Source organism: Caballeronia udeis, assembly GCF_001544555.2.
GTDB lineage: Bacteria > Pseudomonadota > Gammaproteobacteria > Burkholderiales > Burkholderiaceae > Caballeronia > Caballeronia udeis.
Genome location: NZ_FCOK02000018.1, coordinates 57672 through 115342 on the forward strand (window position 1 = coordinate 57672; position 57671 = coordinate 115342).

Sequence of the window (57671 nt, forward strand, 5' to 3'; positions counted from 1 at the left end):
CTTCGCCATAGTCGTTCCAGTTAGAGATCCAGGTGGATCACCAACCGGCGCACGTCGCCGGTCTGAGTAGTTTAAGTTTTCTTTAATGCGTGCCCATCGGGCCCGTGTTCGTATCAACGCAATCAAGCAGTTACCGTTGCAGTGGACACTGAGCCGATAGGATTTTCACACAAGGAAACGGAGAAGTCCCTTTTGTCGGCGTTGTGCACAGGGAGCTCGAAACCCCTTCAGCAATTCCGCCAGCGCTCACGAGTACCGGCGCGGTCGGTCCGTTGGTCGGGGCAGGTGAGGGCATGGTTATGTCTGTCTGTACGCGATGCTGTGCTTTATGTGAATTGCTTCAGCCGCAGGACGGCACGAAGAGCCTTTCTCACGGCGTTTTGCGACGGTTTTTGTTTGCGCCGGGTTCGATTGCCTGCGTGCGAGCTTTGGCTTCGCGGATACCTTCGTCGAACGTCACAGTCGTCGCCACGTGCCGATGATTGACGCTGACGAGCCACCCGCTGTCCGTCTTGCGCCAACGAATGAAGCCCTGATCATAGAGGTCCGAAAACCACCGCCACAGTGCAGCATCCTCGGCGTTCGCATTCGCCGCTGCTTCCTTGCGCGTGCGCGTAGTGTTGCTATCCAAGGTCTTCGATCAATTCCGGGATTATGTCGAATAGGTCGCCCACGAGCCCGTAATCAGCTACGCTGAAAATGGGTGCGTCCGGGTCCTTATTGATGGCGACAATTACCTTGGAATCCTTCATCCCCGCCAGATGCTGGATCGCGCCCGAGATGCCTACGGCTACATACAGTTGCGGGGCGACGATCTTCCCAGTCTGGCCGACCTGATAATCATTCGGTACGAAGCCCGCATCCACCGCCGCCCGTGATGCGCCCAGTGCTGCACCGAGCCGGTCCGCTAGCGGCTCAAGCACCAACATGTAATTCTCGCCGCTTCCCAGTCCCCGTCCGCCCGACACGATGATCTTTGCAGCGGTCAGCTCCGGACGGTCCAGCTTCGTCATCTTCCGGCTCACGAACTGGCAGGTACCTCGATCTGCTGGCGCTTCGATCGTTTCGACAGCTGCGCTGCCGCCTTCGGCCGCGGCCGGGTCGAAGCCGGTCGAGCGCACCGTGATAACCTTGATCGAATCCAACGACTGCACCGTCGCGATGGCGTTGCCGGCGTAGATAGGGCGTTCGAACGTATCGGAACTATTCACCGCCGTAATATCGCTGAGCTGCGCGACGTCCAGTTTTGCCGCGACTCGAGGGGCGATGTTTTTGCCATAGGCCGTGGCCGGTGCCAAAATGTGTGAGTAGTTCTTCGCGATAGTAAGCACGGTAGCTTCAACGTTTTCCGCCAGACCGGCCGCGAGCTGCAAAGCGTCCGCCAGCAGCACCTTCGCAACGCCAGGTATCTTCGCCGCCGCATCTGCCGCCGAGCGCGCGTCGTGACCGGCGACCAATACATGGACCTCGCTACCAATTTGCCGCGCTGCCGACACCGCGTTAAGTGTCGCAGCCTTTAGCGACGTATTGTCGTGCTCCGCAATTACCAGAATCGTCATTTTCTTTCCTCTCTCAGAGCACCTTGGCTTCAGTCTTCAGCTTCTCGATCAGCGTCTTCACGTCCGGCACCTTCACGCCAGCGCCGCGCTTAACTGGTTCCGCTACCTTCAGCGTTTTCAGGCGCGGCGTCACATCTACGCCGAGGTCTTCGGGTTTGAGTGTTTCAAATGGCTTCTTCTTCGCCTTCATGATGTTGGGCAGCGTTACGTATCGTGGTTCATTCAGGCGCAGGTCTGTCGTGACCACCGCCGGCAGGCTCAGTGACAGCGTCTCCGACCCGCCATCCACCTCCCGTGAAACAATGGCCCTACTGTCCGCAATGGTGGCCTTTGATGCGAACGTCGCTTGCGGAAGGTTCGCCAGGGCCGCCAACATCTGCCCGGTCTGGTTGAAATCGTCGTCGATGGCTTGCTTGCCGAGAATGATGAGCTGAGGTTGCTCTCTGTCAACCAACGCCTTCAAGAGCTTGGCGACTGCTAGTGGCTGCAATTCCTCGCTTGATTCAATCAGGATCGCGCGGTCGGCGCCGATCGCCAGAGCAGTGCGCAGCGTCTCCTGTGCCTGCGCCACTCCTGCCGACACCACGATCACCTCGCTGGCTACGCCCGCTTCTTTCAGGCGTACCGCCTCTTCCACTGCTATCTCGTCGAACGGATTCATCGACATCTTCACATTCGTAATATCGACGCCCGTGCCATCCGACCTCACCGATACCTTCACGTTGTAATCGACCACTCTCTTGACCGGTACAAGAATTCTCATGCTTGCTCTCTAAAGGATAGGAATATCTGTTTCTGTGGGACGTCGCGCGGGGCCCGAATCGTAGCGATTGCGCGCAGTTCCATTGCGTTCGGAGTGACGCCATCCGCGTTTGTTCTGTGGTTTCCGTCGACTGCTTCGTCGTGCGTAGAGCTCGGAAAAAATGTCCAGCCATCGATATTGCTCGTCGTGCCGGTTCCAGACGCGCTGTGTCGCGATTCGCGAGGCGTCGCAGCAGACACTGCATCTTTGATCCGCTCCAGGTCAAAATATAAATGATCTTAAGTCAGTTATCAACAGACTTCCTTCGTGCTTTTTCACTTGTTGGGGTAACCCCTAGGCGCTTTTTAAAAGCGGGTCGATCCGATGACTAAACCATTCGACGGTAGGCAGCACAAGCGTTTTCGAGGGAAATGAGAATTTTTTTGCGGTATCAGAGGCCGAAGACATATGTGCAAGCGCCTATTGACACTCGAAGTAAGCCCAAAATAAACTGACGGTGTGTCATAAATTAAGGGCGTCGATACCTCAAATCGCTCAAAACCGTTGGACGTAAAGTCTCAATTTTTTTCCTCGTCCATGGCGCAAAAACACTCTGAGGCAAGGAGGCAAAGTTCGATAGTCGATGGTCCCTGGCCGCGCAGACGTTAGTCCCACGGCAGCGGGTAACGTGCACTGCAAACGGCAGGACCTCGTTTGGTCGGACCTCGACAACCTACCTGGTCTTGGATTATGTAGAGCGCAAGGACCTTTCGGTCGAACAGATGACTCCCTTGGAGGCGGCGACGTGTCATGCCGTCAATCGAGCCACATCGGATGGCTCTCTATGAAAACAGCGGGAACTGGAGGAGACGGATGACCTCAATGCAGGGACGCAGACGTGTCAGAAACGAGGGCTCCAAAAGAAAATCGTCTGTTTGTGATTGGCGTCCCCTTGGGGCGAGCGGGTGTGAGGCCGACAGGGTTTGCAAGTATTCGCCGCATGTTGGCTTTTGGTTTGCGTTTTGAAGTAAGTGCCCGATAACTTAAATCAAGAAGGTAGGAGACTCGAATGAAAAGCAACCAGGCAAGCGCTTGCATTTCGTCTCGACGAGCGCGTTCGACTGCGGTCGCCTGTCTGGCGATCGTCGGAGGAATCGGTACCGCACGGGCTTTCGAATTGCCGGTCAGTCCGGACTGGGCTGTCAACTGGGACAACACGATTACGTACAACCTTGGCGTTCGTGCGCAAGGCATCAATCCGGGCATTGGGAATAATCCGGCGTTTGCAGAGTCAGACTATAAGTTCGCGCACGCGGGTGACGTCGTAACGGATCGGGTCAGCGACTTATCGGAGTTCGATGCAGTATTCCGGGACAAATATGGGTTTCGGATCAGTGCGTCGATCTTTAAGGACTTCGCCTATGGGAACGGCGTCAACACAAATCCAGGAAACTTTGCGCCCGGGGTGCCTTATTCGTCGCTGTTCTCATATCAGAACAGTCAGTATTCGAACTACACGACCAGGTACTACCAACAAGGCGTCCAACTATTGGACGCGTTTGTGTATGGCCGCTTCGACATAGGAGGGCATAGCACGACAATCAAATTGGGGCAACTGACCCAGTATTGGGGCAACGCGCTGTTTTTCGGTTCTCAGGGTATCGATTATTCCCAGAATGCCTCGGACGGCATCAAGGGTTCCAGCCAACCCGGGTCCACGGCGAAGGAGCTTGCGCTGCCGCGTCTGCAGGCCTTGGTCAGTACGCAGGTTACGCCGACCATCAACTTGGAAGCACAGTACTTTCTTCGTCGCGCCAACAATCTGGAGCCGGAGGGGGGTACGTATCTCGGTACGGCAGGGTTTCTTTTTAACGGGCCTCAATTTCTGAACGGATCGATTCCGCGCGGTCCGACCGTGTCCCCTAGCAATACCAACCCGAACTACGGCTTCAAGGCCTCATGGACACCGGACTGGCTGCGAGGCACGTTGGATGCGTACTATCGTCGTTTCGACGAAGTGCAGCCTTGGGCGCCGCTCTTCGGTGTCGATCCCGCGACGGGCGCCACGAACTATCATCTTGCCTATGCGACCGATGTGCACCTTTACGGATTGAGCCTCGAAAAACAGATCGCAAACTATAGTACGGGTTTCGAAGTATCGTATCGCCAGCACACCGCGTTAAACAGCGCTACCGGACCGCTACCAAGCAATCTGGCTGGTACGGCCGGGGCTCGCGGCGATACCATCAACCTGATTGCGAACGTCATCGCGGGCCTTACTCGAACTCCACTGTGGCAGACAGGCTCATTGACCGCGGAAATCGCCGCGACTCATCTGACGTCGATAACCAGTAACGGTGCGCTTTACAACGGCACTGGGAATCCGTCGGGATGTGCAACAGGCAATAAGTGGGACGGTTGCTCTACAAGAAATGCGGTCGCGATTGCCGCGCAGTTCGACCCAACGTGGCTGCAGGTGTTCCCGGGCGTCGACATTGATATGCCGATATTCGTGGAATATGGCCTCTATGGAAACGCCGCGAGCCTCGACACTTCGCCTGGACAGGGTGGATTGATTTATACAGCTGGAGTCCACGCGTTGATCTACAACAAATACAACGCCACGCTTCAGTACAACGGCTATCACGCGCACACCAACGGAGGAAACACTCTTGTCAACGGGGGCGCTGCCTCGTATTACACAAGCGGCAACGGGATCTACTTCTATAACGACAGAGGATGGGTATCGCTGACTCTGCAGATGTCCTTTTGAAGGGTTGCGCGTCGCAAAGTGGTTGAATTGTTTGCGAGGCAGTTGCCGCGGCTTCATTTGTTAATGAGGCATCCGAAAAGTCTAATCAGGTTCTGCATAACATCATGAAGTTAGATCATTGTGAGATCGGCGCAGATGCATCATCCGAATCATTCGACCGTCCGTCAATGCAGGATGCTGAAAACGCGGTGCGAGTTCTGATTCGCTGGGCTGGTGATGACCCGTCGCGCGAAGGCTTAATAGACACTCCGGCCCGTGTCGCACGTTCATACAAGGAATTCTTCGCGGGCTACCAGGTCGACCCGCGCGAGATCCTTGCGCGCACGTTCTCAGAGGTTGATGGTTACGACGAGATGGTCGTGTTGAAAGACATCCGGTTCGAAAGCTATTGCGAACATCACATGGTGCCCATTATTGGGCGCGCCCATGTTGCTTATCTGCCTGAACATCGGGTCGTGGGTATCTCGAAGCTCGCGCGGCTGGTTGATGCATTTGCGAAGCGGCTGCAAATACAGGAAAAAATGACTGTTCAGATCGCGGACGCGCTAAACGAGGTGCTGGAACCGAAGGGCGTGGGTGTGATTCTTGAAGCAGCCCATCAATGTATGTCTACGCGCGGTGTCCACAAGTCTGATGCCGCAATGGTGACATCGCGCATGCTGGGATCGTTTCGGACCGACCCGTCGACGCGACGGGAGTTCCTTTCGATAGTTCGTCACGGATAGCACTATTCGGTGAAAAATTTGAAGACGTCCGACGAACTACACGTCGGAGGATGTTCGGTAATTGGCGTTGTTTCCTCGTGGGGAGCAACAGCTGATTTCTATCAATATTTGGACTGCTTGACGAGGTTTTCATGAGTCTGCTCCTAGTGGAGAAGCACGGCCACGTCGCGCTTCTCACCCTCAATCGGCCTGAGGTCATGAATGCGTTGGGGGCGACTGGCGATGGGGATGCGATCCGTAGTGTTTGCGAGAGTATCAATCGCGATCAGGACATCCGATGTGCAATCTTGACCGGTGCAGGACGTGCTTTTTCTGCTGGCGGTGATGTGAAGTCCATGCTCGAGAAAAGCGGCGCGTTTGCGGGAGCCGGTATCGACATCCGGGAAAGCTATCGACGAGAATTCCACGCGCTGAGCAGCGCCATCTACAACCTTGAAGTTCCGCTCATTGCCGCTGTCAACGGAGCCGCGGTCGGCTTGGGTTGCGATCTCGCCTGCCTCGCCGACATTCGCATAGCTGCAGAAGATGCACGCTTTGGAGTCACTTTCTTGAAGGTCGGGTTGATCCCTGGCGATGGGGGCGCCTGGTTACTACAGCGTGTCCTCGGCTATAGCCGTGCTGCCGAGCTGCTCTATACCGGGAAATTGATCGGGGCCGCGCTTGCCGCAGAGTGGGGCCTTGTCTCAAGAGTAGTGCCGACGGCTGAGCTGCTTCGGGTGGCATTCGATCTGGCCGGGCAGATCGCCGGCCAGCCGCCGCACGCACTGCGCCTCGCAAAGAGTTTGATGCGTCACGGACGCAGTACATCGTACGACGCGGTCATGGAGATGTCGGCGATGGCCCAGGCGCTCTGTCATTTGACAGATGACCATATCGAAGGACTAAGCGCACTAGCCGAAAAGCGCGGTGCAACTTTTCGCGGCCAGTAGGCTTCCCCTTGTGCGGGGTGCGAACGAGCGAGAGACTTTTCATGTGTTTTTGGGAAACCGAGGAGCAGCCGGGCTGCTTCAAGGGTGCCTGACCATCCAAAATGAAAACAGCGAAGGTGATCGTTTTTTCGAAAAAAATGACGTATAGTCAGTTATTATAATCGTCGTGGACGTAGCACCAAGCGGCGCATATGCCATTCAGGGCGGCACCAATGACAGTGAAACACAACACGAAGACGAAAAGGGAACGATGGCTCAGCCGTCAACACCCGTTCAAATCTATGGAGACAAGTGATGAAACGGAAGGTATGGCTTCTGGCGGCGCTTTTCACCGCTTTGCAGGGAAGCGGCAATGCGTTCGCAGCGTCGGACGCAGACTCCGCAAAGAGCCTCGGTACAACCTTGACGGAGTTCGGCGCAGAAAAAGCGGGCAGCGCCGATGGATCCATTCCTGCGTACACCGGCGGACTAACTGAGGCGGCTCCGGGCTATAAGGCCGGCAGTACTGTCTATCCAGATCCATTCGCGAACGAAAAGCCGATTTTGACAATCGATTCGAAGAATGTGGCTGAGCACGAAGCGAATCTGAGCGCAGGGCAGATCGCCATGTTCAAGAAATATCCGGATTACCGGATGGAGATTTATCCGACTCATCGCACCGCACCTTATCCGGCATGGGTGCTCAAGAATACTCTGGCCAATGCTACCAAGGCACACTTGGTCGGCACAATCGAAGGAGATGGTGTCACCGGCGCTTACGGCGGTGTTCCTTTCCCCGCTCCGAAAAGCGGCTACGAAGTGATGTGGAATTTTTACCTGCACTGGATGTCTGCCGGGCGGGTCGTGCGCAACGAGTCTTATCTGGTCGAGCCAGACGGCGGCCGGACACTACTGGGTACGTTTACGGGGACCTATGGCAATAGGTACTACGATCCGGACGCGACCAGCGTACCTGACCTCTACTATCTCAAGCAACTGGAGATCGGGAATGCTCCATCGTCCCAGGTGGGCTACAACCTCATCCTCTCGTATTCGCTGAACTACAGTCAGGCAGACATATTGAACTGGCTGTACACACCCGGCCAACGCCGGGTCAGGACGGCCCCCGAGTTCACCTACGACACGCCCGCCGCGAATTTCGACGGTGCTTTAACCTACGATGAGGTCGGCATGTTCTCAGGCCGCATGGATCGGTTCGACTTCAAACTAATCGGCAAGAAGGAGATCTATGTGCCCTACAACGTCTACAAACCGTTCATGCCGACGACGCCGGAAGAAAGTTTCCTGACAGGGAAGTATCCGAACTCGAGTATGGTGCGTTTTGAGAAGCACCGTGTTTGGGTCGTGGAGGCGACGCTCAAGTCGGGACAACGCCATATCATGTCCCGTCGGACTTTCTATGTCGATGAAGACTCCTGGATCGTGAACGAGGTTGACGAATACGACCACGCCGGGCAGTTGTACCGGATTGGCGTCGATTATCCCTCGGTCATTTATGATCCGATTGCGCCTTATCTGACGGATGCGCGATACAGTTTTGTGGACCTCACGAAGGGCTCCTATTTCTTTGGAGGGGAATTCGGCACGGGATATGAAAAAAGCGGTCCGAAGCTGCCCGATATGTCCAGATTGACGCCCGCTGGCCTTTTGAGCGCAGGCATGCGCTAACCCGTGGAACACGCGAGTCGCTTGGTAATTCGCGCAGACGACGCATGCGTCGTCTGCGCCGCGGGTACAGGCGGTTTGCGGCAGGCTGGAGTCTTCAATGAAAAGCAAGTGGTCGTCTTTCGCCGTCCTTACCTTGGCGGCGATACTTCTTTCCGAACCGGATCATGCACGAGCAGAAGGCAACCCGTTTCAGGATCCACTAGACACGCCGGCGATCCAGGAGTTTGGTGCCCGGGGGATTACTCAACAGTCGTTCATGGCTATTACGCAGGCTGGTAAGCGACTCATCGCCGTCGGGCTGCGCGGGCTCGTTGTCTTTTCTGATGACAGCGGGCGGTCATGGCAGCAGGCGCGAGTTCCAGTGCAAACGGATCTGGTCGCGGTCCAGTTCGTGACCTCCAGGCAAGGTTGGGCGTCGGGTCATGATGCCGTCATTCTGCACACGGAAGACAGCGGGGCAACGTGGACGAAGCAGTTTGACAATCGCCTGGCCGCGGTCGTATTGCCGGCGTATTACCAGAGGAAGATTGCTGCGGGCGACACGTCCATGGAGCCCTTTCTCAAGCAAGTAGAACTGAACACTCAGGGCGACACATCGCTGCCGTTTCTCGGCATCCATTTCACTGACCTCGAGCATGGTATCGCGGTCGGCTCCTTTGGCATGATCGTCGCCACGAGCGACGGCGGCAGGCACTGGCTGCCGTGGCTGGATCGGATCAACGATAAGGAGTTCCTGAATCTGAACGTGATCCGAAAGATCGGTAACGATCTCGTCATTGCGGGCGAACAAGGCGGGGTGTACCGGTATGACGACAAGACCGGTTCATTTGTTGCAGTGCCAGCGCCCTACAAGGGCAGCTTTTTCGATATCGTTGGCACGGACAGTTTCATGCTCGCGGTTGGGTTGCGCGGCACTATCTATCGTAGCGAAGATAGCGGCAAGACGTGGCAACATATCGATACGCCCGTCAAAGACACCGTGACCGCCGCTACGCTCCTTGGCGGTAGTGATGGGGTTGTTCTGGTAACTGCCGGTGGCGCTCTCGCGATAAGCAACGATCGGGGCGTCACGTTCCGAGCGGACGAAGCCTCGCATCCAATGCTTTTTACGGCCGTGAGTGTGCTCGGGGCCGACCGACTTGTCCTGACCGGCCTGCGAGGTATAGGCGTGGAGCAACTCACTATGCGCCATGCATCGGTGTCTCACGAGGTTTCGCAATGAATCAATCCAATCGGTCTGATGTGTCAGACGGTCAACCGGTCGTTAAGCGGCTCGAAGACTTCAACCCGCGTTCGGGCAATCTGCTTGAACGTCTGATTTTCAACCATCGCGTGATGATTGGCGTGATCTGCCTGTTGTTGACGGCGTTGCTGGGTTCGCAGGCGATACGGCTAAAGGTCAACGCAAGCTTTGACAAGACACTGGCTCAGTCACAGCCGTTTATCCGTAACTATCTGGACAACAGGGCTACAGCGCGTGGCCTCGGCAACACGGTGCGCATCGTAGTCGAGAACAAGAAGGGCGACATCTACGACCCGGAATACCTGAAGACACTGCGAGAGATTAACGATGCCGTGTTCTTGATGCCTGGTGTGGATCGTCTCTTTATGAAATCGCTCTGGACACCTTCCGTGCGGTGGACGCAGATCACTGAGGACGGATATCGCGGCGGTGCGGTTATGCCGCAGGACTATAACTCCACCCCCGCGTCGTTGAATCAGCTCAAGCGCAATGTCATGATCGCAGGCATCGTTGGTAGCGTGGTCTCCAACGATCAGCATTCAAGCATGATAGTCGTGCCGCTGATTGAAACGAACGCGGTGACTGGCAAGCCGCTGGACTACGAGGCGTTTTCCGACGGACTGAAGAGACAGGTCTTCGCACGTGAGTCGGACCGGATCGGCGTCCACGTAATCGGATTTGCGCAGTTGGCCGGTGACCTGATCGATGGCATCGGCAAGATGAGTAGATACTTCTTGATTGCGGCAGCGGTAGCCGCGGGAGCAATCTTCTTTTATACGCGCTGTGTTCGCAGCACGGTTCTCGTGCTGAGCTGTTCATTAATCGCAGTGATCTGGCAGCTCGGGATCGTGCATCTGCTTGGATTCGTGCTGGATCCCTATTCGGTGCTGGTTCCCTTCCTGGTCTTTGCGATCGGCGTTTCGCACGGGGCGCAAAAAATGAACGGCATCATGCAGGATGTCGGTCGCGGCATGCATCGGTATGTTGCTGCACGGCAGACGTTCCGTCGGCTGTTTCTCGCTGGACTGACGGCACTATTAGCGGATGCAGTCGGCTTTGGCATCCTGACCATCATAGATATTCCGGTGATCAGGGATTTGGCGATGACGGCCAGCATTGGCGTGGGTCTGCTGATATTCACCAACCTTGTTCTTCTTCCGGTCGTCTTGTCGTACACGGGAGTAAGTCGTGCCGCGGCGCAGCGCAGTCTACGTTCGGAGGAGGGCGACTCTGAAAAGCGCACCGTGGCGAGTCGCTTATGGAGCCTGCTCGACCGCTTCACAGAGCGCCGTTGGGCTACGGGCGCTCTGCTCGTGACGGCGGGACTGACCGCTGGTGGCTTTGTGATCGGCTTGCACCTTCAGACTGGCGACCTCGATCCAGGCGCGCCGGAGTTACGTACGGATTCCCGATACAACCGGGACAATGCTTTCATCGCCACGAAATTTGGACTGTCAAGCGATGTGTTCGCGGTCATCGTGAAGACCAAGCCCGACAGCATGAGCAGTTTTCCCACGCTCACGGAAGAGGACAGGCTCGAGCAGCAACTGCGCGCCCTACCGGTGGTGCAGGGCACTGTCTCGGCTGCTGACATGGCGCGTTACGGCACCTCTGGTATCAATGAAGGTAGCCCGAAATGGTTCACGTTAAGTCGGCAAGCTTCGCTATCATCCCAGGCGACCTTCGACCTGAAGACGAACGATCCCGAATTGATGAACACGGACGGGACTGCGGGAACCGTGATCGCCTATTTGACGGATCACAAGGCAAGCACTTTGGACCAGGTGGTAAAGATCACCGAGTCATTCGCCAGGACGCACACTAACGGCGATCGCCAATTCTTGCTTGCAGCCGGTAATGCCGGTATCGAGGCGGCAACCAATATCGCGGTGCTGCAGGCCAATGAGCGCATGTTGATGTTTGTCTATGCGGCCGTTGTGTTGCTGTGCCTGATCACGTTTCGTAGTTGGCGCGCGACCATTGTCGCGGTGATACCACTCGTCGTAACCTCCGTGCTGTGTCAGGCGCTGATGGTAATTCTGGGAATTGGCGTAAAGGTGGCAACCCTGCCGGTGGTAGCGCTCGGAGTAGGCATCGGAGTAGATTACGCGCTGTATTTGTTGAGCGTTCAGCTCACCCAGCAACGAGCGGGGCTGGATCTGGCAGAGGCATACCGCAAGGCTGTCGGCTTCACCGGCAAGGTGGTAGCACTCGTCGGCGTAACGCTGGCTGCGGGCGTGGTTACATGGGTCTGGTCGCCCATTAAATTTCAGGCAGATATGGGAATCCTGCTGACATTCATGTTTATCTGGAACATGATCGGTGCCCTGGTACTGATTCCTTCCCTGTCGCATTTCCTGCTGCGCAATGTCAGTACCAAGCGCCAGTGTAAGACCGCAGGCAGGCGAGATGCCCGAGCGTTGTCAAGAGAGCATTCGACCGGTGCGTAGGAGCTGCCTGCCTACGGCGTAACGTGTTCGCGTAGCCGGGATGATCCGGCTACGCGGTTCCACTCCGGCCGACTCAGGGGCGCTCAAAGAGTGCTGCGAGTCCCTGTCCACCGCCAATGCACATTGTTTCCAGGCCGTAGCGGCCCTTGCGGCGCTCCAGTTCATGCAGCAAGGTGGTCAGCATCCGCACGCCAGTCGCGCCGATCGGATGGCCGAGGGCGATGGCTCCGCCGTTCGGGTTCAGGCGTTCCGGGTCATTCCACTGCCAAGCTTTCAACACGGATAGTACCTGGGCGGCAAACGCTTCGTTAAGTTCGACGAGATCGATCTGGTCAAACGAGAGACCGGTCAGAGCGAACAATTTTTTAACCGCCGGCACCGGACCGATGCCCATTGTCGCGGGGTGGCATCCGGCCGCCGCCCAGCCGGAGAGGAACGCCATTGGTTCCAGGTTCAACGAAGCCAGTCGATCCTCCGCGACGATAAGACAAGCGGCTGAGGCGTCGTTCTGCTGGCTGGCATTGCCGGCAGTAACGCTGCCGCCCTTTAGAACGGGCCGAAGGCGCCCGAGTGCCTCTCTGCTTGTATCGAATCTGATACCTTCGTCTTTGACAAAGATAAGGGGCTCGCCCTTCTTCTGTGGAACGGGCACGGACACGACCTCCTCGTCGAAACGCCCTTCGGCCCAGGCTGCGGCTGCGCGTTGATGGCTTGAAACTGCGAATGCGTCAGCTTCTTCTCGGGTGATTCCGTATTCAGTGGCGAGGTTCTCCGCCGTTTCGGGCATCCCGGATATTGTCCCGAAACGTTCATGCGGCTGGGAACGCTCCCGTCCCCGTTGCAATCGGTCATGGAACGTGACCGAACCGGAGCGAGAACCCCAGCGCATGTCCGTTGAGTAGTATGCAATGTTGCTCATACTTTCAACGCCTACGACCAGCACGACGTCAGCTGCGTGCGTCTGTACCATCATTGAAGCATCTATGACCGCTTGTAGCCCCGACCCGCAGCGGCGGTCGACCGTGTACCCAGGGACTTCAATCGGCAATCCTGCAGCAAGCGCTGCATACCGTCCGAGGCACGGAGCCTCGCTGGACGCGTAAGACTGGGCGACGATAACTTCGTCGATCGACGCGCTCTCAATGCCGCTGCGCTCGAGCACAGCCTTGATAATGTGCGTGGCGAGCTGGTCCGCGCTTAGAGGGCGCAAGCTACCGCCGAAACTGCCTACGCCGGTTCGAAGGGGTGCGACCACTGCCGCTCGTCTAAGTGTTGACTTCATGTTTTCAGTCTCCGATGGGTCTTTTGGCGAGTTAGGTATAAAATGACACACCGTCAATTATATGGCGCTACTGGCAGGAAGTGGCGGTTCAATCGATGAGGATGGCAAACACGTGAAGGTTTTAGACGTTGGTGAACTGGACTTCGGCGCGCTCATACGTCCGGACGAGACTGTGATGTGGGGCCAGGCGGCGGCCGAGCCTGTTGCATTGACGCAGGCGTTGATGGCACAGCGTCATCGAATTGGTCGCCTCAATGTATTCATTGGAGCGACGTGGTCGCATTGCGCTGACCCGTCGTTTGCCGACTGCGTGAACTTTCGCTCATATTGCGGAGCGGGTGCCAACCGTACGCTTGCCAAGGCCGGATTGCTTGATGTCCTGCCGTGCCACTATTCGCACCTTGGCAAGTTGATTTCGTCCGGGCAACTGCGGATTGATGTGTTGTTGCTCCAGGTAGCGCCTCCAGGCCCCGACGGGCGATACAGTCTTTCGCTGGCTCATGATTATCTCGTGCCGGCTATCGATTCCGCGAGGGTTGTGATCGCCGAAATCAATGATCGGGCACCTTGGACTTACGGCGAGCGTAGCCTGTCGGCTGACGATATCGACTTCGCGATCATGACATCGCGGCCTCCGCTCGAGTCAGCGCGCGTAGAGCCAACGGATGCCGAGCGCGTGGTGGGGCGTCGGGTGGCTGAGCTGATCGAAGACGGATCGACACTTCAATTTGGGATCGGCGCAATACCGGAGGCTGTCGCCGGCGAACTTGCCGGTCATCGGGAACTGGGTATCCATACAGGGGCGCTCGTCGATGGGGGCGCCCGGCTTATCGAAGCGGGTGTCATCACCAATGCTCGCAAAACGATTGACGCCGGGACAACCGTCGCGGGCGTCGCCATGGGCGGCAGTACGCTACATCAATGGATTCATCGCAATGTAGCGGTGAAGTTCAGGTCCGTGAGCTACACGCACGCGGCCAATGTGCTGGCCAGCATCGATCGCTTTACGGCGATCAATTCGGCTCTGGAAGTCGACTTGACCGGTCAGATCAATTCCGAGGTGGCCCGCGGCGTATATGTTGGTGCTGTGGGTGGCGCGTTGGACTTTCTTCGCGGCGCACACCGGTCGCGAGGCGGACTGCCCATCGTGGCAATGCTGGCGACAGCCGGTGCAGGGCCTCACAAAACGAGCCGGGTCGTGGCTTCGCTCTCTGGGCCGGCGACCGTTGCGCGAGCGGACGCTGGTCTTATCGTTACGGAATATGGCGTGGCGGATTTGCGCGGCCTGTCGCTGAAGGAGCGTGGCAAGCGCCTGATCGCAATCGCCGCGCCGGAATTTCGCGATGAACTGGAGCGGCATGTGTATGGATCAACATTGCGATAGGCATCCGTGGAGTGGTTTCCGATGAACAATCGAGCAGCCCCATCGAATCAAAATCTGTTGGACCCGGATCTGCACCAGTTGCTAACACTGCTTCCGTTGGGGGACGCACGTTTCGCCAGTACTGCTGCGCAAACAAACCGGAATCAATTTATCTTTGGCGGTCAACTCTTGGCGCAAGCGCTCTACGCGGCGGCTCAGACTGTGGCGGACAAGCGACCGCATGCCCTGCACGCGTCGTTTGAATTCCCGGCTTCCGGCGTGGACTCCCTTGTCTACCGCGTGTGCAAAGGCCGGGACGGCAGCAGTCTGTCGTCTCGCCGGGTCACCGCGCGCCAAAGCGGTCGGACGGTGCTGTGGGCGAACGTCTCGTTCAATGCGACGGAAGCGGGATTCGAACATCAGTTGTCCTGGCGCTCGCAGCCGCCTGATCCGGACTCGGCGCCGGTGCTCGCGACGGTGGCTGCGCGCTATGGCGCCCACGTCTCGGAACATGGAAAGGGCCGTTTGACGACCTACCCGCAACTCGAAATACGGCCGATTGATGTGGAACACCATCTGTTGCTGCGCCCGGGCGCGCCTATGTCGCGGTTCTGGATACGGGCGCGCGGACGTATGCCGGGCAGCACGTCAGGGTGGGCAGCGGTCCTTGCATACCTGTCCGACTATCTGCTTATCAACGCCGCGCTGATTCCGCATGTCGATCAAATCCCCAATGAGCACCTGTTCGTTGCGAGCCTGAACCATGCCATGTGGTTTCACGATACGGTCGACCCTTCGCAATGGCTGCTCTACGAGACGGAAAGCGCATGGGCGGCTCAAGGGCGTGTGTTGATATACGGGCACTTCTTTTCGGCGGCGGGAAAGATGGTTGCGTCGGTCACACAGGAAGCGATGGTTCGGATACGGAAGGAGATCGGGTAGGCCCGATGGAAGGGCGCTGGAGGCAACACGCCTTGCGCCCGACCCGTATCGTCAGGCACTTTTCAACTTGCCGGGACTACGATTTCACGCGCCGCCAATGTTTCGGCCGTGACTCGATCGTGCAAGGTTCGCCTTCCAGCGTGGCATCGACCAGCAGCACTTTCCCGCTTGCCGGGTCGAGATAGTGGCGCAGGACGACCTGTCCTTCACGTCGTTCCTCGAGCGTCGGGCAACCGTCGCTCCACGTATCTGGCGCTCGCGCCAACGGCGTTCCGCTGGCCACCCCATAGGCCACGCCATCGTGATGTTCGACACCAGGGTAAAGCAAGCGCCCGCGCCCGCGCCTGGCTGACGGGAGTAGATCCCGCGTCACCGGCGGTTTTGTTGCCGGTTGGGCTCTCGTGAGGCGGTCGCGCAGCATCCGAGCGCGGCACTCAAGCGTTGCGTCGAGGTTCGGCGCAACCTGCGTCGCATCCAGCACGACGCCGTAGACGGATGCGGCTTCATCGGCGCTGATGCGTGATTGTTGGAGATCACGGACGACCGCAACCGGGTCGCGCTCGATCGGATCGCCAAAACCGCCGCCAGAGCCGAGGCGAAACTCGAACAACTCGTCATCGCCCACCACAAGCGCGCCGGCGTGTCCCGACACGGCTTCCACTCGACCATCGGCGCGGCGTAACGAGAACTGGGTAGTTGCCCCGGGCATGCCGCCCGCGAAGCCGGGCAGGGGCAGGCGCTCGCGCATGCCGAGCATCACGCCGGTCCATGACGCCGTCTTGTGCGGCTTGTAGGCCATCTGGCAGCCAGCCCCCGCGCGGTATCGGCCGGCTCCTTCAGCGCCGACGCGTGGCCGCTTTGCAGTTACGAGAGCCGGGTAGCGCGATTCGAACGATTCGATATCCACCGATTCAATGATAGCTTTGCGCGCCACCATGAAGCTGAACAGGTCATAGCCGTCACGGTCGTGCCCCGCTGATCCACCCGCCATCGCGCCATCGATCATCAGCCAGCCATCCTGCGCGCCGCCCGCATCACGATACGCCCAGGTATGCAGGCCCATGCACGACGGCGCAACGGGTCCGGAGAGCAGGTGCCGTCCTGGTGCTGCGTCACCCGAGATGGCAATCGCCATCATCAGGCATTGGTGGGCGGCCATGCTGGCGTTCAGCGCGACATCGAAATGCGCCGATGCTGTGGGCGCCGGCGCAGCGGCATTGACCACCGTGCCGGGCGGGCAACGCACCTCGATCGCGTCGAACATTGCCGCCGACAAGGGCAGGTCGTGAGTGAGCACGTCGGTGACGTCGCTGATCACGATCGATTCGATCACATGTGGCTTCGAATTGAAGAAATGCGTGCATTGCGCCGCGGCGCCTTCGAAGTCGAACACCATGCTTTCACCCGCGATGGTGAGCTTGCAAGGCACCTTGTAGCGCTCGTCCTCCCATTCGGTCCAGGTCGTCAATCGATAGACCCCATCTTCCAGCAGTGAGATCCGGCGCCGCAGTTCGCGTGCGACGATGGCGCGCAACGCCTGCACGCCGGCCGTGAAGCGCGCTGCTCCCGATGTTTCGGCCATCGCGGAGATTTTGTCGTGCACGACCTGGCACCCGGCCACCAGGCTTCGGATGTCCATCTCGACGAGCAAGGGCACGCGGATGTTGTTGCGCAGGATTGCCCAGACGTCGCGCTCTTCCACGCCCTGGCGGAACAGCCGCACCGGTGGCAGGCGCAGCGCCTCCTGATAACACTCGGTGGCAGCGGGCGACCACGAGCCGAAGGTCATGCCGCCTACATCGATCATGTGACCGGAATTCGCTACCCAGGCGATCAACTGCCCGTCGTGAAAGATCGGCCGCTGTACGACCACGTCCATGTAGTGCAGGCCGCCTCCGTTATGCGGATCGTTGGCAATGAACACGTCGCCGGGGCCGATGCTGTCGCCATGTTGGGCGAGTGTGAAACGCACCGCGTGGCTGCATGCGCCGAAATGATGCGCGACCGCGCCGCCGCCGACGATCAGCCGCCCTTTGGCGTCGAGCAGCGAGCACGAGCAGTCGCGCGATTCCGCGATCGTCGGCGAACATGCGGTGCGCTCGATGGTCGTCGCGCCTTCTTCGGCCACGGCCTGCAGCCGGGTGCGAAATACTTCAAGTGCGATTGCATCGAACTCGGAGTCTGTTGCTGCCTTCATCTCGGCACCTCGAGGGTAATCGTGCGGTGCGCGTCGACGACGGCGCGCACATCGCGGGGAATCCAGATCGTGGTGTCGACGCTGTCGATCAGCGTCGGCCCTTCGAGCGTCTGGCCAGGCAGCAGGTCGGCGCCGGCAATCACGTCTACCTGCAGTGCGGCCGTTTGCGCACCGAGATACACGCTGCGCGTGCCGACAACCGGCGCCGGCCCCACACTTGGGTCGCTGGCATGGTGGGTGAGCCCCGCCCGTACCGTTCGACCGCGTCCGATAGCGCGCAGCGTCACGAGTTCGACGGGTGTACCTGTGACCAGCGCACCCTGTCCGTAGCGGCGGCCGTATTCGGCTTTGAACGCCTCGACGATGCGTTGTTGCTGCGCGAGGTCGAAGCCTGCTGAACAGTCGATCGTCAATTCTGATTGTTGTCGCATGAAGCGCAGGTCGGCCTCGAAGCTGACCGAGCGGTCGGATTCGGCAATACCGTCGGCGGCAAGGTCGGCCTGAACGGCTCCGGCCAGTTCAGACAGCCTCGCTTCGACCCGCGCAGCGTCGCAAGGCAAGGGCAGGTCCACGCTGCGGCTGCGCTCGCGCCTGATATCGGCGTTGGCGGCGCCAAAGGCTGACAGAACCGAGGTCAGCTCGGGCACTAGTACGCGCTGTATGCCAAGCTCCCGGGCGATCAAGGCATTGAACAGGCCGCCGCATCCGCCCATGCTTACGATTGCATGGCCGGAAGGGTCCAGTCCGCGCTGTGCAAACTGCGCGCGCAGCGCCCGCACCATCTCGACCTTGGCGATCTCGTGAATGCCCCAGGCAACCTGGCGTGGGTCCGAGCCAAGTCGGTGCGCGAGACGTTCACAAGCTGCGGTGGCTGCCTCCAAATCGAGCGTCATGTCGCCGCCCAGAAACCGCGATGGTTCGATATATCCGAGCACGACCAGCGCGTCGGTTACGGTGGGTTCGGTGCCGCCTCGTCCATAGCACGCAGGGCCCGGATAGGCGCCCGCCGAACGCGGCCCGACGCGCAACAGTCCGAGCGAATCGATCCACGCAATGGAGCCCCCGCCGGCGGTGACGGACTCAATGTCCACCATCGGCATCGCGGTCCATATGCCCATGAGTTCCCCGCGGGTTCTTCGCATCGGCTCGCCGTGCCGCACGATCGCCATGTCGAATGACGTACCGCCCATGTCGCAGGCCACCGCATCTTCCACGCCCGCAGCGCGGCAGACTGCGAGCGCTCCGACTACGCCGGCAGCCGGCCCCGACTCGGCGAGCACCGCCGGCGTGCTGCGGCCTTCGGCAACAGTAATGGAGCCGCCGCCCGAATGGACGAGAAGCGGCGCGCGCGGCAAGCCGAGTCGCTCCAGTTCGTCGACCAGTTCGTCGATCCCGTCGAGCGACCCCGAGGTGTAGGCATTGAGCAGCGCGAATGTGGTCCGTTCGTATTCGCGCGCCACGGGATACAGCGCGGCTCCCGAAAGAACCGGCAGGTGCGGCAATGCCTCGCGAATCGCCAGAACCGCCGCAGCCTCGTGCGCGGGGTTGGCGCAAGACCACAGGAACGACACCACCAGCGCTTCGATGCCGAAACGCTCGTGCAGGTGCCGCGCCGCGGCCACGGTCTGCTGTACGTCGAGAGGTTGAAGCACGTCGCCATCGCGGTCGATGCGTTCGTCGACGCCAACGATCCAGTCACGCTCGATCAACGAATCGGGAGGTACAAGCCAGCCGTCGCGCGGCACCCGGCGCACCCGGGCGATCGGCACCAGGTCTTCGAATCCGCGGGTTGTCACGAGCCCGACCTTGTGCCCGGTGCGCGATGCAATGCTATTCGTGACGGCGGTCGTTCCGAGACCGAAGCGTTCGACCCGGGACAGCATGACCTCCATGTCCAGCCCGGCGCGTCGCGCGACCAGCCGGCAGGCGGCGATCACGCCACGGCCGAGCGCCCCGGTGGTGGAGGCCGCCTTCGCACGCCAGACCCGGTTGCCGTCGGACAGAACGACGTCGGTGAACGTGCCGCCGACGTCGACTCCTATGCATAGCTTGCCGGCGGTTATCCCACCGTCGGGCAAGGCCTGCGGATCAGCGCGTAAGACCATGGCTTCCCAGCTCCGGCAGTGCGTGGTCGACCAGGTGGTCGAGGGTGGGCATCGGGGCGCCGAGGTCGCGCGCGAGTTCGCGGGCAAGGTGCAGGTCTTTGCTCGACATCGCGACCATGCCAGCCGAGCCGGTGGTGTAGTTGTCCTCCTGTTCGCGGATGCGCGCCCAGTTGTTGCTGACCCAGCTGGAGCCGACGCCACCGGCATTGATCACCGACAGCCAGCGTTCTTCATCAATGCCGGCCGCGCGGGCAAGCCGCAGCGCCTCCCGTACCAACAGCACATTGGAGATGGCCATAAAGTTGCTGAGGATTTTCGTGGTGGAACCTGCGCCCACGCCGCCGACATGGAACAGGTGCTGCGACATTGCCGCCAGCGCCGGGCGTGCTGTTTCAAGGACGGAGGCGTCACCGCCCACGAAGAACGTCAGCTTGCCGGCGCGGGCAGCGGTATCGCCACCGCCTGTCATTGGCACGTCGAGAAGTTCGATGCCGCGTTCAGAGGCCTGTACCGCCAGTTGCTGAGTCAATCGCGGGGGTACGGTGCTATGTATCGCGACTATGCTGCCGCGTTTCAGGCCGGCGAACACGCCCTGATCATCGTCGTCGGGCAAGCACGCGGCGTGCACCTGCGCCTCATCGAACAGGGCGATACAGACCAGCTTTGAGCGCGTTGCCAACTGGTAATTGCTGTCGGCGACCGACGCCCCCAACGCGACGAGCCGCTCGACGGGCTCCGGCCGGATATCCCTGACCACGAGCGGAAAGCCGGCTTTCGCCAGGTTCGACGCCATGCCTTCGCCCATGTTGCCGAGTCCTATGAAGCCCACGTCCAATGTCATCTCTTGTCTCCATTCGTGTCGCGATGCCCGAAGCTGCCGCCAGGCGAAAAAGAATTCTCTTATAAATGATACTATATCAGCTATTTGAAAAACTATTTCGTTGGCTTTCGCTAGCTAGAAACTACATCTTACTGGGAAATATCGGCTAATCAAATTATAGGAAATCAGACTACACAACTGACGATAAATCATTTATTGTTAACCTGCCGCAGACAATTTAGAGCCGTCTTATGGCAAGTGAAACGTTCCGGAATCGGCAGGACCCACTTCTTTGAGGCACTTATGGAGCAACTCGTCATTCAACACGCCGCGCTTGTCGTGGTTGATTTTCAGGAGGGCATTCTGCGGGTGCCGTTTGCGCCGTATACGGCGAGCGCGGTGCTTGAGAATGGTGTGCGCCTTTCCCGGCGTTTTCGCGAGGTGAGCGCCCCGGTGGTGCTCACGCGTGTCGCGTGGGCGGACAACTTCGCCGATGCGCTGACGCAGCAGGTGGACCAGCCGCTACCCATGCCGCCGGGCGGGTTGCCGCCAGACTGGGCTGATCTGTCGGCCGATCTGGCTGTATCGCCGGGCAACATTGTGATTACCAAGCGCCAGTGGAACGCGTTTCATGGCACTGAGCTTGATCTGCAACTGCGCCGCCGTGGCATCAAGACGCTGGTTCTGGCGGGGGTCGCAAGCAACATGGGCGTAGAGTCGACAGCACGCGCTGCCTATGAACTGGGATACCAGCTCATATTCGCCGAAGATGCGATCAGCAGCGTGAGCGCGGGGATGCACGAATTCGCGGCTCACACTATATTTCCCCTGCTCGGCCTGGTTCGCAGTACCGAACAGATCGTTGCCGCGCTGCGATGAGGCCGGCGTTGGCGAACCGATCCGGATGACACATCAATTTTCAGGAGACACCGATGTCAAAAAAATTCGAAGGCAAGGTAGCGGTGGTGACAGGCGCGGGGGGTGGGATTGGCGAGGCGGTGGTCCAGGATCTCGTGCTGAATGGCGCCAGCGTGCTGGTTGTCGATGTCCAAGCTGATAACGCGGAGGCGGTGGCGCGCGCGATCCGTGAGCAGGGCGGCGAGGCGCTCGCTTTCTGTGCCGACGTGTCCGTGCTGGAGCAGAGTCAGGCAATCGTGGAGAAGGCCGAACACGCTTTTGGCGCGCTGCACTACGCAGTCAATAACGCGGGCATCAGTGGCAGGTTCGAGGCGCTGGCGGACGTCGACGCAGAAGAGTGGCGCAAGGTGATCGGCGTGAATCTCGATGGTGTCTTCTATGGCATGAAATTCCAACTGCCGGCGATCGAGAGAGCCGGTGGCGGAGCGGTGGTCAACACGGCTTCGATCTACGGGCACCTCGGTTTGCGCCGGCTCGACGCGTATACCGCAAGCAAGCACGCGGTGCTCGGACTCACCCGGTCAGTGGCGATCGAATACGCAACACGTGGGGTGCGTGTCAACGCAGTGTCGCCCGGGCCGATCTCGACTCCGCTGACACGGGGGGCGAAGGAACAGACCGATGCCATCGCAGCACTGACGGTGATGAAACGGATGGGTGAGCCGGTCGAGATTGCCAAGGCGGTGTCGTTCCTGCTGTCGTCGGACGCCTCGTTCATTACGGGGTCCGAAATCGTGGTCGACGGGGGTGTCCTGCTGTCTTGACGAAACGAGGCTGTGTCCGGTACTCAGTCTTGTGGCCGATGTAGATTGCTGGTCACCGGAAATTCCGGCGACCAGCCCTGTGGCAAGCGTTTGCGTTAGCCTCCGGTCAGTGGTCCCACTGCAGAGGCAGTTCCTTGACAGCATTGATACGGCCGGATTTCACGACGACCTTCGCACCATCGGCAATACGGAACACTGGAATGCGGGAGAGCCACTCTTGCAGAAAAACACGCAGCTCGATGCGGGCAAGCTGCGCGCCAAGACAACGATGGATTCCGGTCCCAAAGCCCATGTGTACCTTGTTTGACCTGCGAAAGTCGACCGCCATTGGATCGGGGTATTTCCGTTCGTCGAGGTTGTAGAGCGCGGCGGGCAGCAGTACGAGGTCTCCTGCACGCATCGGGAAGCCTTTGAATTCGAAATCTTGTGTCACCATTCGGCCAAAATTTGCAATCGCGTGCCGCCGCAACAGCTCTTCCACTGCATCCGGAATCAAGTCCGGCTCCTCGACCAACTGGCGGCAATGTTCAGGATGGCGGGCCAGGAAGTTCATGAAAAAGCCCATTGACGAAACAACTGTGTCCAGGCCGCCGAACATGACATTCGCGGTCATGCTGAGGACCTCGTGCCGCGTTGTCTGACGGTCGCCGACCCGTGCAGCAAGCAGCCGGCTAATGAAATCGTCACATGGCTTTTGCTCTCGCTCGGCAATGCGTTCCTGAAGGTAGCCCATCATCGCATTCACGGCGCGCATGAACGATTCCGGGTCGGGATCGCGCGACAGCCAGTCGGCGGCCGGCAGTAGTACTTCAGCATGTTCCCGCGGCAACTGCATCATAGCCAGAAAGATGTAGATCGGCATCCGCTGGGCGACGTCGGACTGGAACTCGCAGCCTCCGCGGCTCACCAGCCCGTCGATCAATTCCAGGCTCAACCCGTGCATGTTTGCTTCGAGTTGCTGCACGGCCTTGGGCGAAAAGAAGGGTTGCAACAGACTACGGTAAAACGTGTGGTCCGGTGCGTCCGCCTCTCCCGGAAAGAATTGCATCTCGCGCTCTTCGCGCGACATCGCCACGCCCTTGTTCGAGAAGCGTTCAGAATCTCGCCAGCTTTCACCAATGTCCTCGGCTCGTGTGAACACCCAGTGGCCGCCGTTGAGCGGTGTGTAGAAAATCTCCGGGCCTTCGTGGAGTTTCTTCCAGCCAAGATGGATGTCGCCGTCGATGGGTTCTACCGCAAAAAAATCGAACTTGAGGATCTTGTCGGAGGCGATGTCCGGGTTTGGCAGGGGCGTGTGCATGAGATGAGTCCTCCTGATGACGGTTAGTCCGGATATCCCGCGATTTCAATTGCGCGATTCGTTCAACGCTGATGCTCGCATCTGGCAACTGCGGGGATGGCTGTGGATGCGGCACGGTCAACGCAGACGAGCGGCTTCGACAATGCGCTGCGCCCTGATCACAACGGGGCGGTCGATCATCTCGCCATCCAGCGCGACAGCCGCACCGCGCGCATTGGCCGCCGCTTCCAGAACGCGCTTCGCCCAGGCACACGCGCTGGCATCAGGGCTGAACGTCTCGTTGACAACCTGGACTTGCCGCGGGTGTATGCAAAGCTTGGCGCCAAAACCAAGCCGCCGCCCGCGCAATGCATCCTTCGCGAGCATTTGCGGGTCATTGATCGCCGTGGTGACGCTGTCGCAGGGCGGCGGCAGGTTCGCGCAGCGGGAAGCCAGAACGAGCCGCGAGCGGAACGGCAACAGTTCCATATCGTCTCCGTCAATGCCCATGTCGAGCTGGAAATCGATCGAACCGAATACCAGACGCCGCAACGCCGGTACTTGTGAGAGCGAGTTCACATTGGCCATGCCCTGGGCGGTTTCAATCAACGCCAGCATCGCGATGTCGCGTCCGACCTGAGCGGCGACGGCGGTCACATCATCCGCGCATTGCGTCTTGGGAAGCATCACACCTGCTATGCCAGGATGCCTGCATAGCGCGAGATCCTCTGCCAGCCACGCCGTGCCGATTGCGTTGATTCTGACAATAGCGTGATGATCCGGCGTGACGAAGTTGGCGATCGCATCGCGTGCGGCCGATTTGTTATCCAGCGAGACCGCGTCCTCGAGATCCAGGATGACGGCGTCGGCATTGGCGTCAAAAGCCTTCTTAAAGCGCTCCGGGCGGTCACCCGGTACGAACAGATAAGAGCGCGCCTGCGTGGCGCAACACGTTGCGGACAATGTCATTTGATGATCTGCTTGATTGAGATGACCGCACTGTTCGGGGGGGCCAAGGGCGGAAAGGGCGCCTGCGTGCGCTCGTAGTCCGAAAGCAGCGTGCGATTGGTGGAAAAGCAGACAACCGCTGCACCGATGGCCCCTGCGAGCAAGATCAAAAGCGAGTAGCGAATTGAACTATCCCCGAACTCCGGCTGCAAATGATCATTTAAAGCACCGACGAGGAGTGGCCCCAGGCCGTAGCCCAGTACATTCAGGAAGAATGCCACGATAGCAGCGGCGAGGCCGCGCATTCGCGGCTTGGCAACCGTCTGCGTCAATGCGTGAATCGGCGTGGCCCAGACTGAGAGGAACCCGATCGCGCATCCGTACATGGCGAACGCAAGGTTGCGATTTGGCGTCAGCAGGAATGCCGCGCCGAACGGAACCGCCAGCAACATACCGCTTGCCGCGATACGCATGTACCAGCGCAGATCCCTACGTGAAAGGTGGTCGGCGATTACACCGGCGCCGATCGTGCCCGCCAACAATCCAATCGCCGAAGCACTTCCGAGTTTGGTGCCGAGCTCTTGCGCAGCAACACCATGGACGCGCATAAAAAACGTTGCGGCCCACGACTGCATGCCGTAGTTGACGATACCGCATGTCATCGACGAAAGCGCAAGGAAACGAAACGCCCGGAGTCTGCCTAACCATTTGAGGGTTTCCCGAAATGGCGGCCTTGATTCCACTGTCAGATCGGGATCGGACATTCCGCGTGGAGGTTCCGATACCACGAACCGGATAAATATGGCGAGTAAAAGGCCGGGAGCACCGATAATCAAGAAAACGGTGCGCCACGCAAAATGTGTCATCAGCAAGCCGCCGGCGAAGAGCCCGAGGCCGATACCGATGGAAGCTGACGCGTTGTACAGTCCAATTGCCTTTCCGCGATTGTGTCGAGAATAGAGATCGGCAATGATCGAATGCGAGCCTGGGTTACAGCCAGCCTCGCCAAACGCGACGCCCATTCGGGCCATCGCGAGCTGGGCGAACGATTGTGTTACGCCGCACAGCATGGTCATCAGGCTCCATACGCCGACAGACGCAGCAATGACGGACCGCCGCGTGCCTTTATCTGACAGGTAGGCCATTGGCAATGCGGCCGTTATGTAGATTGCTGCGAAGGCCATACCTGTCAGGAGTCCCATCAGCGTGTCGCTGGCATGGAATTCATGCTTGATGGGGCCGATGAGGATCGTAATTAATTGCCGATCCGCGAGGTTGACTGCCACGACCACGCACAGCAGCATCAGGACGCACGCACGCCGGGATCGACTCCACCGCGCTACAGACCCGCCGGACAGCGGAAAGGAATCGATCAAACCGCCGCGCGGAACTTCCTGGTCCGAAATGTCTGGGAGGGCAGATGAGGGGCTTTGAAGTGGCATAGGTCTCTCAGAAGGATCGCGGTAAGCCAAGAACGTGTTCAGCGACGTAGCTAAATATCAGGTTGGTGGAGATGGGCGCGACCTGATATAAGCGCGTTTCCCGGAATTTTCGCTCGACATGGTATTCGCACGCGAAGCCGAAGCCACCATGGGTCTGCAAACATACGTTGGCGGCTTCCCACGACGCTCTCGCTGCCAGATATTTGGCCATGTTGGCCTCCGCTCCGCACGGCTGGTGCGCATCGAACAACTGCGCCGCCTTAAAGCGCATCAGGTCGGCGCTCTCGACATCGATGTACGCCTGCGCAATTGGGAACTGCACACCCTGGTTTTTGCCGATTGGCCGGTCGAAGACGATCCGCTCGTTGGCGTATCGGGTCGCCCGTTCGACGAACCAGCGGCCGTCGCCAATGCATTCGGCGGCAATCAGCGTACGCTCGGCGTTAAGACCGTCGAGGATGTAGCGAAATCCTTTGCCTTCCTCTCCGATCAGATTTTCCTCGGGGATCTCGAGATTGTCGAAGAACAACTCGTTCGTTTCATGATTGACCATGTTGGAAATCGGTCGAACGGTAAGGCCTTGCTTCATTGCATCCTTCAGGTCGACGATGAAAATCGACATGCCTTCGGACTTCTTTCCGACCTCCGCCAGTGGTGTTGTACGCGCTAGCAGGACCATGAGGTCCGAATGCTGCACGCGTGATATCCAGACCTTTTGTCCATTCACGACATAGCGGCCGTCTCGCTTGACTGCCGTGGTTTTTAACTGGGTCGTGTCGGTGCCGGTCGTGGGCTCGGTGACGGCCATCGACTGGATACGCAGTTCCCCTGCGGCGATTCGCGGCAGGTAGCGAGCCTTCTGTTCGGCGGTGCCGTTACGAAGCAGGGTGCTCATGTTATACATCTGGCCGTGCACGGCACCTGCGTTGCCGCCGCATCGGTTTATTTCTTCCATGATCACGGTCGCGGCCGAAAGCCCTAGCCCAGATCCGCCGTATTGTTCTGGAATCATTGCCGAGAGCCATCCGGCACCCATGAGCGCGTTGACAAACGCTTCCGGATATCCCCGCTGCTCGTCGATCTGGCGAAAGTATTCGTCGGGGAAACCCGCGCACAGGGAGCGTATCCCATCACGTATTTCCTGAAATTGCTCGTTCTGATATTGCACGGGAGGCCTATCCTTGGAATTAGGTACTACTCGACTTGCGCAACGGCGTCGGTGCATAAGGCGCCGTGATCGTCACGCGTCCAAAGCTGGACGGTCTTGCCATCTGCCGCAAGCTGTCCGCAGAGGTCGAACGGCCTGCCTTGAAAAAGTGGGCGCACGGCCCGAAACGCGAGATGGACGACGCGCTTGTCGGGCAGGTTGCGCTGAAGATGGTCCAGAAGCAGCGTAACGGTCAGCGGACCGTGCACGACGAGCGCGGGATATCTCTCACTTTCGCGTGCGTATTCGACGTCGTAATGAATGCGATGGGCGTTAAAGGTGAGAGCCGAATAGCGAAACAGCAGCACAGGGTCGGCAACCAAGGCGCGTGACCAATGTTCGTCGCGCGGTGCGATTGCCGGCGCGGGGGATGGGTCAGCCTGGCTGGGATGGCCCCTGTACACCAACTCCTGGGTTTCTTCGATGGCGTCGCGTCCTTGGCTGTCCGAGTGGACGGTGCGCAGTGTCACGAAGACAAGCGGCCCGCTTCGGCCGTGCTTGAGGCCTACGCCGACAACCTCGGTCCAGCGCGTCACGATATCGCCTATCGCCAGCGGGTGCTTGAAAGCGATCGTACTTGCAGCCCACATCCGTCGAGGCAGAGGGACAGGAGGAAGCAAGTCGCCTCGAGCCGGATGTCCGTCGCTGCCGATCTGGGACTGAGGACATACGGGCAGGAAATACAGCCACTGATAGAGAGGCGGCAAAGCATCGCCGGGGCCAGTACGGATATCCGAGCGTTCAAGAGTTGCGGCGAGTAATGTCGCAGGTGCAGAGGTTATTGGCTCGGTGCGTGTCTCGCGGCGGCCGATCCAACTGCGCAGATGTTCGAGGTCGAGGGAATTCATGACTACTTGTCCGCGGCTTGCTTCGGCACCTGCGTGACGAAATCGGCAATCGCGCTATTGAAGACGTCATTCTGGTCGCCCGCGACCATGTGAGCCGCGTTCTGAACGTTGACCCACTGACAATGTGGTATCAGGTTCAGCAATCGGGTCGCGCCTTCAGTATCGACGACTTCGCTCAGAGAGCCGCTAATCAACAGCGTCGGAACACTGATGGAAGCGGCTGCGCGCTCCATCTGCGCAAACATGCCTTCTTCAGCGCGTTGTTGGGAGCCGGCATGAAAGGCCGGATCCCAGTGCCAGTACCATCGGCCGTCAGGTCCTCGTCGCAAATTCTTAGCCAGGCTCGCGCTTGATTTCGGCCGCGGCCGATGAGGAAGATACAGCGCAACGGCGTCAGCAACTTCATCGACAGTCGCGAAGCCTGTCGCGCCGGCCGTCATGAAACCGCGGATTCGATCGAGGCCCTCGCGCTGCATAGTCGGAACCACATCAACTAAGACCAGCCCGCGCACGGCAGGCAACACTTGTCTTTGGACCGCAAGGAGCGACGCGATTCCGCCAATTGAAGCGCCGATCAGAATCTGGGGATCTCGCTGCGTTGCGAGCACAGCGAGCAGATCGTCGACAAACGCTCCGATCGAATAATCCGCATCGGCGGCCCAGGCACTATCGCCGTGACCGCGCAGATCGAGCGAGATCACGTGACATCCCTGCGCGATTAGCCGCATGGCCACATGTCGCCACGCATAACGGGTTTGGCCGGCACCGGGTAGCAGTATCACTGGTATGCCGTTCGGGTCACCGCCGACGTCCGCGGCCAGCGCCAAACCTCCCTTTCCGGCAAACCGGACGAGGCTGGTCCGATGCTGGGGCGACGTCTGGGCCGAGTGGCGAGTCATGGGCGGTCGCTCCACATTGACTGACACGCTCACCAGATCAGCGGCAAGGATTCCATGCTGAACACACCGCCGCCGTGAGTCACAATTTCTGCTCCGGGCTTTACCTTGAAGGGCGGTACCTGCGTGAGCCATTCCTCGATACCCGTGATAATTTCGCGGCGCGCGAGGTGGGATCCAAGGCAGCGATGAGGCCCGTATGCGAACGCGTTATGCGGATTTGGGCTGCGGGTTAGCTGAACCTTGTTCGGGTTTTCAAACTCGCGAGGATCTCGCGAGGCAAGGATGGTCGAGCAAGTTACGTTATCGCCTTTTTTGATTAGCACTCCGGCCAACTCGACGTCCCGAGTTGCATAGCGGTTTGTGTTGACCACCGCGAAGGCGCGAAACAGCTCCTCTACCGCGGTTGGAATCAGCGAGAAATCGTGACGCAGGCTGTCCTGGTCGGCGGGGTTTTCCGCAAGGTGGCGGAAATGGTAAGAAAAACTGCTTGTAACAGTGTCTAACCCAGCAATGAAGAGCAGCACGCACATGCCAGTGACTTCAGCGTCGGTCAGAGGACGCCCGTCCACCTTCGCAGTGACGGCAAAGCTGATTAGATCGTCAGTCGGTGATTTACGGCGGTCTTCAACCAATTCCTGCAAATACGCTGCGACCTGCTGCATCGCCCCCGCACGCGTGAACTTGTCCCGCATGATCAGCGCTTCCCATTCCATGAAGCGGCCCATGTTGTCCATGGGCAGGCCCATCATGTCGAGAAATATGCCGACAGGAAAAGGCTTGGCAAAGTCTTCCACAAAATCGCAGGCGCCTTTGGCGTAACACGCCGCGACGAGTTCCTTTGCCCTGTTACGGACCTTCTCTTCCAACGTCTTCATACGTGCGGGCGAGAAGATCGGATTCATGATCGCCCGAAATTTCGAGTGTTCGGGTGGATCCATTTCCAGCGGGATCAATCTTAGCGAAGAATTCGAACGCGAAACGGCACTCGAGAAAGTTGCGGCGTCCTGCAGGACTGCACGGATGTCCTCCGCGCGGGTCGGCACCCAAGTGCCCGGACCGGGAATCGCATTGTGATGGATGGGTGAAAAGAAGATGCGCGGCCCGCTATGTAGCTCGGACACAGTCGAATGCGGGTAACTGCCGAGGTCGGTCCGAAAATCGAACGCCCGCACGAGTTCAGGCGGAACATGGTCAGGTATGCCCGGTTGGCTCGATTCTGTTCGTTCAGTTGTCCGCGTCACATGCATTTGCTGGTCCTCCAGTGTCTCGAATTTAGTTTTTTGGCGGCAGGCGGCGCGGCTTGACAAGGCTCTCGCACCTATTGAATTCATTCTCGCAAAAAGATGACGCTACGTCAACTATTGTGAACTATTCTCTCGTGAAGAAGCTTATAAAACTGAATTCTCGGGTCCATTGAGTAATCCGAGGTGCATCATATAAAATGACGACGCAGCAGTTATAGGTATGCTGATCCACAAGGGTACGCTGATCCTCGGTTGGCTTGGTACCAAGGTCGCCGGTGTGTTCGGCGCGGTAGGCGCGGCAGCGCGTTTGCTCGAGCTCGATGCCGGGCAGGCCACGCACGCGCTGAGTGTGGCCGCCAGTGACCCGTCTGGAACCATGGAATACGACCAAGTGGTGCAGAGGTGAAGAGGTCAGCTTACTCCTCGCGGGTTGCCCGAGTGTTCTGCTCCAGACGGTGAGCTCAATGCCAAATTCCGTGGGCTTGTTTCGGGAATTGCGGACGATGAACACGCTGTGCGCATTGTCGAGGCAGTCGACGCGTTGGACAATCTCGATGACGTCGCGACTCTGGCCGAGATGCTTGCTCCGTAAGACGGTTGTCTTTCTCCTACAGCGCCCGCGATGCGGCAGGGTGCGCATTACCGCTAAACGCGGGTCAATAGGATGCAGCCGGCGAGGGGACCGCCACCTGCCGCAGCTAAACCAACCTCCGGCTTGCCGGCGACTTGTCGATCACCGCCTTCATCCCAAAGTTGGATGCAGGTTTCCCACAACAAGCCGAAGCCGTGCAACCGGCCAGCGGACAATTGACCGCCGCCGGTGTTGAGGGGGAGTTCGCCATCGCGAGCAATGCGCCAGCCGCCCTCCACGAAAGCACCGCTTTCCCCTTTGCCGCAAAATCCCAGTGCCTCGAGCCAGATCAGGGTCAGGATGCTGAAGCCATCGTATAAGTTTGCAACTTGTATGTCTGTGGGTCTGAGGCCGGTGCGCGTCCACAGATGCCGTCCGGCATCATTAGCTGCCATGCTCGTCAGGTCGTCGAACTGATCCCATGAGTTGCGTCCGTATAGAGCGCCGCTCATGGCTTCTATACGCAGTGGAGGTTTGCGCAACGTCTTGGCGGCGTCGAGGTTCGAGACGATGATGACGGTCGAACCGTCGATTGGCGCATCGCAATCGTACAGGCAGAGCGGTTCGGTGATCATTCTGGCCGCTAGATAGTCGTCAAGGTTCATGGGCTCGCGGTATAGCGCGAGCGGATTAACCATCGCGTTGCGGCGGGCGTTGACCGCGATGGCGCCCAACTGTTCCCGGGTAGTACCGTACTCGTGCATATGGCGAGTCGCGACCAGTGCAAGTGGATGCGCAGCCGACAGGCCGTTAAAAGGCCGAATCCACGACATCAGGCCATCCACACGGGAAGCCTCTGCGGTGTCTGCCGTCTTTCGGCTGCGCGCCTTAACTTGTTCGGAGTACTGGCTAAGTGTGCGAAAGCAAATTACATGCTGTGCCTGCCCAGTCGCGACTGCCATCGCAGCATTCATGACTGCGCTAAGCTGGCCGGGCGCCTCCGGAGAGGCCGCAAACCAATTGAGTTTCAGGTCCAGCGACTCCTTGATTTCACGTAGGGTAACCGGCGCCATGCCTGGAGTCGACGATATACCGGGCCACGAACTCAATCCGTCGATGTCGTCATAACCCAGACCGGCATCGGAGAGGGCGTCGTCAATGGCGTCGAGCGTGAGCTGCAATGCGCTCTGGCCGGTTTGGCGTCCGGCGAGCCTCAGGCCGATGCCACTGATTGCAGTTCGACGTTCGAGAATCTCCATGTTGCCTCAGGTCGTAACGCGCTTAGCGGGGGCCATCGCACTCGCCACCAGGAAAGCTGCGGAGGAAATCAATTTCGGGCGCGAATGATGACGTCTGAGCGGAAGCCGGGAAATCGCGCTGATTCGCTCCATTAGCGCGAGCACAGCAGACGCGCCTGATGACGGATCTAGTCCGTTATTTGCGGCCTCAATGCGTGTTGTGAGCAGCTCGTGAATACGGGCAACCGCCTTATGGCGCGCTTCCTCGAAGCGCCGGTCACCCTCGTCGGCTGCGAGGTTCCGAACGCGCAAAATTGCGTGGTGCTGACGAGTGAAATTCACGTAAGCACTGACTAGCGCACGCGCGTTGGCATCTGCATTTTCCGCGGTCCACTCTTTACTGAGAAGCACCTCGATTTCGGGCGTGATCTGGATGATCGTTTCTGCAACTGCTAGCGCGGCGGCCGCGACGTCGGAGAAGTAAATGTAAAACCCCGATGATGAGGTGCCGGCGGCTGCGGTAATGTCTGCGACGCTCACGTCGCGCAGGGATCGCTTTTCCAATAGCTCGACCGTTGCTTTAATCAAACGCTCGCGGGTCTCGGCACCTTTTCGTCCAATCGATTGCCCGTAAAGGTTCCGAGGCCGTGAACCCTTCCGGCCATCGATTTCGTTCGTAGATATTTCCGCTGACTGAATAAGATCGGTCGTTTTCATGTCGCTATGCCCTAATATCGCGCTACTTGCTGAAGACGACGGTCAATTAATGACCCCGTGTCAGTTGTGATTATACCGTTCCACGCTTGTCCGGGGGCGGATTGTCATTTCTTGTCAGGTGCGGTGTCGTCATCAAGAGTCAGCGCGCGTTCGGGGCAGGCGCGCATGCCCCGGCGCGCCAACGCCTCCATGCCGTCCGGAACGAGTTTCTCGTCGAACGAAATGTAGCCGCTTTCGTCGAGTTCGAACAGTGAATCAGAGACTGCTGCGCAACGCGCATGTCCGGCGCATCTAGAACGGTCGACGATTATTTTCATCGGTGTCTCCATGGAGGCCAATTAGTGGCTTGGCTCGATACGGCATTAGAACTGTGACTTTGGCAATCGTACTACCAAGCCGTCGAGCTCTGGTGTGACCTTGATCTGACAGCTCAGCCGGCTACCGCTTCTGACATCGAGCAATCCCTCGATAAGAGACTGCTCATCGCTCTGGGACTCGGGAACATGTACGAGCCACGCTTCGTCAAGATAACAGTGACAGGTTCCACAACTGCAACTTCCACCACAGTCGGCAACGATGCCAGGTACGCAATGGTCAACGGCCGCCTGCATCAGCGAGCGGCCAACGTCCTCTTCAACAACATGCTCGGTACCGTTATGTTCAATAAATTTGATCGTGGGCATGATTCAAGCGTCGTTAAAATCTATTGGGCTGCGTCGGAAAAGACACTCTGAAGAGGTATCGTCTCGTCCGCAAGGGCGCTACGGTTATTGATCAGCGGCTGTTTGGCGACGACTCGCTTTGCGAGCATAAACGCAGCCGGCGAATTCACCGCATCCGCGGCGATAATCCGCCCTTCCTTCAGATAGAAAGCAATGAAGCTTCGCGCTGAAGGTTTGCCGCGGACTACGAGGGTATCGTAACCGTGCGAAAGCCCTGCCATTTGCAGCTTCAGATCGTATTGATCGGACCAGAACCACGGCACCGACTCATCTGGGCAGGGTTGGCCGCATAGAGCGGCGGCAACGGAGCGAGCCTGTTCGAGCGCGTTGGGCACGGATTCGAGCCTGACTCGCCTCCCATAAAGCGCGCTCGGGCGGCTGGAGCAATCGCCGATCGCAAAAATATTCGGGTCGGACGTTCTGCCGGACTGATCTACTGCAATGCCATTGTCCACCGTGAGACCAGCCTCCTGTGCGAGCTCCACGTTGGGAATGAGGCCAATCCCAACGATCAGAAAATCTGTAGTCAAGACGGTGCCGTCGGCGCAGACGATAGTCTTGACCGCATCGCCCGAGGCGTCGAGTTCGAGGCGTTCTAGCTGTGCCGATGTGCGAATGTCCACACCCGCTTCCCGATGCACTTGTTCGTAAAAAGCAGACAGCTCGGGCGCGGTGACGCGCGCCAGGACGCGCGGCAACGCTTCCAGAACCGTCACGTGCACGCGCTGTCGGCTGGCGATAGCGGCCACTTCGAGTCCAATATAGCCGCCGCCTATTATGGCGAGCCTGAAGCCGGGCTTGAACTGACGCCGAATACTATTAACATCGTCGATTGTGCGCAGGTAATGAAGATTCGACAGGCGCTGGACGCTCTTTGCTTCATGTGCCAACGATAAGGGGCGCGGCCGCCCCCCGGTTGCGAGTATAAGCTTGTCATATGGTTCTTCGGCTCCATCGGCGAGCGTAACTATCTGGTGTGCAGGGTCCAGTTTGACAACTCGGACGCTAGTGCGAACGTCTATGCCCAGCTTTTCATATATGCTCGTCGGCTTCAGATATAGCGCCTGCTCATCCGCTTCGCCGGATAGGTAACCCTTGGACAGCGGCGGTCTCTGGTAGGGCTGGTAGGGTTCCTCGCCCAGCAGGAGCAGCCGTCCCGTATATCCCTTTTGCCGCAACGATACCGCCACTTCGCTTGCCGCGTGGCCGGCGCCGACTATTACGGTATTTGTGGCGTGCGCTTCGTCAGGCATCTTTGGCTCTCTGATTCTGATGTGCTGAATTACCCCAACAGCTTGGCCGATTTGCCTATCGCTTCGGGACCTGCATGCCGCTTTTCTCCCGATCCCACGTAGCCTGGGTGCAACCCTCGGCACGCAGTTCGTACTTTAGTACTCTTCCCACGGGATTTCGCGGGAGATCAGAGCGAAACTCGAAGTAACGTGGGATTGTAAAATAGGGCAAGCGGTCGATTGCCCACACACAAATATCTTCTTCCGTGATGCCGGCGCCGTCTTTCAGGACGATCGTCGCTTTCACATCGTCTTCCCCAGACTCGGAGAACACCGCGTGCACAGCCACGTCTGCAATGTCCGGATGAGCGCGTAATCCTGTTTCCACCTCAAAGCTTGAAATGTTCTCGCCCCGGCGCCGCAGGTAGTCCTTCATTCGGTCAACGAAATAAAAATAGCCGTTCTCATCGAACTTGCCTATGTCTCCACTGTGCAGCCACATATTGCGCATGATTTTCAGCGTGTCTCCGGGGCGATTCCAATAGCCTTCGAACATAATATGCGGGCGGCGCGGACGAATGACGATCTCGCCCGGCGTATTGGGCGGCAATTCATTGTCGTTGTCATCAAAGATGCGCACATCGAAGTCCTCGTTCGCGCGCCCCGAGGAACCTGGCGGCGCGGACTCATCGGAGCGCATCCCTGTAACCACGCGCGCTGCCTCGGTCAGTCCGTAGCTGTTCGACCCCGCAGTCTCTACTCCGAAACGTTCTTTCCATTTTTTCTGCAGCGGGGCGGGAAACGGCGAGCCGCGAACGGTATGCAATTGACCAAAACATGCTGTGGATGCTTCGCTATCTTCTGCTTCGGCGAGGAAGGTGATCATCGAACCCAGCAGGCTGGCGACTGTCGCACCGCTACGTCGGATGTCGGGCCAAAAGCGCGATACTGAAAAACGTGGAAAGATCGCTACTCGTGCACCGACGAACATGCAAGATAGTATGGTTCCTCCAGTCGCGTTCATATGAAATAGCGGAAGCGCCGTCCAGTTGCAATCCTCACTGTGCCGGTCTTCCATCTGAACCACCTGTCTGCCGAGGTTGCAGACATAGTTATGGCTGATCATGCAGCCCTTCGATGGACCGGTCGTACCGGCGGTATAAATCAGCATCGACAGGTCGGTCGGAGAGTTTGTGTCGACAAGCGGCTCGCTGGAATCGGTGAAAACGGAGGCCAGTTCTGCTGTCTGGAGAATAGAGGCGGGAACCAATGGTCCGCTTCGCTGCAAAAGTACGGTAGCTGACGAAAGTCCGCTTTCAATGTCAGCTACCCTCTGCGCGTAATCAGCCTCCGCGATCACTATCTTAGCGCCGCAGTCGTTCAACTGATGCCGCAAAAATTCGCCCTTATAGGCTGTATTGACTGGCACGCTGATGCCGCCTGCCTTGTTGATTGCGAACCAACTTAATACTGCCTCGATGTTGTTGTCAAGAATGCTAGCGACGGTTTCCCCTTTCTTGACACCAAGCTCAATCAGACCGTGCGCGAGTCGCGTGGACTCGCGATCAACATCGGCGTAACTATGCAGTTCGCCGCTGAAATCGAGAAATATTCGGTCGCGATACTGTGCCGCCGAGCGGGCCAACGCTGCGGTTACGGTGTCCTGCGTACCGAGGGACCAGGTCTTTTGCTCATTCATATGCTGTCGTCTCAAGCTTCTCGCGTTCGTTGGCCCGCAGGAGCCGCGCGGGTTGGTCTACGGGACTCGTCGGCCCATCCGTCGATCCCCGAAAAATCCCAAGCAGCGGGGCTGCCGCGAAGCCTGTCGAAATGGAAAGCCGGTGCCGTTCGTGCTTGGGATTTTTTGTAATAATGGACGAACAGTCAGTTTTTGTCTATTGCTATTTGGCGCTTTTCACCCTATTTTATCTACCTATAAACACTACATTGACAGCGTGACATCAGTTAAATAAAATGAACGAAAGTCAGTTAATTATGACGAAGTCCTACTAGGAGACGCAAATGGAGCTGCAAGATCTTGTTTTGGTTAGCGTTGACGACCACCTGATTGAACCCGAGGACATGTTCGTGCGTCACATCCGCCCAGCGTTCAAGGATCTAGCGCCAAAGGTGGTGCGCGGGACGAACGGCGCTCATCATTGGGTGGTGGAGGGTCAGCGCGCTCCTGGTCTTGGGCTGAACGCAGTTGCTGGGCGGCCTAAGGAGGAATATGGCTTTGAGCCGGTTTCGTTTGACCAGGTGCGAAAGGGCTGCTTCGACGTCGATGCTCGTGTCGAAGATATGAACGCGAACGGTGTAGTTGGCTCCATCTGTTTTGGATCGTTTCCCGGTTTTGCCGGTGCGCGTTTTCAGAAGATGCAGGACAAGGATCTGGCGCTGGCCACCATCCAGGCTTATAACGACTGGCATTTTCATGACTGGTGCGGCAAGCACCCCGGACGCTTTATTCCTCTTGGTATGCTGCCGCTGTGGGATGTGAAGCTGGCAGTGGAGGAGGTAAAACGATTGGTCAAATTGGGTTGCCATGCGATCACCTTTCCCGACAACCCTTCGATGATCGGACTGCCTAGCCTGCACAACGACTGCTGGGAACCGCTATGGGCGGTGTGCGAGGAAAACGCGGTGGTGATTTGCTGCCATATCGGGTCCGGCGGAAATGCGCCTTATCCGTCGGAGGAATCGCCTATCGATGCCTGGATTACGTCGATGCCGATCTCTATCGCCAATGCTGCCGCGGACTGGTTGTTTGCCAGTTTCTGGCGTCGTTATCCCGGGCTGCGCATGGCATTGTCCGAGGGCGGGATTGGCTGGATTCCCTATTTGCTGGAGCGTGCTGACTTTACCTACCAACAGCACAGCGCCTGGACTCGCTCAAACTTCGGCAAAGATAAACCCAGCGATGTCTTCCGCCGGCACATCATCACCTGCTTCATTGACGACGAGTTTGGCCTGCGCAACCGGCAGGATGTGGGTATCGACATGATTACCTGGGAAGCAGATTACCCGCACTCGGACGCAACGTGGCCGAATTCCCCAGAGCACCTTTGGCAGAGCATCCGCGCGCTCCCGTCCACCGACATCAACAAGATTACGCACCTGAACGCGATGCGCGAATTCAGCTTTGATCCGTTTTCGATTTTAGGGCGCGAGAATTGCACGGTTGGTGCGTTGCGTGCGCTCGCGGCGGGGGTCGATACGCAGCCGTTATCGCGCGGAGGGCTTAATCCTTCCGCCGGCTCGGACAAACCAGTGACGTCAGCTGACATCAAAAAAATTCTGTCGCATGTCTAACCGTCTTCTCGGTTCGCTGGCAGTCAGGCGCAGTTACTGTGTATTGCACCTTAGCCGCAGTGACTTTCGGACAATGGCGCGGTGTCGCCGGAGCAGATGAATCTTTCGGTAAGAGAGAAGGGGGCGGTCTTGAATTTGCCATTGCAGCAGCCTGGGGCTATATACATCGACGGTGCGTTCGTCCCGCCAACAGAGAAACGCGGCGAGGTGGTTATAAATCCAGCCACCGAAGAAGCGATTGGCGAGGTTGCCGTTGGCGGCGTGCGCGACGCGGACGCCGCCATTGCCGCGGCACGTGAAGCGTTCGACGCCGGGCCGTGGCCACGGATGAGTGCCCGAGAGCGCATCGCGTGTCTGCAGAAGATGTATGACGTGCTTGAAGCTCGGGCCGACGAGATCTGCGAGTTGATCGTGCTCGAGGCGGGCTCGGTGCAATCGAATGCGAAGGCTCGCCAGTTCGACATTCCAATGAAGCATTTTCGACGCTTTCTGGAACTCGGTGTGCGTGAAGACGTGAAGGCGCTCGCTCCGGAACTGACGCTCGGCGCGGGGAGTGTCACTGTGCTTGGCACTGCGTTCGTCGTGAGGGCGCCGGTTGGCGTCGTTGCAGCGATCACGCCTTACAACTACCCGTATTTTCTGAACCTGGTCAAAGTCATACCTGCGCTAGTCACGGGTAATGCCGTGGTGTTAAAGCCTTCGCCTTACACACCGTTCGAGGGACTCGTGCTGGCTGGCGCGGCGGCGCAGGCCGGTCTGCCTAAGGGTGTGCTGAACGTCATCACTGGCGGACTGGAAGTCGGCGAGCGGCTCACTTCCGACGTCCGCGTTGACATGGTGACTTTCACAGGCTCTGATCAGGTAGGGGCGGCAATCGCTGCGCAAAGCGCCCCGACCTTGAAGCGGCTCGTTATGGAGCTGGGGGGCAAGTCGGCTCTGATCGTGCGTAGCGACGCCAGTCTGAAAATGGCGCTGTCCCAGGCGCTGCGCGGATTCACCAGTCATGCTGGGCAAGGGTGCGCAATGAACACGCGGGTTCTCGTGCACAACTCGATCCGCCGTGACTTCGTCGATCAGTTGGCCACGATGGCGCGATCGGTGAAAGTCGGCGATCCGCGCGCCGCAGACACCGAAATGGGACCTCTGATCCGCGCTGCCGCGAGAGAGCGTGTCGAACGCTATGTCGCGCTCGGGCTGGAAAGCGGTGCGAGGCTAATGGCAGGCGGTCGACGTCCCCCGCATCTTACGAAAGGGTTCTATTACGAGCCGACCTTTTTCGATGACGTCGACGGCCGTTCGGCGATTGCGCAGGACGAGATATTCGGGCCGGTCGGCGTCGTCATCGGATTCGACACCGATGACGAAGCAGTTGCCATCGCGAACGATTCACGCTTCGGCCTGCGCGGAGGCATCGTCAGTGCCGATGTGGGCCGCGCGTTCGAAATGGCGCGCGCGATTCGCACCGGCGGCGTCACGCTCAACGGTGGTGCCGGCACCCAGCTTTCAGACGGCCCATTCGGTGGCGTCAAGCGTTCCGGATACGGCCGCGAGCTTGGCGAAGACGGCTTGAACGAATTTACCCAGACGCAGCTAATCGAGATTCAGGCAGGTTGATTGGCCGCAGACCCACGACTCGAGATGAAGAACGGAATGTGGTGCGGGTTTGGAGCGCATCACAGTTCCGTCTTGTGAAAAAGATGAGGTAACGAAATGGGTTTGTTGGACGGTAAGGTCGCGGTAGTGACCGGTGCGGGTGCTGGCCTTGGCCGCGCGTATGCGCAGTTGCTTGCTCAAGAGGGCGCGGCTGTTGTCGTAAATGATTATGCGCAGGCGCCTGCCGAAGAAGTGGTAGCGGACATTCGTGCGAAAGGCGGCAAAGCGGCTGTGAGCGTGGCCGATGTGGGGAGCGTGGAGGGAGGGGAAAGCATCCTTGAGCATGCGCTCGCAGCATTTGGCAAGGTGGATATCCTGGTGAATAACGCCGGTATCCTGCGCGACAAGTCGCTGCTGAAGATGGAAGAGGCAGATTGGGATGCAGTGATTCGCGTTCATCTGAAGGGAACCTACTGCGTGACGCGGCCAGTCTTTGGACACCTAAAGGAAAGCGGGCGTGGTGGTGTGATCGTCAACACGACATCAACCTCCGGTTTGCGTGGGAAGTTCGGGCAGACCAACTATGGGTCGGCCAAGGCTGGTATCTGGGGATTTTCGAATTCGCTCGCACAGGAAGGGCTCAAATACGGCATCCGCGTTTGGACAATAGCCCCGGCGGCAGCGAGCCAGCTCACCGACGGCCTGGTGTCCGACGAGTACAAGAAGGTGTTCACCGCCGAGCGCGTCGCACCGGTACTGCTGTACATGGTCAGTGGCCTGTCCGGGAAGCAAACCGGCAAAACGCTGCTGGCGGGCGGCGGCTATGTCAGCGAGATTCGGATGGAAACGGGGCCCGGTCTCGTGCCGCCTGAACACTTCGATGCGCAGGGACTGGCGCAAGCGATCGCAGCGGGCAAGGTGATGCTGCCCGAGCGAGATCTGAATTTCGTCAATGCCTATGGCCCTGTCCAGAAAAGCTGAAGAAGGGACATGTCGATGCCAATCCAGTACCCCGCAGTACTCGACCTCAAGGAAGAAGGCCGGCGCTTTTCCTGGACTGACCGCGATACGCTGCTCTATGCGCTCGCTGTCGGCATGGGTTCTGATCCGCTCGATCGAAGCGAATTGCCATTCGTCTACGAAAAAGGATTGCACGCGATGCCTACTTTCGCTGCCGTTGCAGCCTGGGGGGCTGGCATCTCGCCAGAGCGCATCGGGCTCGATCGCGCCAGGACATTACATGGGGGCGAGGCGTTAACGCTGCATCGACCCATCCCGGTCAGCGGTTCGGTTGTGGCGGATAGCCGGGTAGTGGCGGTCTACGACAAGGGCGTTGGCAAGGGGGCGGTGATTGAGCGAGAGACCGTCTTGACGGACCCAGAGTCGAAAGAACGAATTGCGACCATCACGCGTACCGCGTTCGCTCGGGCGGATGGCGGCTTCGGTGGGCCGCAGGACACGCGACCGGCTGGCGCCGTACCTGTACGCAAGCCCGATGCGACGATCGAATTGCCGACGCGTCGCGACCAGGCGTTACTTTATCGGCTCTGCGGGGACCGCAACCCGCTGCATGCGGACCCGGGCGTTGCACGTGCATCTGGCTTCGAAGCGCCAATTTTGCACGGATTGTGCACGTACGGTATGACGTGCCGCGCGGTGCTCAAAGCATTTTGTGCTTACGATCCAGCACGCATTCTCCAATACTCGGTTCGGTTCTCGGCGCCTGTATTCCCCGGTGAGTTGATCACGATGAATTTATGGCTGGACAACGATACGGTGTCCTTCGAAGCCGCCGTGCTGGCGCGCAGAGCGACGGTGATCAGCAACGGTCGCGCCAAGCTCGCATAGTCTATTGAAAGAGAGAGCGATATGGAAGACAGCAAACCCGCAGCACTGAGTCCGGCCACGTCCTACACGCGTGTGCGCGACGATGGTTCGGCTTACCTTGAAGGCAGTAAATGTCGAGCGTGCGGTACCCGGTTTCTCGGCGAGCGTGAGAACTGCGCGCGTTGTGGAGCGCGCGGATTTATCGAGACGTACTCATTGGGCGAGCACGGGCACCTCTACAACTACACCATCGTGTACCGCAGCTATCCAGGGATCAAAGTGCCTTTCATCTCGGCTATCGTCGATCTGGACGACGGCACTGTGGTGAAGGGCAATCTGCTCGACATCGAGCCTGATCCGAGCGCGCTGGCGTTTGGAATGCCGGTCAGGATGGTGTTCCGCGGAGCTGAACTTGCCAACGCGGACGGTCTCGGCTATCTGGCCCATTTTTTTGTTCCGGCTTGAGGGAAGTGACATGTCTGACGTTTATGTAGTGGGCATCGATATGATCCGGTTTGGCCGCTATCCGGACCGCACAGTCGTGCAGCTCGCGGCGGATGCCGCGTTGCTCGCGCTGGACGATTGCGGTGTGGCGATCGGGGATGTGCAGGCGCTTTATAGCGGGAATATCGGCGAAACGATGACAGGTCAGCGCACTTTGCAACTCATCGGTCAAACGGGCATTCTTGTTGTCAATTGCACCAATGCGTGCGCCACCGGGGCAACTGCGTTCCGGGAGGGTTGGACTGCCATTAAGGCTGGCCTCTATGACATCGTGCTGTGTATCGGTGTCGAGAAAATGCAGCCGGGCATGATTGTCAAGAAAAAGGTCGGCAACGAGCCGCTGCCGGCAGAAGGGCTGATTGGCTCGGAGACGATGCCCGCAGTCTTTGCGATGGTGGGCATGGAGCACTCTCGTAAATATGGAACCACGCCTGAGCAATTTGCGCGGGTTTCGGTCAAGAATCATCATCATTCAACGTTCAATCCAAAAGCGATGTATCAAAAGGAGACACCGCTTGAGGAGGTGATGAATGCAGAAATGATTGCATACCCGAACACCAAGTTGATGTGTTCGGTAAACGTCGACGGGGCAGCCGCGGCGGTATTGATGTCAGCCAAAAAGGCGCGCGAGCTCGGACTCGAAAAACGGGCGGTAAAAGTGCGCGCGTCGGCGCTTGCGAGCGACGCCTGGTCCGAGCGTAATTTAGTAATGCAGGACATCAATACAGTGACACGCCTCGCGGCGAAAGCAGCCTACGAAATGGCAGGTATTGGTCCGGATGAACTGGATCTGGTCGAGCTGCATGATTGTTTCGCGACAGCGGAGATTCTTCACTACGAGAATCTGGGACTTTGCGCGGAGGGTGAGGGCGGGCGTCTGATCGACAGCGGCGAGACGGCCATCGGCGGCCGCATACCGGTCAACGCCTCAGGTGGACTCCTCTCGAAGGGACACCCGCTAGGCGCGACCGGTATTGCCAACATCTACGAAGTCGTCACTCACTTGCGTGGCGAGGCGGGACAGCGTCAGGTGCAGGGCGCCCGCATCGGCCTCACGCATGTTGTCGGCCTCGGTAGCGCGTGCGCAGTTCATATCCTCGAAAAAGTCTGAGCCGCGCTCTCATGCGATACGAGTTCATCGGCGTCGCGCAAGAGGATCGGCTCACGCTGATCACGATAAACCGGCCCGAGGTGCTCAATGCACTGCATCCGCCAGCGCACCACGAACTCGCCGCTGCCTTCGACGCTTTCCAGGCCGATCCGAACCAATGGGTTGCCATCGTGACCGGTGCTGGCGAGCGAGCTTTCTGTGCAGGCAATGACCTGAAATTTCGCGCTGCTGCGGGACGCCAGGCGATGCCGGAGTCGGGGTTTGGTGGCTTGACTTCGCGCTTCGATCTCGAGAAGCCGGTGCTGGCCGCGGTCAACGGGATTGCGCTCGGCGGCGGTTTTGAGTTGGCGCTCGCGTGCGACCTCATCGTGGCGGACGAACGCGCACAATTCGCGCTGCCAGAGGTCAGGGTCGGTCTGGCCGCACTTGCTGGCGGTTTGCATCGGTTGCCGCGCGAGGTCGGCCTGAAGACGGCCATGGGAATTGTATTGACCGGTCGCCGTGTCGACGTGGCGGAGGGGCGTCGGTTGGGGTTTGTCAACGAAGTGGCGCCAGAGGGAACCTCGCTGGACATCGCACGTCGCTGGGCAGCAGAAATCTTGCAGGCGGGCCCACTAGCCGTGCGCGCGACAAAGCAGGTAATCATGCGTGGACTCGATGAGCAAGGCTTGAACGAGGCGCTGGGTCGACAAAAAGACTACCCGGCCGTGGTGGCGATGTATGGGTCCGGGGATGCGCTCGAGGGTCCGCGTGCGTTTTCCGAGAAGCGGCCACCGCGCTGGCAGGGTGAACTATCCGGAGCGGTGACGGGCCGCGATCTTTCTCACGACCATGCACCACAGTTGAAGGAAAACCCTCAATGATCGACTATCAGGTGGTCAAAAATTGGGTGTTTGATGACGTGCGCTGCGTGTACACCGCGCGCGATTCGATGCTGTATGCGCTAGCGATCGGGATAGGCGCCGAGCCAACGGATCCGTACCAACTGCGTTACGCCTATGAGAAAAACCTCCAGGCAGTGCCGACGATGGCCACGATCATGGGAGCCCCGGGCGCGTGGTGGCGGGATTCACGCACGGGAGCCGACGCGGTGAAACTCGTTCATGGGGAGCAAGGTCTGCGGCTGATCCGGCCTTTGTCGGTGAACGGCACCCTGATCGCAAAAAACCGGGTGCATTCGCTGAGTGACAAGGGCGAAGGCCGAGGCGCAATCGGTGTGGTGATGAGGGATCTCGTCGATGCTGAAACGGGCGAGCTCGTGGCACAGAGCAGGAATGTGAGCTTCCTGCGAGGCGACGGCGGGTTTAGCGCAGTCAGTGGTATTTCCGATCCGTTTCCTGAGCCTTTACCAAGGATGCCTGAAGAACCGGCACATCTGACGATTCAGCTCTCGACGCTACCGCAGGCCGCACTTTTATACCGGCTGACAGGGGACCTGAACCCGTTGCATGCTGATCCGGAGGTCGCCTCCGCGGCGGGATTCAGACAGCCGATCCTGCACGGGCTCTGTACGTATGGCATGGCATGCCACGCGGTGTTGCGGGCGGTGCTGAGATATGACGCTGCACGGCTACGCGCTCTGGCCGTGCGCTTTACCTCGCCGGTTTATCCCGGAGAGGACGTTCACTTTGAACTTTGGCGCGTTGACGCGGGCACGATGAGGCTGCGTGCGCGCGTGAACGCTCGCAACGCAATAGTGTTGGACAACGGTGTCGTTGAGATTGATTCACAGTAGAAATCACAGTAAGGAACAGGAGACGAACGGTGGGCAACATGGTCGAGGGAAAAGTGGTGATCGTGACCGGTGCGGGCAGTGGCATCGGACGGGATCTGGCGAGGGCGTTCGCCGCGAACGGCGCGAAAGTCATCGTCAACGACACCGGTCGGGTCGTTGGCGGAGATGGGTTCGCGGCTGAGCACGTCGTGGCAGAAATCCAGACGGCGGGAGGGCGGGCCATTGCTGTGGTGGAAAGCGTCGCCACGAGCGACTCGGCGCAGCGTATCGTGCAGGCGGCGCTCGACCACTTTGGCCGGCTTGACTGCGTAGTGAACAACGCAGGGATTACGCGCGATCGCTTCTTCTTCAATATGAGTGGTGAGGAATGGCAAGCAGTGCTGGACGTGCATCTGAATGGTTCGTTCCATGTCGCGCGTGCCGCCGCGCCGCATTTCAAGAGCCAGAATTCCGGAAGCTATGTCCACATGACGTCGACCAGCGGCTTGATCGGCAATGTCGGGCAATCCAACTACGCGGCGGCGAAGATGGGTATTGTGGGTTTATCGAAATCGATCGCACTGGACATGGCGAAGTTCAAAGTGCGTTCGAACTGCATCTCGCCGTGGGCATGGACCGCAATGACAGCGAACATTCCGGCCGACACGCCTGAGAACATTGCGCGTATCGAAAAACTCAAGAAAATGGACAGCGCGAAGATTGCGCCTCTCGCGGTGTTCCTCGCCAGCGATCAGGCTGTCGATGTTTCGGGCCAGATATTCGGTGTACGCGCCAACGAGATCTACTTGTTCAGTCAGCCGCGCATCATACGCACCTTGCACAGAAGCGAAGGGTGGACACCTGAAAGCATCGCCGAACATGCGATACCGGCGCTAGCTCCGAGTTTTTACGAGAACGTACCGTCAATGGCCATCACGCCTTGGGATCCGATCTGAATCGGTCTGCGCGGTGCTCCAAACCATTACACAATCCGGAGACACGGGTGAACCAGATTGATAAACGCGCGTTGACATGGTGGCGCGGCGCGATTGGATTAGACGAGGCTCCGCAATGAACTTGGATCAGCAGAAACGTTTTCAGGAAAAGCTTGCCGTGGTGACAGGCGCATCGCGGGGTCTGGGCAAGCGGATCGCAGAGGCCTTTGTCCGCGAAGGCTGCAGGGTGGCATTGCTTGGGCGAAATGCTGACGCGTTGCTGGCCACCGCTTCCGAGATCGGATCGATGGCAGCGGTCTTTCCGACCGACATCTCAGATCCGGCAGCCGTTCGCCAAACCTTTAGCGCGATCGGCCAGCGTTTTGGTGGCGTCGATTTCCTCATCAATAACGCGGCGCTCGGCCACCTTCAGACCGTGGAGGAGGCGGATGACCATCTGCTCCAGGAGGAGATCGGAGCGAACCTGCTTGGCCCGATCTACTGTATGCGTTCGGCAATTCCGCTCATGCGGTTGAGAGGGCGCGGACACATCGTCAACGTCACGTCTGAGTCCGTGAATATGCCGTATCCGTTTTTGACGGTCTATGCGGCGACCAAGAGTGCAATGGAAACACTGTCAGCCGGGCTGCGGACGGAATTGCGCGGGCAAGGTATCCGGATCACCGTGCTGCGTTCGGGCCGGATGAGCGAAAGCGGCTTTAACCGCGATTGGCCTGAAGACCGTCTCGCGCGCTATCGTCAGATCGTGAAGGCAGAGGGGTACCACGCGGCTTCTGGCGAGCCGATCTCGCCGCAGATCACTGCCAGGGCCGTGATGGATCTACTGAGTTTGCCGCGGGAGGCGAATGTCGACCTGCTGGAGTTGCGCTCTTCGGGGGAATCGGCAGACACGAATGGACCCCATCCGCCTGATCAGCCAGGAATTAAAACTTGAGGAGTACAGATGCGCTTTCAGGACAAGGTCGTGATTGTGACAGGCGCCGGGCAGGGTATCGGTGAAGCCTATGCTCGTGCATTGGCCAACGAAGGAGCCGCTGTTGCCGTCGCGGAAATAAACGAGGAAAACGGGCGACGTGTCGCGCAGGAAATCGCCGACGCTGGCGGGCGCTCGCTTTTCGTGCAGACCGATGTCTCGTCGCCAGAATCTGCAGCGACCCTGGCGGCGAGTGTGGCGCAAGCGTTCGGAGGGATCGATTTGCTGATCAACAATGCGGCCATCTTTGCCGGGATGCGCCGCGAGAGCCTGCTAGAAGTCGATTACGCGTACTACCAGCACTTCATGGAAGTCAACATGAATGGCGCGTTGATCGTTACGCGCGCTGTGTATAAATTCATGGTCGCGCGCGGTGGCGGCGCGATCCTCAACCAGTCTTCGACAGCGGCCTATGAAGCGGGTAACTACTACAAGATTGCGAAGACAGGTCTGAACGCAATCACCATCGGGCTGGCTCGCGAACTGGGTCCGATGAATATTCGCGTCAACGGTATTGCACCGGGCCCGACGGACACGACTGCGACGCGGACCAGCGTACCGCCCGAACGCCTGCAGGCGTTGCTGTCTAACCTGCCTTTACGCCGCATCGGCACTACCCAGGACATCGTCAACACGTGTCTCTTCTTGCTGTCAGGAGATGCAGCCTGGGTGACAGGGCAAACCTGGTGTGTCGACGGCGGCACGGTTCTTAGGATCTGAGATGGACCTTGAGTTGCACGGGCGAGTCGTGCTGGTCGTTGGTGCCAGCAGCGGGATCGGCGCAGCTACCGCGCGACTTCTGTGCCGTGAGGGCGCGAAGCTGGCCCTTATGGCACGACGCCAACACGAGCTTGATCTGATGGCGCGGGAATTACGGGAAAGCGGAGCAGAGGTTATCGCGCTGGGCGGAGACGCCGGAGCCCAAGGCGTTCTGGATGATGCTGTGGAGCGAACTGTGGCGCAATTCGGCGCCCTGCATCGCTTGGTGGTGGTCGCCGGCCCGATGGGGACGCGCGCGGCGCTGCACGAACTGGACGATCGCGACTGGGAGTTCTATTTCCGGCAAAGCCTGATGCTGGCGGTCGGGGCGTGCCGTGCCGCGATTCCGGCGCTCCTTGAAGCGTCTGATGGTGCGATCGTGCTGACGTCTGCGTTCTCGATCCGGTCGCAAAAACCTGGACTCGTTGCCTATACCGCTATGAAGAGCGCGATTGCCAGCGTAGCAAAAAATATAGCTAAGACTTATGGCGCACAAGGGTTACGTGCGAATTGCATTGCACCGGGTGTAATCGACCGGGATACCGGGACGAAAAGGGCGCTTGCCGAGAAATATGGAGTGCCGGAGGCACGCGCACGCTATGAGCAGGTGCGCCGTGAATCGGGTATGTCGGTTGCGCTGGAGCGGGCCGGACGGCATGAAGAATTCGCTGGTCTCATCGCCTATTTGCTGTCGGTCCGGGCTTCCTATGTAACGGGCGTGACTGTCAATATCGATGGGGGCACAGACTTTTAATTTGGCGCGATGGAAGTAGTCCGCGCATGCATGGAAAGAGGCGAACACCATGAGTGAAAAGATTGTCATGATTACGGGCGGTGCGGGTAATCTGGGCCGCGCAGCAGAGGATGCTTTCGCCCGGGCGGGTTGCAGGCGCGTGGTGGTCGACATTAATGGCGCTGCCCTTCAGGCAGCCTACCCCGTCGAATCCGGTGACCGGCTTCTGATCCCGCTTGATCTGATGGATGGCTCGTCCGTCGAGCGGGCGATTGCGACTGTCAACGAAAAATTCGGTGCAGTTAATGTTCTTTGCAATGTCGCCGGCGGGTTTTATTACGGCGAGCCGGTTCACGAAATGCAAGCAGAGGTCTGGCGCAGAATGCTCGATCTGAATGCGACGACATTGATCAATGCGGTCCGTGCCGTGGTGCCGGGGATGATCCGGGCGGGAAGAGGGACGATCATCAACGTGGGCGCCGCCGCTCACGTGCGCGCCCAGGCTCACATGAGCGCGTATGCCGCTGCGAAGGGCGCGGTGATGCGCCTGACGGAAAGCATGGCGGACGAACTCAGAGACAAGGGCATTGGCGTGTTTTGCGTCATGCCCGAGATCATCGATACGCCTGCCAATCGCCTGGACATGCCTGCGGCGGACACTTCCGGCTGGACGCCCCCGTCGGCGATTGCCGACGTCATGGTGCTGCTAACGGACGAGGTTGCGTCGATCATGAGCGGCGGGCTCTTTGCGTTGAAGGGGCGGCCGCGAGAAGTGCAGACTGCCTGGTAAGCTAGTCACGCGGCGTTCGCCTCTGTCCTGTCATGAGAATTGCATTGCCGCGCTCCCCAGCCCGGGTTCATCCAAGCACCAGCTTGAAAACCTCGGCCTTCAGGCCGGAGATGAAAGACCTGGGTTCAGAGCGCAGCAGGAATATTTTGATTTTCAAAAGGGAAATGGAGACGTGCCGATACGGAGAAACAACCGTATTAGATTTGGTAATGGTTACTGCTGGGCGATGAGCCCCGGACATTCGTCCAATAAACGGCAGCCAGATGTCTTCCCGGCGGTCGAACAATACGCGCGCCGCTCCACCAATTTCCATGTTCAGGCGCAGAGTTCCCCAGTTGGTCAATGCCTGTTGGCAAGCACGGTGGCGGGCACTCGTAAGCAATCTGGTGGACTGCTTTAATCGCGGTACGGAAGATCTCAATATCGTGACGGCGAGGTGACAGCCGCCTTTTTAGGAGGATGGGAAATGGACCAGTGCTTGAGCATGGCGATGCTTACCGTGAGGGATCTTCAGAGGAGCAAGCGTTTCTACGAAGACGGTCTCCGATGGAAGCCTTTGGGTGGTCACCAAAGTCAGTTCTCGGTGAAATATCTTGCCGATGGCGTGCTGATCACAATGATTGATCGCAAGTACTTAGTCGGGGAAAGTGGTGTGCCTGAAGGTTCTGGCTCCCTCGGGATCGTCTTGGTGGTGAATGTTCACGATCGCGCAGAGGTAGACCGAGTTGCGGATGAAGTATTGACGGCGGGTGGGGTCGTGACGAGCCCGGCCCGTTTGCGCGATGGCGGACTGTACACTTTTTATTTTCTGGATCCGGACGGGAATCCATGGGAGATAGTTTGGAACCCGAAAATGTCCGTTGACCAGCAGAAACCTCCGGCATCAAACCCGGCCTCCTGACCTGAGGACGACCGGTACATTCCGGTATGCCATTGGACTATTGCTGATGTGCGTTACCTCTTCCGATATGGCCGACTCCGTCACGTTGCAGGGGTTGTCCAGTCTTGCCACTGCGTCTCCAGGTCGTGCTGCGCCTCGAAGCCAAATGGATTGGAGCCCCGCGCCGTGCAGCTTAGACGCGCTATTGCTTTTGAAAGCAATATTGTCGGTGATACGGGACATTCTCCTGCAGTGCGCAATTTGCGATGGTAGGCGTTCGACGGCTATTCCTCACGTTGATGTCGGGTCGACATCAGGCTCAAAAAGGGGGAGCCACACATCCTCGCGGTGGTCGAACAGGACCCGGACCGCCATGCCGATTCTGGCTTCCTCGGGTGCGCAGTTCACAAGGTTGGTCGTGAGCCGTAAGCAGAGTTGTTCGGCGATCTCGACGATCGCAATCAGGTAGGGCGCCTCGAGCCCACGCTCCCAAACCTGATGGTTGATAGTATAGGAAACCACCGTTGCTTTGCCGCTGACCGCGCGCGGAGCTACTTGGCGCGACTTACAGCGCGGACAGATGGGCAGTGGCGGGTGTACATAGAATTCGCAAGCATCGCAACGCGTGAAGTGCAGCCGGCCGGTTCGACCTGCTTGCCAAAAAAAAGTGTTTTCGTCAGTCAGCCGCGGCAAATGCCTTCGCGGCACCGACTCGATCGCGACTGGCGGATGGTCTTTGGCAGCGTCAGTCATTGCCGATTCCATCCGTGTCGATTGAGGACAGTGCGATATCCAAGCGGGCCTTGCATTCAAGCGTAACGCGCTCGATAAGTTCCGCGCAGCTGGGAATATCGTCAATAAGGCCCATAACCATGCCCGCGGTGAGGACGCCGCCGTTGGCGTCGCCTGACGCCCACGCATCGCGACCGCGGGCGCCGATGACAAGATGCCGGAGGTCCTCGAAATCGCATCCGCCGGGTCGTCGTTCGAGCGCTACCACCTGGTCGGAAACACTGTTTTTGAGCACGCGTGCGGTATTGCCGAGGGTCCGGAAAATGAGGTTTGTATCTCGTTCGGTCGCGCTAACAAGCGCGCGCTTGACGTCATCGTGGACTGGTGCTTCACGAGTGCAGACGAAACGTGTGCCCATATTGATGCCCTCTGCGCCGAGTACCAGCGCGGCTGCCATGCCGTGCCCGTCGGCGAAGCCACCTGATGCGATGAGGGGAACTTGAAGTGCTTTCGCGGCCAGTCGGAGAAGGACAAGGCCAGGGATGTCATCTTCGCCCGGGTGTCCTGCACATTCAAAGCCGTCGATCGAGACGATGTCGACACCATCGCGTTCGGCAGAAAGAGCGTGACGCACGGTGGTGCATTTGTGCACGATCGTAACGCCGTGTTGTTTGAATCGCTCGATGAATTGCTTGGGACTGTTGCCCGCGGTTTCGACTATCTTGACGCCGCTGTCGATCATCGCGGCAACGTATTCCGCATAGGGTGGCGGCGAAGCGGCAGGGAGAATCGTAAGATTGACGCCGAATGGATGGTCTGTCATTGAGCGGCAACGCTCTATTTCGCGTGCTAGTAGTACCGGAGTGGGTTGTGTCAGTGCAGTCAGCACGCCAAGCCCCCCTGCGTTGGAGACCGCAGATGCAAGCTCAGCTCGTCCTACCCATTGCATACCGCCCTGGATGATCGGGTAGCGGATGCCGAGCATTCGGGTGACGCGATTATTGAACATGAGGCTCTTGTCGGGTATGCGGTTGTCCGCGAAGCGCAGATGCGACGAATGATGCATGGTTAGCTGCCGGTGAAGTCTGGGCGCCGGCGTTCCTTGAACGCAGACACTCCTTCTTTGTAGTCGTTGGTAAGGCCGCATTGGCGCTGCAGTTCTGACTCGAGATCAAGCTGTTCGTCGAGCGTGGCACGCGCGGCACTACGGATAGCGAGCTTTGCGGCTCCGAGACCGCGCGTCGGCCCGCACGCGAGTTGTTCAAGAAGTGCCTCGCGTTCTGCCTCGAAATGCTCATCGTCGACGGCTTTCCAAATCAGACCCCACTGCGCCGCTGTGCTCGCCGACAGCGTGCCGCCGGTCAGCGTGAATCCAAGCGCGCGCGCTTGACCGATCAGATGCGGCAACGCCCAAGTACCGCCTGCGTCGGGTACGAGTCCGATACCGGAAAACGCCTGCACGAACCGCGCGCTCGAGCATGCAATGACCAGGTCGCACGCAAGGGCAAGATTGACGCCGGCACCGGCAGCCACACCGTTGACCGCGCAGACCACCGGTAGCGGCAGGGTCGTGAGACGGCGGATCAACGGGTTGTAATAGGTTCGGGTGGTCTTGCCGAGATCTAGTGGACCTGCGTGAACGTCGCGCTCAGTCAAATCTTGGCCGGCGCAAAACCCCCGACCCGAAGCGGTAAGAAGTAGCACACGCGCTGCGGGGTTCGCTTCGACTTCAGACAGCGCATCCGCGACCTCTTCATGCATCTGGGCGGTGAACGCGTTCAGACGATCTGGCCGGTTGAGTGTCAGTCGCGCGATGCCTCGGCAGCTCTCGAACAAAATGGTTTTGTAGGTCATCGAACATCCGTCGTCGTTAGCCAAACGAAGCGAGTAGCATGCGTTTGCGTTGCGTCCGCGTGTCGCCCCACAACTGGTCCATCACATGCGCGCGTTTCAGATAGAGATGCGCGTCGGCTTCGGAAGTGAATCCCACTGCACCGTGCACCTGAATATTTTGCGCGGCGTTTTTTAGCGCGGCATCGATTGTCACGAGCTTGCACGCGGTGCCCTGAAAATTAGCTCCCGCATCCCCGTCGGACAGCGCTAGCGACGCGACCGTAGCCTGGCATAAGGCTGCTTCGGCGCGGATTGCCATGTCGGCGCATATATGTTTGATGGCTTGAAACGAGCCGATTGGTTTGCCGAATTGTTCGCGGACCTTCGCGTACTCCACTGCCATATCACGCGTGGCTTCGGCGAGGCCGACCGCGAAGCCGCCAATGAGCACGAGCGCGCGTATATAGATGGGATCCTGCTCCGCACTTACCCAGGCAGTTGGACGGATGCCGTCGAGACGGGCGCGTTCCAGTGAGAGGGAATGGTCCATGCTGCGGACCGATTCGATAGCAGCGAAATCGCTGCGCTCGAACAGCGCTGCGCCACTTTCGTCGCAACAGAATACCCACGGTGCATCTGAGCTCTCAATCAGATGGAATTCGCCTGTACAAAGCGACCCCAAGGCCGTCGCGCCGCGCGGATTAGCCAGTCCGACGCGAGTGCTGCCGGATAGCAGATCCTTCAGCAGCGTCGCGTTGCCCGTTGCGGCGGCAACGCGTGCGCCGAGCATTTGGCCCATGATCGCCGGGGAAAGCAAATGTCGGCCGAACTCCCGGTAGGCGACCGTTTCTTCGGCGCCACTTAACCCGATACCGCCGGATTCCTCAGGCAGGGCAATACCGAGAAATCCGAGTTCCGCCAAATGAGGCCAGATCAAATGGTCCTGGTTGCCGATCTGGGAAGCGGGCGGACGGAAGCGCGACACCGGCGCCTGTTCGGACAGGAAGTGTTTGAGCGTGTCGACGATCTGAACTTGATCTTCGGAAAGCAATAAATTCATGGACTGCCTCAAGTGCTAACGGGGGAGGCCGAGAACACGCTCGCCGATGATATTGCGCTGGATCTGCGCGGTACCAGCGGCGATGGTGATCGAAAACGAACGAAGGTAGTAGTAGACCCAGTCGTCATCTTCGGGATTCTCGAGTGCGTCAGGGCCGATGATGTCGATCGCGAGTCGCCGGGCACGCTGCTGTGTCTCGCCTACCATCGCGCGCATCAGGGAACTCTCCGAGCCGCTGATGCCGGCTTGCGCGCGCGAGACCACCATGTAGGTCATGGCTCTCGCCGCGGCCATGTCAGCCCGCAGTTGCGCAAGACGCGCACCGATCTCGTCGCGTGTGAGCGGACAGTCCGTGCCCATACGTTGCTGAGCTTTCGCGATCATCTTCTCGACCAGGAACGCATATCGGATCTGGTCTCGGATCTGCGCGGTGCCGCGCTCAAAGCCTAAGGTCGACATGGCGACATTCCAGCCGTCGTTGACTGCACCAACCACATTGCTCAACGGGATGCGCACATCGTCATAAAAGCATTGGACAAAATGAACCTGGTTGGGCGACGTCATGATCTCGATCGGACGCAGAGTAATGCCGGGCGCTTTCATATCGCAGATCACCCAACTGATGCCTTTATGCTTTGGCGCGGTCGGGTCGGTACGAACCAGCAATTCCTGCCAGTCCGAAAGGTGGCCATGACTCGTCCAGATCTTCGAACCGTTGACGATCAACTCGTCGCCTTCGATATGAGCGCGGGTCTTCAGGCTACCCAAATCGGATCCGGCATTGGGTTCCGAAAATCCCTGACACCAAATGACGTCACCCCGGAGGATCTTTTGCAGATGCTCCCGTTTTTGCGCTTCTGAACCGCGGGCGATGATGGTGGGGCCGGCATGATTCAGCGCGACAAAGCACAGGTGGTTATCGGGGGCGTCGGCCCGTGCGTATTCCTCGTGCCAGATTAGTTGCCGCGTCAGGGAAAGCCCGAGGCCGCCGTATTCCTCAGGCCAGGACACCCCGGCCCAGCCACCCCCATATTGCTTCTGCTGCCAAGCCAGATCGAACTCGCGCATGGCTTCGCCGGAATGCGGTCGGCGTTCTTTTGGGGCATTGCCATTGAGCCAGGCTCGCGCTTCCTCGCGGAAGACCTTGTCCTCTCGCGAAAATTGCATATCCATTTCGCTCCTCCGTTGTTCTTTGTCGCCTTCGGTTGGCCGTTGACGTTTTAGATAAATGATATAGTATCAGTTATTAGAGGTCAGTCAAGGCGAAGATTTACGATTTGGTGTCACTTATATAGGGATTTTTCTGTGATGTACAAGTTTTCCCTAAGTCCATCATCGCTTTGAAAAATGACGATAAGTAAGTTATCATTGGATCTGAGGCGTGTAGCCTTGGGCAACGGTGGCATCGCACCACCTGTCGTCAAGTTAGCTTGTTATATGGAGATGAAATGCCGTCGACGAACACCACGCATCTGGGCGAGCGCATCCGTGCGGTGCTGCTCCTGAAACCCGATGGGGTCGCCGTAGAAGTCGATCGCACGCGTACGACCTGGGCGGACCTTGACCGTGCGGCGGGGGAGATTGAACGATTGCTGCAACAAGCCGGAGTCGAGCAAGACGCTCCAATCGGTTGGGTCGCGCGTAATCGGGTCGCCGCGGTGGCGTCATTCGCCAGCTTGCTGATGAACGGGCGCATGGTCGTACCGTTGCGCCCGCCCCAGACATCCGCGACTTTTGCGGTCGAACTCGGCGCCCAACGGCTATGTGCCGTACTCGCAGACGAGGAGGACTGGGCGCAAGCCGGGGTAGTAGAAGCTGCCGCCGAGGCTGGCACCTTCGGTGTCGTGGTCAGCGGGTCAGCACAGATTTCTGTCAGCGTACATCCCGCGCTTTCCGTTATCGGCAATGGTCCGCATCGCCAACCAACGCCGGGGTACGTTCTCGAACGACTTACGAGCGGCACCACTGGCGCGCCAAAGCGAATTCCAGTGCGCGAAGAGGTGCTGATTCCGTCGTTGCAATCGGCCGAACATGGGCGCCTCGGAGAGGCTAAGCGTGAATTGAGCGTGAAACGCTCGGCGGCCATTTTGCTGAAGCCGTTCAGCCATGCGGGCGGTTTGTTCGGACTGCTGCTCGCGCTCTATCAGGCGCGTCCGATGGTACTGCTAGAGAAGTTTTCGCCAGATGACTGGGCGCATGCGATCGAGCGCCATCAAATCAAATCCGCGAGCTTGGTCCCCGCGATGATCCAGATGATTCTGGAAGCTGGCATCGAGCCTGATCTGCTGAAGAGTCTTAAGGCCGTCCGCGCTGGAACCGCGCCCCTCGACCCGCAGGTTCAAGTCGATTTTGAAGAACGCTACGGCGTGCCTGTGCTGGTCGACTATGGTGCCGCCGAGTTTATCGGAGGTGTCGCGGGCTGGACCCTGGACGATCATCGTCAATATGCGTCGACCAAACGTCGCAGCGTCGGACGGGCGCGCGGCGACGTTTCGTTGAAGATAACGGCTCAAGACTCGGCCGCTGTGTTGGCGCCTGGTGAAGTCGGCGTGCTGTGCGTCAAATGCGATCGCTTTGGTCCGGACTGGATTCGTACCAACGACCTTGCTTCAATTGACGAACAGGGCTTTCTCTTTCTGCACGGACGTGCCGACGACGCAATCAACCGCGGTGGTTTCAAGATCCTGCCGGAAGAAGTCGCCGAGGTGTTGCGTCGCTATCCTGGCGTGCGCGATGCGGCAGTGATAGGCAAGGCAGACAAACGCCTGGGGCAGGTTCCAGTCGCAGCGATAGAAATGGCGCCGGGTGCCGTCGTGCCCACTACGCAAGAACTCGATGCATTTACCCGCCTTTCGCTCACGGCCTACATGATTCCGACGGAGTTTCGCATCGTCGAGGCGTTGCCGCGTACAGCGTCGATGAAAGTGAGCCGTCCCGAACTGAAAGCGTTGCTCGGCCTCTAGGCCCTTCGGAAAACACTATGGAAACACAAGCTTTCAAAGACTACACGACCATTCAGGTTGACGTGGCGGACGGCGTTGCCACCGTTACGCTAAACCGGCCCGACAAGCTCAACTGCTTCAACAGGGCGATGGTCACCGAGTTCCGCGATTTGTGGCGGGTGGTTCGCACCGATCCCAAGGTGCGTGTCGTGGTGCTGCGCGCGGCGCCCGGACGCGCATTTTGCTCAGGCGTCGATGTGAGGGAGGGTTGGCGCGCACCCGAGGAAGACATTGCGCCGTTTGACCAGGATGATCCCGGCGAATGGCTCGGACCGAAAAGCAACAAGGTATGGAAGCCATTGATCGTCGCGGTGCACGGTATTGCAGCTGGCGGGGCGTTCTACTGGCTCAACGAAGCCGACATCGTCATCTGTTCGGACGATGCGACGTTCTTCGATCCTCATTTGAAGTTCGGGAAAATATCGGCGGTGGAGCCGATCGGAGCCATGGGCCGCATTTCCTATCAAGAGATCATGCGAATGGTGCTGCTTGCCGATTCGGAGCGCATCGGCGCAAGCACTGCGTTGCGGATCAGCCTGGTAACCGAAGTGACCACCTCCGACCAACTGTGGGCACGGGCCAGAGAGCTTGCGGTCATGATCGCGCAACGGCATCCAGTGGCGGTCCAGGGATCGGTCCGGGCTCTCTGGGAAGCGCAAAGTCTGCCGCGGGCACAGGCGGTGAGCAATGCGCTCAAGTACATTCAGATTGGTAAGCCTATCGCAACCGACCTGCAGCCAGCGAGTACTAAAAGCGGCCACTGGACGCTGAGGTGAACGGATCGACCCGCTGTGCGGTGCTGGTTTGCGCTGGCAGTGTGCTTGTCCACATGCAGAATCGTTGAGGGATCCGACCGTGACAGTATTCGACGTAAGCCTGAAAAATTGCACCGAAGACGCTCTTGGTGCGGAAGAACCAGACCTGCTCACGACCGCGCGCGAAGGGCGGGTTCTTATCGTGACGCTTAACCGTCCCGACCGGTTGAATGCGCTGACGCCACAGTTGCACGAGCGGCTACTTGCGACGCTGCGACAGGCGGCGACAGACACAACAGTAGGCGCGGTT

At 58.9% G+C, this 57671-nt stretch carries 54 protein-coding genes (1 of these 54 only partly in view); 28 read left to right on the top strand and 26 right to left on the bottom strand.

Annotation, left to right across the window (positions count from 1 at the left end):
• Positions 1–370 precede the first annotated feature (370 nt).
• Genes AWB69_RS15155 through AWB69_RS15165 form a run of 3 tightly spaced genes read right to left on the bottom strand, consistent with a single transcriptional unit; the run spans position 371 to position 2322 of the window.
• Positions 371–631 (bottom strand): hypothetical protein, encoded by a 261-nt coding sequence (locus AWB69_RS15155; RefSeq protein WP_062086025.1) that lies wholly within the window; start codon positions 629–631, stop codon positions 371–373.
• Positions 624–1559 carry an electron transfer flavoprotein subunit alpha/FixB family protein gene (locus tag AWB69_RS15160; protein ID WP_062086027.1) on the bottom strand — a complete coding sequence of 312 codons (936 nt, stop codon included), beginning with the start codon at positions 1557–1559 and terminating at the stop codon, positions 624–626. Before AWB69_RS15160 ends, AWB69_RS15155 begins: the two co-directional genes overlap by 8 nt.
• Before the next feature lie 13 nt (positions 1560–1572).
• Positions 1573–2322 carry an electron transfer flavoprotein subunit beta/FixA family protein gene (locus tag AWB69_RS15165; RefSeq protein ID WP_062086029.1) on the bottom strand — a complete coding sequence of 250 codons (750 nt, stop codon included), beginning with the start codon at positions 2320–2322 and terminating at the stop codon, positions 1573–1575.
• Positions 2323–3370: 1048 nt separating this feature from the next.
• On the opposite strand from AWB69_RS15165, the gene AWB69_RS15170 reads away from it, so the two are divergent.
• The 6 genes from AWB69_RS15170 (at position 3371) to AWB69_RS15195 (ending at position 12089) form a co-directional block, all read left to right on the top strand.
• On the top strand, positions 3371–5074 hold the full coding sequence (locus tag AWB69_RS15170) for a DUF1302 domain-containing protein (RefSeq protein ID WP_062086031.1): 1704 nt from the start codon (positions 3371–3373) through the stop codon (positions 5072–5074).
• A gap of 104 nt (positions 5075–5178) precedes the next feature.
• Positions 5179–5799, top strand: coding sequence for a GTP cyclohydrolase I FolE (folE, locus tag AWB69_RS15175; protein ID WP_062086034.1), 621 nt, complete (start codon positions 5179–5181; stop codon positions 5797–5799).
• A gap of 146 nt (positions 5800–5945) precedes the next feature.
• On the top strand, positions 5946–6728 hold the full coding sequence (locus tag AWB69_RS15180; RefSeq protein ID WP_331712674.1) for a crotonase/enoyl-CoA hydratase family protein: 783 nt from the start codon (positions 5946–5948) through the stop codon (positions 6726–6728).
• Positions 6729–7022: 294 nt separating this feature from the next.
• Positions 7023–8396, top strand: a complete 1374-nt coding sequence (locus AWB69_RS15185; RefSeq protein WP_062086037.1) for a DUF1329 domain-containing protein — start codon at positions 7023–7025, stop codon at positions 8394–8396.
• Between the two features lie 97 nt (positions 8397–8493).
• Positions 8494–9618, top strand: coding sequence for a WD40/YVTN/BNR-like repeat-containing protein (locus tag AWB69_RS15190; RefSeq protein WP_062086039.1), 1125 nt, complete (start codon positions 8494–8496; stop codon positions 9616–9618).
• On the top strand, positions 9615–12089 hold the full coding sequence (locus AWB69_RS15195; protein ID WP_062086042.1) for an efflux RND transporter permease subunit: 2475 nt from the start codon (positions 9615–9617) through the stop codon (positions 12087–12089). Before AWB69_RS15190 ends, AWB69_RS15195 begins: the two co-directional genes overlap by 4 nt.
• Before the next feature lie 73 nt (positions 12090–12162).
• Here AWB69_RS15195 and AWB69_RS15200 read toward each other — a convergent pair whose 3' ends face one another.
• Positions 12163–13371: an acetyl-CoA C-acetyltransferase gene (locus AWB69_RS15200; protein WP_062086044.1), complete on the bottom strand. Its 1209-nt coding sequence runs from the start codon at positions 13369–13371 to the stop codon at positions 12163–12165.
• A 112-nt stretch (positions 13372–13483) separates the two neighbouring features.
• Between AWB69_RS15200 and AWB69_RS15205 the strand changes: the two genes are divergently transcribed.
• Complete coding sequence (locus AWB69_RS15205; RefSeq protein ID WP_062086142.1) at positions 13484–14755, top strand: acetyl-CoA hydrolase/transferase family protein; 1272 nt, start codon at positions 13484–13486, stop codon at positions 14753–14755.
• A gap of 21 nt (positions 14756–14776) precedes the next feature.
• Positions 14777–15676, top strand: a complete 900-nt coding sequence (locus AWB69_RS15210) for an acyl-CoA thioesterase (RefSeq protein WP_062086049.1) — start codon at positions 14777–14779, stop codon at positions 15674–15676.
• 76 nt (positions 15677–15752) lie between these two features.
• On the opposite strand, the gene AWB69_RS15215 is transcribed toward AWB69_RS15210, so the two are convergent.
• From AWB69_RS15215 to AWB69_RS15225, 3 genes are read right to left on the bottom strand one after another with little or no spacing between them, the layout of a single operon-like run.
• Complete coding sequence (locus AWB69_RS15215) at positions 15753–17873, bottom strand: hydantoinase B/oxoprolinase family protein (protein ID WP_062086051.1); 2121 nt, start codon at positions 17871–17873, stop codon at positions 15753–15755.
• Positions 17870–19978, bottom strand: a complete 2109-nt coding sequence (locus tag AWB69_RS15220) for a hydantoinase/oxoprolinase family protein (protein WP_062086052.1) — start codon at positions 19976–19978, stop codon at positions 17870–17872. Before AWB69_RS15220 ends, AWB69_RS15215 begins: the two co-directional genes overlap by 4 nt.
• Positions 19962–20819, bottom strand: a complete 858-nt coding sequence (locus AWB69_RS15225; RefSeq protein WP_062086053.1) for an NAD(P)-dependent oxidoreductase — start codon at positions 20817–20819, stop codon at positions 19962–19964. Before AWB69_RS15225 ends, AWB69_RS15220 begins: the two co-directional genes overlap by 17 nt.
• Before the next feature lie 282 nt (positions 20820–21101).
• Here AWB69_RS15225 and AWB69_RS15230 point away from each other — a divergent pair, with 282 nt between their 5' ends.
• Both AWB69_RS15230 and AWB69_RS15235 read left to right on the top strand, forming a co-directional pair.
• Positions 21102–21677, top strand: a complete 576-nt coding sequence (locus tag AWB69_RS15230; RefSeq protein ID WP_062086054.1) for a hydrolase — start codon at positions 21102–21104, stop codon at positions 21675–21677.
• A gap of 53 nt (positions 21678–21730) precedes the next feature.
• The gene (locus AWB69_RS15235) at positions 21731–22480 is read left to right on the top strand and encodes an SDR family NAD(P)-dependent oxidoreductase (protein WP_062086055.1); all 750 of its coding nucleotides are present in this window, start codon (positions 21731–21733) and stop codon (positions 22478–22480) included.
• Between the two features lie 106 nt (positions 22481–22586).
• Here the strand turns inward: AWB69_RS15235 and AWB69_RS15240 are convergent, their stop codons facing one another.
• The 7 genes from AWB69_RS15240 to AWB69_RS15270 form a co-directional block, all read right to left on the bottom strand.
• Complete coding sequence (locus AWB69_RS15240; RefSeq protein WP_062086056.1) at positions 22587–23780, bottom strand: cytochrome P450; 1194 nt, start codon at positions 23778–23780, stop codon at positions 22587–22589.
• A 117-nt stretch (positions 23781–23897) separates the two neighbouring features.
• On the bottom strand, positions 23898–24728 hold the full coding sequence (locus AWB69_RS15245; RefSeq protein WP_062086057.1) for an HpcH/HpaI aldolase/citrate lyase family protein: 831 nt from the start codon (positions 24726–24728) through the stop codon (positions 23898–23900).
• Positions 24725–26011 carry a spinster family MFS transporter gene (locus tag AWB69_RS15250; protein WP_062086059.1) on the bottom strand — a complete coding sequence of 429 codons (1287 nt, stop codon included), beginning with the start codon at positions 26009–26011 and terminating at the stop codon, positions 24725–24727. Before AWB69_RS15250 ends, AWB69_RS15245 begins: the two co-directional genes overlap by 4 nt.
• Before the next feature lie 145 nt (positions 26012–26156).
• The gene (locus tag AWB69_RS15255; protein WP_062086061.1) at positions 26157–27317 is read right to left on the bottom strand and encodes an acyl-CoA dehydrogenase family protein; all 1161 of its coding nucleotides are present in this window, start codon (positions 27315–27317) and stop codon (positions 26157–26159) included.
• A 26-nt stretch (positions 27318–27343) separates the two neighbouring features.
• The gene (locus AWB69_RS15260; protein ID WP_062086063.1) at positions 27344–28204 is read right to left on the bottom strand and encodes an FAS1-like dehydratase domain-containing protein; all 861 of its coding nucleotides are present in this window, start codon (positions 28202–28204) and stop codon (positions 27344–27346) included.
• A gap of 2 nt (positions 28205–28206) precedes the next feature.
• Complete coding sequence (locus AWB69_RS15265) at positions 28207–29103, bottom strand: alpha/beta fold hydrolase (protein WP_062086065.1); 897 nt, start codon at positions 29101–29103, stop codon at positions 28207–28209.
• 29 nt (positions 29104–29132) lie between these two features.
• Positions 29133–30410, bottom strand: a complete 1278-nt coding sequence (locus tag AWB69_RS15270) for a cytochrome P450 (protein ID WP_197500242.1) — start codon at positions 30408–30410, stop codon at positions 29133–29135.
• Between the two features lie 157 nt (positions 30411–30567).
• On the opposite strand from AWB69_RS15270, the gene AWB69_RS15275 reads away from it, so the two are divergent.
• Positions 30568–30753, top strand: a complete 186-nt coding sequence (locus AWB69_RS15275; protein WP_062086069.1) for an MmgE/PrpD family protein — start codon at positions 30568–30570, stop codon at positions 30751–30753.
• 239 nt (positions 30754–30992) lie between these two features.
• Here AWB69_RS15275 and AWB69_RS15280 read toward each other — a convergent pair whose 3' ends face one another.
• The 6 genes from AWB69_RS15280 to AWB69_RS15305 form a co-directional block, all read right to left on the bottom strand.
• Positions 30993–32177, bottom strand: coding sequence for a thiolase family protein (locus AWB69_RS15280; RefSeq protein WP_062086071.1), 1185 nt, complete (start codon positions 32175–32177; stop codon positions 30993–30995).
• Positions 32178–32183: 6 nt separating this feature from the next.
• Positions 32184–32873 carry a TetR/AcrR family transcriptional regulator gene (locus AWB69_RS15285; protein ID WP_062086073.1) on the bottom strand — a complete coding sequence of 230 codons (690 nt, stop codon included), beginning with the start codon at positions 32871–32873 and terminating at the stop codon, positions 32184–32186.
• 104 nt (positions 32874–32977) lie between these two features.
• Positions 32978–33190 (bottom strand): ferredoxin, encoded by a 213-nt coding sequence (locus AWB69_RS15290; protein WP_062086075.1) that lies wholly within the window; start codon positions 33188–33190, stop codon positions 32978–32980.
• A gap of 45 nt (positions 33191–33235) precedes the next feature.
• Entirely contained in the window at positions 33236–33556 is a 321-nt protein-coding gene (locus tag AWB69_RS15295; protein ID WP_062086077.1) for a 2Fe-2S iron-sulfur cluster-binding protein, read from the bottom strand.
• Between the two features lie 20 nt (positions 33557–33576).
• The gene (locus tag AWB69_RS15300) at positions 33577–34848 is read right to left on the bottom strand and encodes an NAD(P)/FAD-dependent oxidoreductase (RefSeq protein ID WP_062086079.1); all 1272 of its coding nucleotides are present in this window, start codon (positions 34846–34848) and stop codon (positions 33577–33579) included.
• Between the two features lie 55 nt (positions 34849–34903).
• Complete coding sequence (locus AWB69_RS15305) at positions 34904–36526, bottom strand: ATP-dependent acyl-CoA ligase (protein WP_062086081.1); 1623 nt, start codon at positions 36524–36526, stop codon at positions 34904–34906.
• Positions 36527–36849: 323 nt separating this feature from the next.
• On the opposite strand from AWB69_RS15305, the gene AWB69_RS15310 reads away from it, so the two are divergent.
• From AWB69_RS15310 to AWB69_RS15370, 13 genes are all read left to right on the top strand, one after another.
• Positions 36850–38139: an amidohydrolase family protein gene (locus AWB69_RS15310; RefSeq protein WP_062086083.1), complete on the top strand. Its 1290-nt coding sequence runs from the start codon at positions 36850–36852 to the stop codon at positions 38137–38139.
• Positions 38140–38235: 96 nt separating this feature from the next.
• Complete coding sequence (locus AWB69_RS15315; RefSeq protein WP_082913419.1) at positions 38236–39753, top strand: aldehyde dehydrogenase family protein; 1518 nt, start codon at positions 38236–38238, stop codon at positions 39751–39753.
• A gap of 96 nt (positions 39754–39849) precedes the next feature.
• Positions 39850–40713, top strand: coding sequence for an SDR family NAD(P)-dependent oxidoreductase (locus AWB69_RS15320; RefSeq protein WP_062086085.1), 864 nt, complete (start codon positions 39850–39852; stop codon positions 40711–40713).
• 9 nt (positions 40714–40722) lie between these two features.
• Positions 40723–41580 (top strand): MaoC/PaaZ C-terminal domain-containing protein, encoded by an 858-nt coding sequence (locus tag AWB69_RS15325; RefSeq protein ID WP_197500243.1) that lies wholly within the window; start codon positions 40723–40725, stop codon positions 41578–41580.
• 21 nt (positions 41581–41601) lie between these two features.
• Positions 41602–42024 carry a Zn-ribbon domain-containing OB-fold protein gene (locus AWB69_RS15330; RefSeq protein ID WP_062086087.1) on the top strand — a complete coding sequence of 141 codons (423 nt, stop codon included), beginning with the start codon at positions 41602–41604 and terminating at the stop codon, positions 42022–42024.
• Positions 42011–43174, top strand: a complete 1164-nt coding sequence (locus AWB69_RS15335; protein WP_197500244.1) for a thiolase family protein — start codon at positions 42011–42013, stop codon at positions 43172–43174. The genes AWB69_RS15330 and AWB69_RS15335 overlap by 14 nt, the downstream gene beginning before the upstream one ends.
• A gap of 11 nt (positions 43175–43185) precedes the next feature.
• Entirely contained in the window at positions 43186–44037 is an 852-nt protein-coding gene (locus AWB69_RS15340) for an enoyl-CoA hydratase-related protein (RefSeq protein WP_063977816.1), read from the top strand.
• Positions 44034–44909: a MaoC/PaaZ C-terminal domain-containing protein gene (locus AWB69_RS15345; RefSeq protein WP_062086092.1), complete on the top strand. Its 876-nt coding sequence runs from the start codon at positions 44034–44036 to the stop codon at positions 44907–44909. Before AWB69_RS15340 ends, AWB69_RS15345 begins: the two co-directional genes overlap by 4 nt.
• A gap of 38 nt (positions 44910–44947) precedes the next feature.
• Positions 44948–45844: an SDR family NAD(P)-dependent oxidoreductase gene (locus tag AWB69_RS15350; protein ID WP_062086148.1), complete on the top strand. Its 897-nt coding sequence runs from the start codon at positions 44948–44950 to the stop codon at positions 45842–45844.
• Between the two features lie 115 nt (positions 45845–45959).
• Entirely contained in the window at positions 45960–46778 is an 819-nt protein-coding gene (locus tag AWB69_RS15355) for an SDR family oxidoreductase (protein WP_062086094.1), read from the top strand.
• A 9-nt stretch (positions 46779–46787) separates the two neighbouring features.
• Positions 46788–47537 (top strand): SDR family oxidoreductase, encoded by a 750-nt coding sequence (locus tag AWB69_RS15360; RefSeq protein WP_062086096.1) that lies wholly within the window; start codon positions 46788–46790, stop codon positions 47535–47537.
• A 1-nt stretch (position 47538) separates the two neighbouring features.
• Positions 47539–48330 (top strand): SDR family NAD(P)-dependent oxidoreductase, encoded by a 792-nt coding sequence (locus AWB69_RS15365; protein WP_062086098.1) that lies wholly within the window; start codon positions 47539–47541, stop codon positions 48328–48330.
• A gap of 49 nt (positions 48331–48379) precedes the next feature.
• On the top strand, positions 48380–49099 hold the full coding sequence (locus AWB69_RS15370) for an SDR family NAD(P)-dependent oxidoreductase (protein ID WP_062086100.1): 720 nt from the start codon (positions 48380–48382) through the stop codon (positions 49097–49099).
• 67 nt (positions 49100–49166) lie between these two features.
• On the opposite strand, the gene AWB69_RS15375 is transcribed toward AWB69_RS15370, so the two are convergent.
• Positions 49167–49442, bottom strand: a complete 276-nt coding sequence (locus AWB69_RS15375) for a hypothetical protein (RefSeq protein ID WP_156528861.1) — start codon at positions 49440–49442, stop codon at positions 49167–49169.
• A 123-nt stretch (positions 49443–49565) separates the two neighbouring features.
• On the opposite strand from AWB69_RS15375, the gene AWB69_RS15380 reads away from it, so the two are divergent.
• Positions 49566–50000: a VOC family protein gene (locus tag AWB69_RS15380; RefSeq protein ID WP_062086104.1), complete on the top strand. Its 435-nt coding sequence runs from the start codon at positions 49566–49568 to the stop codon at positions 49998–50000.
• A gap of 270 nt (positions 50001–50270) precedes the next feature.
• Here the strand turns inward: AWB69_RS15380 and AWB69_RS15385 are convergent, their stop codons facing one another.
• From AWB69_RS15385 to AWB69_RS15405, 5 genes are read right to left on the bottom strand one after another with little or no spacing between them, the layout of a single operon-like run.
• Entirely contained in the window at positions 50271–50732 is a 462-nt protein-coding gene (locus tag AWB69_RS15385) for a Zn-ribbon domain-containing OB-fold protein (RefSeq protein ID WP_062890652.1), read from the bottom strand.
• Positions 50725–51720 (bottom strand): NAD(P)H-dependent flavin oxidoreductase, encoded by a 996-nt coding sequence (locus AWB69_RS15390; protein WP_062086152.1) that lies wholly within the window; start codon positions 51718–51720, stop codon positions 50725–50727. Before AWB69_RS15390 ends, AWB69_RS15385 begins: the two co-directional genes overlap by 8 nt.
• A gap of 59 nt (positions 51721–51779) precedes the next feature.
• Complete coding sequence (paaG, locus tag AWB69_RS15395; protein ID WP_062086106.1) at positions 51780–52565, bottom strand: 2-(1,2-epoxy-1,2-dihydrophenyl)acetyl-CoA isomerase PaaG; 786 nt, start codon at positions 52563–52565, stop codon at positions 51780–51782.
• 16 nt (positions 52566–52581) lie between these two features.
• A complete protein-coding gene (locus AWB69_RS15400) occupies positions 52582–53604 on the bottom strand; it encodes an acyl-CoA dehydrogenase family protein (protein ID WP_062086108.1) in 1023 nt (340 codons plus the stop codon).
• Between the two features lie 15 nt (positions 53605–53619).
• A complete protein-coding gene (locus tag AWB69_RS15405) occupies positions 53620–54777 on the bottom strand; it encodes an acyl-CoA dehydrogenase family protein (protein ID WP_062086110.1) in 1158 nt (385 codons plus the stop codon).
• Between the two features lie 275 nt (positions 54778–55052).
• Here AWB69_RS15405 and AWB69_RS15410 point away from each other — a divergent pair, with 275 nt between their 5' ends.
• From AWB69_RS15410 to AWB69_RS15420, 3 genes are all read left to right on the top strand, one after another.
• Positions 55053–56567, top strand: a complete 1515-nt coding sequence (locus AWB69_RS15410) for a class I adenylate-forming enzyme family protein (protein ID WP_062086112.1) — start codon at positions 55053–55055, stop codon at positions 56565–56567.
• A gap of 17 nt (positions 56568–56584) precedes the next feature.
• A complete protein-coding gene (locus AWB69_RS15415; protein WP_062086114.1) occupies positions 56585–57382 on the top strand; it encodes an enoyl-CoA hydratase/isomerase family protein in 798 nt (265 codons plus the stop codon).
• Positions 57383–57461: 79 nt separating this feature from the next.
• Positions 57462–57671 carry the start of an enoyl-CoA hydratase-related protein gene (locus tag AWB69_RS15420; protein WP_062086116.1) on the top strand. The gene runs 639 nt beyond the window's last position, so the window shows 210 of its 849 coding nt (coding positions 1–210); it begins with the start codon at positions 57462–57464; the stop codon falls past the right edge of the window.

Coding starts and splice junctions, on each gene's coding strand:
- AWB69_RS15160 (WP_062086027.1), bottom strand. CDS start 1,559: ATGACGATTCTGGTAATTGCGGAGCACGACAATACGTCGCTAAAGGCT.
- AWB69_RS15165 (WP_062086029.1), bottom strand. CDS start 2,322: ATGAGAATTCTTGTACCGGTCAAGAGAGTGGTCGATTACAACGTGAAG.
- AWB69_RS15170 (WP_062086031.1), top strand. CDS start 3,371: ATGAAAAGCAACCAGGCAAGCGCTTGCATTTCGTCTCGACGAGCGCGT.
- folE (WP_062086034.1), top strand. CDS start 5,179: ATGAAGTTAGATCATTGTGAGATCGGCGCAGATGCATCATCCGAATCA.
- AWB69_RS15185 (WP_062086037.1), top strand. CDS start 7,023: ATGAAACGGAAGGTATGGCTTCTGGCGGCGCTTTTCACCGCTTTGCAG.
- AWB69_RS15190 (WP_062086039.1), top strand. CDS start 8,494: ATGAAAAGCAAGTGGTCGTCTTTCGCCGTCCTTACCTTGGCGGCGATA.
- AWB69_RS15195 (WP_062086042.1), top strand. CDS start 9,615: ATGAATCAATCCAATCGGTCTGATGTGTCAGACGGTCAACCGGTCGTT.
- AWB69_RS15200 (WP_062086044.1), bottom strand. CDS start 13,371: ATGAAGTCAACACTTAGACGAGCGGCAGTGGTCGCACCCCTTCGAACC.
- AWB69_RS15210 (WP_062086049.1), top strand. CDS start 14,777: ATGAACAATCGAGCAGCCCCATCGAATCAAAATCTGTTGGACCCGGAT.
- AWB69_RS15215 (WP_062086051.1), bottom strand. CDS start 17,873: ATGAAGGCAGCAACAGACTCCGAGTTCGATGCAATCGCACTTGAAGTA.
- AWB69_RS15220 (WP_062086052.1), bottom strand. CDS start 19,978: ATGGTCTTACGCGCTGATCCGCAGGCCTTGCCCGACGGTGGGATAACC.
- AWB69_RS15225 (WP_062086053.1), bottom strand. CDS start 20,819: ATGACATTGGACGTGGGCTTCATAGGACTCGGCAACATGGGCGAAGGC.
- AWB69_RS15230 (WP_062086054.1), top strand. CDS start 21,102: ATGGAGCAACTCGTCATTCAACACGCCGCGCTTGTCGTGGTTGATTTT.
- AWB69_RS15235 (WP_062086055.1), top strand. CDS start 21,731: ATGTCAAAAAAATTCGAAGGCAAGGTAGCGGTGGTGACAGGCGCGGGG.
- AWB69_RS15240 (WP_062086056.1), bottom strand. CDS start 23,780: ATGCACACGCCCCTGCCAAACCCGGACATCGCCTCCGACAAGATCCTC.
- AWB69_RS15245 (WP_062086057.1), bottom strand. CDS start 24,728: ATGACATTGTCCGCAACGTGTTGCGCCACGCAGGCGCGCTCTTATCTG.
- AWB69_RS15250 (WP_062086059.1), bottom strand. CDS start 26,011: ATGCTGCTGTGCGTGGTCGTGGCAGTCAACCTCGCGGATCGGCAATTA.
- AWB69_RS15260 (WP_062086063.1), bottom strand. CDS start 28,204: ATGAATTCCCTCGACCTCGAACATCTGCGCAGTTGGATCGGCCGCCGC.
- AWB69_RS15265 (WP_062086065.1), bottom strand. CDS start 29,103: ATGACTCGCCACTCGGCCCAGACGTCGCCCCAGCATCGGACCAGCCTC.
- AWB69_RS15275 (WP_062086069.1), top strand. CDS start 30,568: ATGCTGATCCACAAGGGTACGCTGATCCTCGGTTGGCTTGGTACCAAG.
- AWB69_RS15280 (WP_062086071.1), bottom strand. CDS start 32,177: ATGGAGATTCTCGAACGTCGAACTGCAATCAGTGGCATCGGCCTGAGG.
- AWB69_RS15285 (WP_062086073.1), bottom strand. CDS start 32,873: ATGAAAACGACCGATCTTATTCAGTCAGCGGAAATATCTACGAACGAA.
- AWB69_RS15290 (WP_062086075.1), bottom strand. CDS start 33,190: ATGAAAATAATCGTCGACCGTTCTAGATGCGCCGGACATGCGCGTTGC.
- AWB69_RS15295 (WP_062086077.1), bottom strand. CDS start 33,556: ATGCCCACGATCAAATTTATTGAACATAACGGTACCGAGCATGTTGTT.
- AWB69_RS15300 (WP_062086079.1), bottom strand. CDS start 34,848: ATGCCTGACGAAGCGCACGCCACAAATACCGTAATAGTCGGCGCCGGC.
- AWB69_RS15305 (WP_062086081.1), bottom strand. CDS start 36,526: ATGAATGAGCAAAAGACCTGGTCCCTCGGTACGCAGGACACCGTAACC.
- AWB69_RS15310 (WP_062086083.1), top strand. CDS start 36,850: ATGGAGCTGCAAGATCTTGTTTTGGTTAGCGTTGACGACCACCTGATT.
- AWB69_RS15315 (WP_082913419.1), top strand. CDS start 38,236: ATGAATCTTTCGGTAAGAGAGAAGGGGGCGGTCTTGAATTTGCCATTG.
- AWB69_RS15320 (WP_062086085.1), top strand. CDS start 39,850: ATGGGTTTGTTGGACGGTAAGGTCGCGGTAGTGACCGGTGCGGGTGCT.
- AWB69_RS15325 (WP_197500243.1), top strand. CDS start 40,723: ATGTCGATGCCAATCCAGTACCCCGCAGTACTCGACCTCAAGGAAGAA.
- AWB69_RS15330 (WP_062086087.1), top strand. CDS start 41,602: ATGGAAGACAGCAAACCCGCAGCACTGAGTCCGGCCACGTCCTACACG.
- AWB69_RS15340 (WP_063977816.1), top strand. CDS start 43,186: ATGCGATACGAGTTCATCGGCGTCGCGCAAGAGGATCGGCTCACGCTG.
- AWB69_RS15345 (WP_062086092.1), top strand. CDS start 44,034: ATGATCGACTATCAGGTGGTCAAAAATTGGGTGTTTGATGACGTGCGC.
- AWB69_RS15350 (WP_062086148.1), top strand. CDS start 44,948: ATGGTCGAGGGAAAAGTGGTGATCGTGACCGGTGCGGGCAGTGGCATC.
- AWB69_RS15355 (WP_062086094.1), top strand. CDS start 45,960: ATGAACTTGGATCAGCAGAAACGTTTTCAGGAAAAGCTTGCCGTGGTG.
- AWB69_RS15360 (WP_062086096.1), top strand. CDS start 46,788: ATGCGCTTTCAGGACAAGGTCGTGATTGTGACAGGCGCCGGGCAGGGT.
- AWB69_RS15365 (WP_062086098.1), top strand. CDS start 47,539: ATGGACCTTGAGTTGCACGGGCGAGTCGTGCTGGTCGTTGGTGCCAGC.
- AWB69_RS15370 (WP_062086100.1), top strand. CDS start 48,380: ATGAGTGAAAAGATTGTCATGATTACGGGCGGTGCGGGTAATCTGGGC.
- AWB69_RS15380 (WP_062086104.1), top strand. CDS start 49,566: ATGGACCAGTGCTTGAGCATGGCGATGCTTACCGTGAGGGATCTTCAG.
- AWB69_RS15385 (WP_062890652.1), bottom strand. CDS start 50,732: ATGACTGACGCTGCCAAAGACCATCCGCCAGTCGCGATCGAGTCGGTG.
- AWB69_RS15390 (WP_062086152.1), bottom strand. CDS start 51,720: ATGTTCAATAATCGCGTCACCCGAATGCTCGGCATCCGCTACCCGATC.
- paaG (WP_062086106.1), bottom strand. CDS start 52,565: ATGACCTACAAAACCATTTTGTTCGAGAGCTGCCGAGGCATCGCGCGA.
- AWB69_RS15400 (WP_062086108.1), bottom strand. CDS start 53,604: ATGAATTTATTGCTTTCCGAAGATCAAGTTCAGATCGTCGACACGCTC.
- AWB69_RS15405 (WP_062086110.1), bottom strand. CDS start 54,777: ATGGATATGCAATTTTCGCGAGAGGACAAGGTCTTCCGCGAGGAAGCG.
- AWB69_RS15410 (WP_062086112.1), top strand. CDS start 55,053: ATGCCGTCGACGAACACCACGCATCTGGGCGAGCGCATCCGTGCGGTG.
- AWB69_RS15415 (WP_062086114.1), top strand. CDS start 56,585: ATGGAAACACAAGCTTTCAAAGACTACACGACCATTCAGGTTGACGTG.